Raw genomic sequence first — 57,671 nt, forward strand, 5'->3', positions numbered from 1 at the left:
ACGGATATCGCTAAGTCCTTTGGTGACCATGAGGTCTTACGTGGGATTTCACTGGATGTTGAGCGCGGTGAATTGATTTCTCTCATTGGCCCTTCAGGCTGTGGGAAATCGACTTTTTTGCGGTGCCTAAATTTTTTAGAGCATCCTGATGCGGGGCGTGTGTGCATTGAAGGTGTTACATTGGAAAGTAATAAGCATTGGCACCGCAAAGATGAGGCTCAGGCGCACCGTTTACGCGCCCATGTTGGAATGGTGTTTCAATCCTTCAATTTGTTTCCTCACCGTAATGTTTTGGACAATGTGATGATGGCTCCCCTTCAGGTAAAGAAGATGGAGTACGAGAAAGCACGTGCTATAGCGAGCGAATTGCTCGAAAAAGTGGGTTTGGCTACCGTTAAAAATCGTTATCCTGATCGCCTCTCTGGTGGGCAAAAGCAGCGTGCTGCGATTGCCCGGGCGTTGGCGATGAAGCCTTCTGTTATGCTGTATGATGAGCCAACATCGGCTCTTGATCCGGAATTATCCGAAGAAGTTCTTTCTGTCATGCGCGCATTAGACGAAGAAGGAATGACACAAATTGTCGTGACGCATGATATGCGTTTTGCTCGGGCGGCTTCCGATAGGGTCCTTTATCTAGAAGAAGGGCAGATCGTGGAAAGTGGCGATCCCGACGTCATGTTTGTTCATCCGCGTGAAGCACGAACACGCCGTTTTCTACGGACATTACTGTGATGCAGAAATATACGCTTTGGGGTTCAGTCAAAAAGAGAGTGTGTCTTTTTGTTCTGTTAGTGGGATGCCTGTGCGTATTAGTACCCAATGCCATGGCGGAATCCTATTCTGTTCCAGGGGCACAAAATGAGCAGGATCTTCCCTGGGCTTCCGACGGGGAAGCAAATGTTCCGTATGTTTTTCATGACCCTGCACATGAAGGTCGCATCACAGGCTTCGAATATGACTTGATGGGGGCCATTAGTGCCTTGTTGCACCGGCATGGACGTTTTGTTCAGAATGGTTGGGATGGGCTTATTCCGGGCCTATCGCGTGGTCTTTACGCGATGGTCATTGATGGGATTGAGATAACACCAGAACATGCGGAAGCTGTATTATTTAGTCGTCCTTACTATGTGACGTCTAATCGAATATTGGTCATGAAGGGGCATGAGACGTTGAATACGTTGGCGGCTCTTCATCATCATTCTGTGGGAACGATTAAAAATACAGCCGCTGAACATTTATTATTGCAACATGGCATTGAAGGGATTCGCTCGTACGAAGAGGAGACAGATCTTTTCACAGATCTACGTAATGGGCGTGTCGACGCGGTTCTTATTGATGAACCCATTGCTCAATATTATCGCTCTGACGATATGGAGTTAGTGGGAGACCCCATTGGCCGTATCACTTATGGTATTGCTTTTCCCAAGGATAATCCGGCGTTACGCGATGCTGTGAACACAGCCCTCGAGAACATCATACATGATGGCACGTTGCATCGTATTTTGGCGCGCTGGAATCTGTGGACGCCGCAAATGGCGGTTTATACTGGAGATTATGTAACTCTCAAGAGTAAACCGACGGCATGGGATGAGTATCGCAGCACAATGGCGCGTATGTCAGGCAGTGGTGCGTCCGCCTTATGGCATCGGTATCTCGCTTTTGTTCCTTTGATTGCAGAAGGGGCTGTGATGACATTGGCAGTTTCAGCCCTGGCTATGGTGTTGGCGGTAGCGATAGGGCTGATTCTTGCCTTGGGACGTCACTATGGAAGCGCCCCATTGCGTTGGATTTTTGGCGCTTATGTTGAGATTGTAAGAGGAACCCCTCTTCTTATTCAGGTATTGTTTATTTTTTATGGATTACCTGTTTTTGGGATTCGTCTTTCGCCCTTTATCGCAGGGGTGATGGCGTTAGGCCTTAATTATGCGGCCTATGAGGCGGAGAATTACCGAGCGGGTTTATTGTCGGTGCCGCGTGGGCAGATGGAAGCGGCCATTGCGTTGAATATGACGCATTTTCAGGCACTGCGTTTGGTTATTGTCCCACAAGCATTTCGGACGGTTGTTCCCGTCATGACAAATGACTTTATCGCGTTGATAAAAGATAGTTCCTTGGTGTCTGTCATTACGTTGACCGAACTGAGCCAGACATATATCCGGCTGTCATCAACCTATTATGATTATGTTGGAACGGGTTTGATGGTGGGATCAGCTTATCTTTTGATTGGGCTGCCTTTTGTAAGGTTAGCGCGTATGGCAGAGAAACGTCTCGGACGCGCCATAGGGCAAGGCCATCACTGAGGGGCCGCAGGATCTTTGAGCGCGGCTGAAGATAATGATCCTGAAGGAAGGGTATTGTCGTAAGTTTGCTGCAAGGCTTTTTGCCATAATGGAAGCCATTGACGGCTCGCTGAGATAAAGTTTTGGGCTGCGGGATGGCGAGAAAGTGTTTCTTTGCTCCAGCTGCCCAGTGGTGCAAGAAGTTGATGTGTATCGGGATCAAGAGGAGCGATGAATGTCTCTTCTTCGACAGCAGTCCATTGGTTCGGAGCTATGAGGTTAGCATGTATCCAGTCCGCATTGATCATAAAGGGCGGAAGGGGAAAACCTGACGTTTGAGTGTGTTTTAATGCAGCTTCAGCGAAGGATATTGCGGGCATATTGCTTTGTGGCAGAATTACATTTCCGAGAAATATGCAATCAACATTACTGGGGGTTATTTGTAGTTTGGTGAGATAGTTGCGGTCATCATGGCATGGTGTAAGCATCTCATCGGGTGATATTTGTGGCAAGGGCTGCTGTACTGCTTGTGCTATGATAAAGCCTGTTACAGCACCGTGATCAGTGCGCATTAAGGCGATGAGAGAGTAAGGAATATCCGACATTGCTTGAGCCTTCAGCACGGGATGCCATTCTCCCTTAGGAAGAGGGAGTGTGTGGCCCGCTAGAGAAATGTGATTTTGTATGGTGGCGTTGAGATCAGGTAATTCTACATGTGTGAAAGGGGTCGGCGCGCCGTCTGATGGTGATGTGTTGGGTGGTGGAGTGTCAGAAAATTTTTGAGGGCTCCCGGGTAACCAGGGAGCATAATGTTTGATGGATGGCGTCGGGAAAAAACAGGCCATGCCAATTCCGCCAATGCCGATGACAAGGCACGTGCGCCATAGAGGGGCACGTTTCCAAAGCTTTCCAAACGCGCTCACGGAAACTCCTTACAGGCTGGATTTGCTGAGGCGGGTTGTATAGGTGTCACCGCTTGCCTCTGCGGCAACGTAATCGTCATGCACCACAAGCTTGATCTGTTGCTTGTTTTGTTGTCGTGCAAGAATCAAGCTATCGCTAATCATATCTTCAATGGATCGCAATAAATCGCGCGCACTGGCCATATTCCCAAGTTTTTGCTGCTTTTGCATAAGCCGGAATAAAAGAGAGGGATCAATGCCTCCAGGCTCTACATGAAGGCCGTACCCCTCAATCATGTTCTCGATTTCCAATGCGGCAACGCGTGCCAGATCAAGCCCACGTAAGGTTCGGAATACGAAAATGCGGTCTAGGCGATTGAGTAATTCAGGCGCGAAGCCAGCGCGTAGTAATGCATCAACGGATTCTGACCGCATACGTTCGGGTTCATCAGAAAAGCGATCGGCAATGTCACTTAGCGCCTCTGTGGCGATATTCGACGTGAGCATGAAAATGGCACGCGTGGTGGAGACTTGCTCATTTGTTGACGCTTCTGTGATATGGCCATCATTCCAGGCTGTAAGAAATTTTTTGAAAACATCTGGATGTGCTTTTTCAATTTCATCAAGAAGCACAACAGAATCCGGTTGTTCTTTCAGGCCTCCTGTGAGGCGCCCAAAGGTATCAGACCCGACATAACCTTTGGGAGAACCAAAAAGTTGTGTTGCCGCATGAGGACTCGACATTTGTGTCATATCGAAATGGAGAAGAGGTCTTTCCATCTGGCGTGCAATTTGTTTGGCAAGATATGTTTTCCCTGTGCCAGGAGGGCCAGCTAGGAGAAAAATACCTACAGGTTTTCCACGAACCTGAAGGGCAAGTCGTCGACGTAATTGTTGGGCGATATCTTCGCACACTCTATCTTGCCCGATCACGCGTGCGCGTAATGATGCGGCGAGCTCTTCGGCATCAAGAGTTGTTTCACGCTGTTCCCGAGCAATGAGCTCTTCTAACGCACCACGATTCGTCAAACGACTAAGAACATCCATAATGATCCCTTTCCTGTGGCGGAGGCCACGTTGTGCCAAACGCTCAGCAGAAATTTCGTATAAGAGGCCGATGATGACAAAGAAGAGACTGATCAGCCCAATAGGGAGGTAAGCTGGGCGGCACCAGTCTACGACGGAATGTAAGCCTTCTATGAGACCATGCCAGGAGATGCCAAGCGTGATGCATAATTGTACGACGGCGAGGAGTACAAAAAACGCCATCATCAGCGGCATAATGCGATTTAGCCAAGGGATGAGGGTCTTTAGCATGAAGGGCAACGGTCCGTCATTAAGAGCATAGCGGTACAAGGCGGCATTATTGTACGATGATGGATAACGTTATCGTGGGATAAAGAGATGATAAAGGGGGTAACACAATATTCCCCATTAGGGCGTCAATGGTTGCAATATTGAGCGTATTTGTTGTCGTATTATTGGCCCAGCGAAGTTGGAGAAAGCCTGCTTTGTCAATAGGAAGAAGGATGTTTTGCATATGGGGGAAAGCACAACATGTTGGGTGATACCGCCACAGGTGATGTCCAAAATGCGTCCAGATTGTAGGTTCGCATCAGCGACGGAGATCACAGCTAATGAAATACGGCGTTCTTTTACAGCAGCCAAAAGGAGTGATTGTTGCTGAGGTGAAAAATAACTGCGCGCGATGGCGTAAGGGATTTTGTCGGGAGCCAGCATTGGAAGGTTGATGTCACCAGCGATGGCCGGGTTACTCGTCGTAACAGGGGTAGGGGTATCTTTATATTCTACAGACGATAGAGTGCGAAAAAACAAGCATAGTGGATATGATGAAGTGAACAGATGGATTGTAATTTCCTGAGTTACAGGAAAGTCTTGCATCGAGTAGAGGCTTTAGCGTATCAAAGGGGTGTTTCCTTCCACTTCCGCTCTTTTTTGGGGGGTGGCCCTAGCGGGCCGCCTTTTTTGTTTTGGATCAGAATTCTCCTTCCTCAGACGATAAGTTACCGCCAAACGCCATTATGCGTTTAAGTGGGTTAGAGGCACGTATTGCTGAACGGATTACTCCGACTTTGGAGGATTTGGGATTTGATCTCGTGCGGTTATCTGTTTTGGGGCGTGAAACGCCGACTGTTCAAGTGATGGCTGATCGCTCTAACGGATCACTCATTACCGTGGAGGATTGTGAGCAAATCAGTCATGCTGTGGGAGCGGTGTTGGATGTTGATGATCCTATTCCGGGAGCATGGATGCTTGAGGTTTCGTCAGCAGGGATTGATCGCCCGTTGACACGTCCGAAAGATTGGGAACGCTTTTCTGGGCATCTAGCCCGTATCGAGATGGACATTCCTTTAGAAGGGCGTAAGCGCTTTGCAGGGATTGTTCTGGGGATACGGGATCGCAATGGGATTTTGCGCCTTGATAATGGGGAGGAAGTAGAACTTCCTCTGTTAGAAATGCGTAAGGCCCGTCTTGTTTTGACCGATGAGTTGATCGAGGCAAGTGCGGCTCTTTCTGGTATTGTTCAGGATTCTGAGGATGAAAAAAATGGCAAAAAAGGCCGCATTCCTAAGCTGAACCCTAAAAAGCCGGGGAAGAAGAACTGATGACTCGTCTTATGCTGGTTGGAGGTCCGATCTAATGGACACGTCTGTTATCCGTCCCGAATTGCTGCTTGTTGCTGATGCGGTCTGTCGGGAAAAAAATATCGACCGCGAGCAAGTTCTGGAAGCGATGGAACAGGCCATCCAGAAGGCAGGTCGTGCAAAATACGGTCATGAAAAGGATATTCGCGCGACGATTGACCGTAAAACAGGGGAGGTCCGCTTAAGTCGGTGGACTGAAGTTGTTGAAACGGTTGAGAATGAGGATACGCAGATTCCTCTTCATATTGCGCGTAAATTTCAGCCAGAAATCCAAGCTGGTGAATATTTAGTCGATCCACTCCCTCCGATTGATTTTGGACGGATTGCCGCACAGACAGCAAAACAAGTGATTGTGCAGCGTGTGCGCGAATATGAGCGGAAACGTCAATATAATGATTTCAAAGACCGCGTAGGTGAAATCGTTAATGGGACGGTCAAGCAGACTGAATATGGTAACCTGATGGTCGAGATCGGTTCGGCTGAAGGGTTGCTGCGTCGTGATGAGCTGATCCCTCGCGAATCTTTCCGGAATTCTGATAGAATCCGGGCGTATATCTACGACGTGCGTGATGAAACGCGTGGTCCACAGATATTCCTCTCCCGTTCGCACCCTGGCTTTCTTGCCAAGCTGTTCGTTCAGGAAGTGCCAGAAATTTATGATGGCATCATAGAGATTAAGGCAGTTGCGCGTGATCCGGGGTCACGGGCTAAAATGGCCGTGATTTCTCACGATTCCTCCATTGACCCCGTTGGGGCGTGTGTCGGGATGAGAGGGTCACGTGTTCAGGCTGTTGTTGCTGAGCTTCAGGGAGAGAAGATTGATATCATCCCTTGGAGCGCTCAGGCCCCTACCTTTGTTGTGAACGCATTAGCTCCAGCAGAAGTGACGAAAGTGGTCATGGATGAGGATGCTGGTCGTGTCGAAGTTGTTGTGCCAGATGAACAACTTTCATTGGCGATCGGACGTCGCGGGCAGAATGTGCGGTTAGCTAGCCAGTTAACGCGGTGGGATATTGATATCCTGACGGAAGCTGAAGAATCTGAGAGACGTCAGGAAGAATTCCGTAAGCGGACCTCGCAATTCGTGGATCTGCTTGATGTTGATGATGTGATTGCAGGTCTTCTGGTGACAGAAGGCTATCACAGCATCGAAGATTTGGCCTATGCTGACCCCGATGACCTTCATGATATTGATGGTTTCGATGAGACAGTTGCTGAAGAGTTAATGTCTCGTGCGAATTCCTACCTTGAAGGACGTGAACGCGCATTAGATGAGCGCCGTAAGGAGCTTGGCGTCTCTGATGAGATTGTCGCCATGGAAGCTTTCTCGCCTAAAATTCTGGTAGAGTTGGGTGAGAAGGGGATCAAGACTCTTGATGACCTTGCAGATTTGTCGGGTGATGAGTTGGTTGAGCTCTTGGGTAAAGAGCGCTTAAATGAAGAAGAAGCCAACGAAATCATTATGGCAGCCCGTGCACATTGGTTCGAAGGTGATGAGCCAGGCGAGTCTGGCGCAGAAGCTTCATATAAAGAAGCCGCAGGAAGTGGAGAATCGGATCACGTCTAACGTTTCTGATATTGATGATGGACCTTCAGGTGGTGGCCAAAGGAAGACTCTTTCTTTAAGACGGTGTCTTCTGAGCCGTCGCCACGATGCTCCGGAGAATATGCTGCGCTTTGTCGTGAGTCCCGATAGGCGGGTTATTCCTGATTTGACGGCCAGACTTCCAGGGCGTGGTATGTGGCTTTGTGCAGATAGAGACGTGCTGAGTAGCCCCCAGTTAGGGAAGGCTTTTGCTCGGGGTGCGCGTCAACAGGTCAAATTTCCTGAAGGGTTGCTTGACCTTGTGCAAGAGGGGCTGGCAAAGCGTCTTCAGGATGGTATCAGTCTGGGACGGCGTGCTGGTGAAGCAGTTTGTGGATTTCAGAAATGCCGGGAACGTATTACGACTGGTAAAGTTGGGGTTGTGATTTGTGCGACAGACGCTAGTCAGGATGAACTCGCTCGGTTGATGTCTGGGCACCGGGATATCCCGGTTGTTCGGGTGCCTGACCGAGTTTTAGCTTCAGCTTTTGGGCGTGATCGTGCGGTTTATGCTGTGATAGCGCCTGGGGCGCTGGCACAGCGTTTTGTGACAGAATATAAGAGATTTTCGGGGGTGGCCAACGGTTCGCTCCCAGGGCCCGCGATCAAGGGTCAGTAAGGAACAGGCAGGACTATGAGCGACGGCAACGAGCGCAACCAACACGGGAACCGAACTGAGGCTCCGAAAGAGGGGGCTCCTAAGGATGGACAGAATAAGAGCGGGGGACGTTTGTCTTTGCGCCCTTCAGGACGCAAGGAAGGCGGACGGACCGTAGACGCCGGGTCTGTAAGGCAGAGCTTTAGCCACGGACGATCAAAAGAGGTCCGGGTTGAGGTGCGTAAGCCTAAACGTACTGGGGGCGCTGCTGGCGGTCGCGGTGGTCGTGGACCAATTGGGGCGCGCGGATTGACTGCTTCTGAGCAAGAGAAGCGTCAGAAGGTTCTTGAGCTTCAAAAGCGTCGCTTGGCAGAGGAAGAGGAAGCACGTCGCGAGGCGGAGAAGATTCGTATTCTTTCTGCTGCTGAGGAAGCACGCCGAAAAGAAGAAGAGGCAGTAGCTCAGCGCGAAGAAGAGAGTCGTGTTCGTGAGGCAGAGGCTTCAGCGGCACAAGCAGAAGGTGCTGCACATCAGGCGGATAAAGCTGATTCTGAGGCTCAATCAGAAAAGCCTCAAGCTGAGAAGAAAAAGCGTCATGTTGAAGCGCCTCAGCCGTCGAAACCGCTATCAATGGGCGGTGTTCAGTTGGCAGAGCCAACAAAGCGCCTGCGTCCACTTGCTGAGCGTGCAATTATGCCAAGCCGGCCCGTAGCTCAGAAGCCAAGGGCCAACACCCCAGACCCTTCTCTAGAGGTCGATTCGTCTGCTGCGCCAACGCGTAAGAGCGAGACACTTCATTTGCGTTCACGCGATGATGATACTGGGCGCCGTGGCGGCGGTGGTAATAGTGGCGGAGGCGGTGGTGGGCCGTCCCGTCGGGCGACACAGCAATCACGCCGTTCTTCTCCGCGTAAGGGGGGTGGTCAGGACCGTCGTTCTGGGCGCATTGATGTGCGTGCTGCGATTGAAGGAGATGATGGTAAGACCAGATCGTTAGCGTCCGTACGTCGTCAGCGTGATCGTGAGCGCCGTCAGGCAGAGCTAGAGCGTTTGCGCGCTGACCAAGTCCGGGTGGTTCGTGATGTTACTGTTCCTGAGACTATCCAGGTAGGCGAACTCGCAAACCGCATGGCCGTGCGTCAGGGCGATGTAATCAAAGCCCTCATGAAAATGGGGATGATGGTCACAACGACTCAGAGCATTGATGCGGATACAGCCGAGCTGGTTGTTGGTGAATTTGGGCATCGTGTGAAGCGTGTTGCTGAGAGCGATGTTGAGCTGGGAATTGAGGGCATTGAGGATCGTGAAGAAGATCTGAAACCTCGCTCTCCCGTCGTGACCGTCATGGGGCATGTTGACCACGGAAAAACCTCTCTCTTGGATGCGTTGCGCACAACATCCATCACAGATGGCGAGGCTGGTGGAATCACACAGCATATTGGCGCTTATCAGGTAGAAGTACCGTCAGGTCGTAAAGTGACCTTTATTGATACGCCAGGTCATGAAGCCTTTACAGCGATGCGTGCCCGTGGTGCGTCTGTTACAGACATTGTTGTGCTGGTTGTGGCGGCTGATGATGGTGTGATGCCACAGACGATCGAAGCGATTAAGCACGCTAAAGCGGCTAATGTTCCTATTATTGTTGCGATTAATAAGATCGATAAGGTTGGAGCGAATCCGGACCGTGTGCGCAATGATCTGCTCAATCATGAGATTGTCGTTGAGAGCATGGGCGGTGATACGCAGGAGATTGAGGTATCAGCTCTTAAGCGCCAAGGTCTTGATGCCCTTCTGGAAGGGATCTTGCTACAAGCTGAAGTGCTGGATCTGAAGGCAAATCCGAACCGTGTTGCTGAGGGTTCAGTTGTTGAAAGTCGCTTAGATCGTGGACGTGGTTCTGTCGCGACAGTATTGGTACAAAAAGGGACTCTCAGAGGCGGTGACATTGTCGTCGCCGGGGCACATTGGGGCCGCGTTCGAGCCTTGTTGGATGATCATGGTCGTCAAATTCAGGAAGCCGGGCCTTCGGTTCCTGTAGAGATCTTGGGTATGACCGGTGTGCCAGATGCCGGGTCTGTGTTTGTCGTTGTTGAAAACGACACACGTGCACGTGAAATTAGCGAGTTCCGTCAGAGAAAGATTCGCGAGAAAGCGACAGCTGTGCAGGTGGCTGCCCGTGGAACGTTGGATCAGATGTTGGCTCGTATTCAGGCGGGTGAGCAGAAGGAAGTTGCGCTGCTGATCAAAGCGGATGTGCAGGGTTCTTCTGAGGCATTGGCTGTGACGGTTGAAAAGCTATCGCATGAAGAAGTCGCTGTGCGGGTTCTTAATGCGAGCGTCGGGCAGATCACAGAGAGTGATGTGCAGTTGGCGAAGGCCTCTAATGCCGTCATCATTGCCTTCAATGTCCGTGCAACGACTCAGGCGCGTAGCCTTGCACAACGTGAAGGTGTGGATATCCGCTATTACTCCATCATTTATCAGGTTGCTGATGATGTGGAGAAATTGGTCAAGGGCAAGGTTGCACCAAAGCATCGCGAAAAATTCTTGGGCTATGCGGAGATTCGTCAGGTCTTCAATATTACCCGCGTCGGGAAGGTTGCGGGTTGTTATGTAACCGAAGGACACGTCAAACGTGGCTGTGGCGTGCGCTTGCTGCGTGAGAATGTCGTGATCCATGAGGGTGAGCTCAGCCAGCTTAAGCGCTTCAAAGATGATGTCAAAGAAGTGGCTCGTGGCTATGAGTGTGGTCTTTCCTTTGCTGGTTATAATGACTTGCGGGAAGGCGATGTGGTTGAGTGCTATGAAATGGAAGTGATTCCAGCTTGACGCGTCATCATTCTAACTTCGATGTTGTAAGCCCTGTTGAGGAATCCTCGACAGGGCCGAGTACGCGCCAGTTACGTGTCGCTGAGGAAGTAAGGCATGTGTTGGCAGATGTTTTTACGCGGACGGAGTTTCGTGATCCTGAACTGTATGGCGTAGTCGTCACGGTGACGGAGGTGCGTATTTCCCCTGATTTTCGTCATGCAACAGTTTTCGTAACGAGGCTGGGGCGTGACGATATTGGGGCCGTGCTCCCAGCGTTAAAGCGTGTATCGTCCTTCTTAAAAAAACAACTTTCACGTAAATTACGTTTACGTTCTGTCCCAGATTTGCATTTCCAGCCAGATTTGTCGTTGGAGCATGCTGAAGAGGTCAATCACTTACTGCGTTCGCCTGAGGTGCAGCGGGATTTGGGGCGTCACTCTGAGACAGAGGATTAACGTATCCAATGGCGCGTAAGCGGGGGCAGGATATTCATGGGTGGCTTATTTTGGATAAGCCCCTCGGCCCAACCTCGACGAGCATGGTGAATCGCTTACGTTGGGGGTTCGATGCACGGAAGGCAGGGCACGGCGGAACGCTTGATCCGTTAGCTTCTGGCGTTTTGCCCATTGCTTTTGGGCGGGCAACGAGCACGATTCCCTATATTATGGACGCCACAAAGCGCTATCGTTTCACGCTTTGTTTTGGGGAAAGCCGAACAACGGATGACCGTGAAGGAGAGGCTCTGGCGCGCTCAGAGATTCGCCCTTCTGATGAAAACATATGCCGCGTTCTTCCATCGCTTTGTGGAAATGTTATGCAAATTCCTCCCGTTTTTTCGGCGTTGAGGGTCGGCGGGCAGAGAGCATATGATTTGGCTCGGGCAGGGCGCCCGCCAGAATTACCACCGCGGCCAGCACGAATCGATTCCATCACATTGGTCGAGCGCCCAGATCGTGATCATGCCGTTTTTGATGTTCAGTCCGGTAAAGGGGTTTATATGCGCTCTTTGGCGCGTGATATTGCTCTTGCTTGTGGGACTGTTGGTCATATTAGTGAGCTGCGGCGCACCAAGTGTGGTCCTTTTGATTTGTCTCATGCCTATCGTATTGAACAGATAGTACTAGACAAAATAGAAGAAACTAGAGACAAGGCACATGCTCTTCCGGTTCCTTTATTGGATGTAGCAACCGCGCTGGTCGACATCCCGGCGCTGGCTGTTACAGAAGCTGAGGGGAAAGCGTTGATATATGGGCAAACAGTGTCTGTAAGCCCGCATATGGAAGCTTCTTTGTCGCGTCTTGAAGATAGTCTTTTATGGCGCGCGATGCTTGGAGAACACGTGATCGGTTTGTGTCGTGTTGAACAAGGACGGCTCAAAGCGGTTCGTATGTTGGAAAACCATTTATTTTTTGGAGAGAAAGATGTCGATCACCCCTGAACGTCGTGCGGCGTTAATTGCTGAATACCGTCTTGCTGAAGGTGACACAGGGTCTGCGGAAGTGCAGGTAGCCCTTTTAACCGAGCGGATTGTGAATTTGACTGAGCATCTTAAGGCTCATGCGAAAGACTTCCATTCGCGTCGCGGTTTGTTGATGTTGGTGGGCCGTCGTCGTGGTCTGCTTGACTACGTGAAGCGTAAGGATGAAGAGCGCTATAAGACGTTGATTGAGCGTCTTGGCCTACGTCGTTAATGAGGTAGTAAGCTTCGGAAGGAAGATATACTTCCTTCCGAAGTGCTCGAGTTCTTAATAAAGAACGCCAGAACAGTGATTGTTCAGCGTTTCAGGCCACATGGTGTCATGCCGAATTCTCGTCATCATCGCCATGCCGTCCGAAATGCTGTCCCTGTCTCTGGTGTATTGAAAAACTAATGATTATTCTTCCGGAGGAAGACGATATGTTCGATTATTATCGTAAAGAAATTGAGTGGGCGGGCCGTCCCCTTATTCTTGAGACAGGGAAAATAGCGCGTCAGGCAGACGGTGCTGTGATGGTGACCTATGGGGATACCGTGGTGCTTTGCACGGCTGTTGGTGCGAAGTCGGTTAAGCCAGGGCAGGACTTTTTCCCATTAACGGTTAATTATCAGGAAAAAGCGTATGCTGCTGGGAAGATTCCTGGTGGTTTTTTCAAACGTGAAGGCCGTCCTTCTGAGGCAGAGGTTCTGACCGCACGTTTGATTGATCGTCCAATTCGTCCGCTTTTCCCAGAAGGGTTCCGTAATGAGGTTCAAATCGTTGCGACGGTTTTGAGCCATGATATGGAAAATGATCCTGCTTTGGTGGCGATGATTGGTTGCTCCGCAGCGTTGACTCTTTCAGGTATTCCTTTTTTCGGACCGGTGGCTGCAGCACGTATCGGTAAATTGAATGGGAAGCTGGTTCTCAACCCAACATTGAAAGAGACAGAAGAAAGTTCTCTGGATCTCGTTGTGGCAGGAACATCTGAGGGTGTTCTGATGGTTGAATCAGAAGCCAAAGAGTTGCCAGAAGAAGAGATGCTTGAAGCCGTCATGATGGGGCATACGGCTTTCCAACCGGTGATTGATGCGATCATTTCGTTGGCTGAGCATGCTGCCCGTCTGCCATGGGACTTGCCAGAAACGTCGAAGGAAGAGATCGCGCTGCGTAAGCGTGTTGATAAAGTCGGCAATAAGTTGATGGCAGAAGCTTACAAAGAACGTCGTAAGCAGTCTCGTGTAGAGAAGGTTTCTGAAGCAAGAGAGCGTATTGCGGAGATTCTGGAAGAAGAGGGTTTTGATCCAGAATTAGCGAAGCCGCTTATTAAGGAATTGGAAGCGCAAGTTGTGCGCGGGGCCGTTCTTAAGACGGGGACGCGTATTGACGGTCGGGATTTAAAAACAGTCCGTCCGATTGTAGCCGAAGTAGGTATCCTACCGCGTACACATGGCTCTGCGCTCTTTACGCGTGGTGAAACCCAAGCGCTTGTGGTTGCAACGCTGGGGACGGGACAGGATGAGCAGGTTGTTGATGCTCTTTCCGGAGAGTATCGCTCGCGCTTTATGCTCCATTATAATTTCCCTCCTTATTCCGTTGGTGAATGCGGTCGCATGGGGTCGCCAGGGCGTCGTGAAATCGGGCATGGTAAACTGGCATGGCGTGCGTTGAATCCTCTTCTGCCATCTAAGGAAATTTTCCCTTACACGATGCGCGTGGTATCGGAGATTACCGAGAGTAACGGGTCTTCTTCCATGGCAACGGTTTGTGGCACGTCACTGGCGTTGATGGATGCGGGTGTTCCTCTTCCGCGGCCTGTAGCTGGTATTGCGATGGGGCTTATTAAGGAAGAGCGTGGCTTCGCTGTTTTGACGGATATTCTAGGAGATGAGGATCATCTCGGGGATATGGATTTCAAAGTGGCAGGAACGTCTGAAGGTGTGACAGCGCTTCAGATGGATATTAAGATTACGTCCATCACACCTGAGATTATGCAGATTGCTCTTGAGCAGGCACGTGAAGGCCGCTTGCATATTCTTGGTGAAATGAGTGCAGCTCTGACAGAGGGGCGTACTAAGATTTCAGGTCATGCGCCTAAAATCACAACAATGACTGTCGCGAAGGAAAAAATTCGTGATGTCATTGGATCTGGCGGGAAAGTTATTCGCGAGATTGTTGAAACTTCTGGGGCAAAGGTTGATATTGCCGAAGACGGGACTGTGACCATTGCTGCGGCTAATGATGAGCAGGCTCAGAAGGCTATTAGTCGTATTGAAGCGATTGTAGCTGAACCAGAGTTAGGCCGTATTTATGACGGAAAAGTCGTAAAAACAGCTGATTTTGGTGCATTTGTTAACTTCCTCGGACCGCGTGATGGTTTGGTGCATATTTCCGAACTGGCTGCGGGACGTGTGGGACGTACGACAGATGTTGTGAAGCAAGGTGACGCTGTGAAGGTAAAAGTCATTGGTTTTGATGACCGTGGTAAAGTGAAACTTTCCATGCGGGTTGTTGACCAGGAGACGGGTGATGATATCTCTACAAGTGTAGGAGATAAGCCCGGCCGCGCACGTCGTGATGCCGAGTAGTGAGTTGAAAGGGCAGGCTCTTCTGCCCTTTTTGAGTTATTTTGACTGAGTTGTAGGGACATCTGACCTCTATGAAGTCGATCAATACCATCCGTTTTTCTGGGCGAGATGTGTTGCCCCTGATCGAAGGGGGTAAGGGTGTTTCTGTCTCTACGGGGATTTCTGCCGGTCATTGGGCTGCAGCAGGCGGTATAGGGACAATTTCTGCTGTTAATGCAGATAGTTATGACCAAGAGGGAAACCTCATAGCGCAAGTTTATCACGGCCGGACGCGCCGTGATAAACAGGAAGAGCTCATACGCTACGCGATTGACGGTGGGATTGCTCAGGCGCGTATAGCGCATGAAATAGCCGGTGGTCGTGGGCGCATCCACGCGAATTTTATGTGGGAAATGGGGGCCGCTGAGCAGGTCATTACAGGCATTCTAGAAGGGGCTCCAGGGCTCATTCAGGGGCTGACATGTGGCGCTGGTATGCCTTATAGGCTTTCCGAGATTGCGGCTCGTTTTGGAGTTCATTACTACCCGATTGTTTCTTCTGCACGGGCTTTTAACGCCCTATGGCGGCGCTCTTACTCGCGTACAGCAGAGTTGTTAGGCGGTGTCGTTTATGAAGATCCGTGGAGAGCAGGCGGGCATAATGGCCTTTCCAACACAGAAGATCCTCTGAAACCTGAGCAGCCTTATCATCGTGTTGTAGAGCTCCGAAAAGTTATGAATCGGTATGGGTTGGACCATGTGCCGATTATCATGGCCGGTGGGGTTTGGCATTTGGAAGAATGGTCGGACTGGTTGGATAATCCAGATATCGGCTTAATTGCTTTTCAATTCGGAACACGACCACTCTTAACGCAGGAAAGTCCGATTCCGCTGGCGTGGAAAAAGCGATTGATGACCTTGAAGAAGGGAGATGTTTTTTTAAACCGTTTCTCTCCAACTGGGTTTTATTCGTCGGCCGTTAATAATTCATTCTTGCAGGAATTGCGTGAGCGGTCTGAGCGCCAGGTTGCTTATCGTCGTTCTGAGGAAGATGAATTTAATGTTTCGCATCATGTTGGAGTACGTAGACGTCAGGTTTTTTTGAGAGGGGAAGACCAGCAGCGTGTGCTTCAGTGGGAGCAGGCTGGTTTTTCTGAAGCGCTTCGAACTCCAGATGAGACGCTCATTTTTGTAACACCTGAACAAGCTCGGCAGATCTTAAAAGATCAAGCGAGTTGTATGGGGTGTCTGTCTCAATGTCGTTTCTCGAATTGGAGCCAAAAAGGACCAACTTACACGACAGGTCAGCCTGCGGATCCACGTTCCTTCTGTATTCAAAAAACTCTTCAAGAGATTTCTCATGTAGGAGAGGTTGACGAAGCCGAAGGAGAACGGATTGTTGACCATAATTTGATATTTGGTGGAACGAGCGCTTGGCGCTTCCGGGAAGATCCATTTTATGCAAATGGCTATGTTCCTACGGTAAAAGAGCTCGTTGATCGAATTATGATAGGGAAATAGGGCTTTTATTGTAAGTTCTGTTTTTTAGAAGGGGGATGTATCACAATGGTACATCCCTTTTTTATGGGAATATTAAATAAGAGCGAGTTCCGCTAACCGTGCACGCAATGCCGGAGGAAGAAGAGTCGCGCCCGTTTGCTGTGAATGGTTGTCTGATAGATCGGGAGGGGCGTCTTCAGGATTAAAATAACGCCATCCTTGGAAGGCCCTCATAGGGCGAGGCTGAACGTCAATGACCTCATCAGAAACGAGGATGAGGGTTCCTTTGTGGTTGTCGTCGCGTGTATATTCATCAAATCCGATGATCGGTTGGCGGCAGAGGATCAGCCCGTTCATGACACGGTAGATGGATCCGCCTTTGAGGATGTCATCAGCACGTTTGGGCATCGTGCGTGTGCGTACATAGCCATGTCCGTTGATTCGTTCGACTTTTAGCTCATCTCTCAAAGCATCAGGTGTCGTGCATCCGACGGCCAGTTTGATCATGTGCAGCATGATCATGTGTCCTTATTGGTTATAAGACTAAACGGGAAAGAAGAGCCTCCAGACGCAATCGTCCCTCTAGAGTCGCTTTAAGACATTGGCCATCATAAAGGAGATAATCCTCCTTTATACAGGCGTTCAGGATATCTAAGTCGAGGCAGCTTTCAAGGGTTTTCCCTGTTCGGGTGTGGAATGCATCGGTTTGAATGCCGTCGCGTAATCTTAGCCCCATGAGTAAAGCTTCTTGCCCACGTATATCAGAGGATAGAGGAAGCTCTTCACGTGTTCCATGGCCATGCTGCTCGACCAACGTAGCCCACGCTTCTGGTGCTCTATGGCAACGGGCGGCAAGCAGCGCTGAGTTAAGCGAGAGACGACTATGGGCACCTGGGCCAATCCCGAGATAGTCACCATAATGCCAATAGGTTAGGTTATGGCGACTTTCTGCGTGTGGTTGAGCATAATTAGAAATTTCGTAACTTTCTAAACCATAACGTGCCGCTTCTTCCCTTGTTTTTAGATAGAGCTGTGCGGCTAGATCATCTTCTGGAAGGATGAGGTCGCCTCTTTGATGAAGTGTTTCGAATTGCGTTCCGGGTTCAATAGTGAGTTGGTAGAGGGAAAGATGGTCTGCAGCGAGATCCAGCGCCTGCCGTAATTCGTTCTGCCAATCCTGCATTGTTTGATGCGGACGCGCATAGATGAGGTCAAACGAAAGGCGAGGGAAAATAGAACGCCCAAGTTCAAGGGCCTCTATGGCTTGATGACTATTATGCTGCCGACCTAAAGATTTAAGCGTGTCATCGCGAAGGCTTTGTACCCCCAAAGAAAGGCGATTAACGCCGGCTTGTCGGAAGGCTTTGAACTTATCAGCTTCTACGCTGGTGGGGTTTGCCTCGAGGGTGATTTCAAGATCATTGACGCATGAAAAATGACGCTGAGCATCGTTAATAAGTGCGGCAACAGTGTCGGGGGACATAAGAGATGGTGTGCCCCCACCGAAAAAAATAGATCCTAGGAGACGGCGGCCCGTCTGATTAAGACGGGTCGCCTGGTAGGCTAATTCTGTGCGTAACGCCTGAGAGAAACGTTCCTGAGGGATGGTTTCTCGAACATGCGAGTTAAAATCACAGTAAGGACATTTTGAAAGGCAAAATGGCCAGTGAATATAAAGTGCAAGTGGTTCAGGCACGGTATTTAAATAGCTACCCTCACTCCGAATTCCATCACGCGTTCTGGTGGGATACGGAAGAACTCGGTGATTGGTGTTGCGTTATTGAGAAGATAAAGGAAGACCCACATACGCCAAAGCGACATTTTCGGAACTTTGGAGCGGAAAACAAGATCATGAGAGGTGAAATAAGACGCCTGGATCGGGTCGAATTCGATCTCTTTGATCGCTGAAAGTGCCAATGGAAGGTTAGGCATCTCCATGAATCCATAACGGACGATGATGCGGCATATTCCAGGAGCGAGCTCCTTAAAGGTGAGGCGCTGATCCGGGGCGACATAAGGCTGGTCGAGTGTTTGAACCGTGACAAAAAGAATTTTGTCATGGAGCACTCGGTTGTGCCGTAGATTATGGAGAAGGGCGCTTGGCACAACTTCCGGATCGGCTGCGAGGAAGACAGCCAAGCCCGGAACACGTGTTGTTTTAGACTGGGTAAGACGTGTTAAAAATGACGCAACAGGCACGGCATCTGCGCGCTGCCGCTCACGAATGAGCTGCCGACCACGTTGCCAGGTCGTCATGATGATGGTGCTGGCGATGGCAATGGAGAGAGGGACCCAACCACCATCTGGAATTTTAAGGACGTTTGCTGAAAAGAAGATACCATCCAGAATGAAGAAAAAGCCGAAGACTATCCCCGTTTTAAGTGTTGTCCATTGGAAAACACGGCGGAAGACGACCATGGCCAAAACGCATGTGCAGAGGAAGGTCCCTGTAACGGCGATCCCATACGCAGAAGCAAGCGCTGAAGAAGAGCGGAACGCCAGAACAAGAATCACGGCGCCAACGGCGAGAATCCAGTTCAATGAAGGCATGTAAATCTGCGCTTCTTCGTGAGCATTCGTATGGATAATGCGCGAACGTGGGAGATAGCCGAGCTGAACAAGCTGACGGCATAAGGAGAAGCTACCAGAAATACCTGCTTGGCTGGCGATAATGGTCGCAAAAGTCGCGAGGATGAGCATGGGGATTTGACCCCAATGCGGGACAAGGTGAAAAAACGGATTTGCTAGCGTATTAGGATCATGAATAATTTGAGCGGCTTGCCCGAAGTAATTGAGCGTCAGCGCAGGGAAAACGAAGAAAAGCCAAACGTAACGGATAGGCGAGCGGCCAAAATGGCCCATATCCGCATAAAGCGCTTCAGCCCCTGTCACAGAAAGGACAACAGACCCTAAGGCCAAGAAGGAAAGGGTCCCATGTGTAAATATAAAATGTAAGGCAAGCCAAGGCGAAAGAGCCAAGAGAATCTTAGGATAATAGAAAATCCCACGGATTCCGAAAATCGCAATGGCAAAAAACCATAGAAGCATGACCGGTCCGAAGGCACGGCCAATTTTCCCTGTCCCCAGAGCTTGGGCCGCAAAAAGCCCGAAGAGAACAACCAGAGCAATAGGAATAATAAAAGGGCTGGCATCAGGTGCCGCGATTTCAATCCCTTCTACAGCCGAAAGGACGGATACGGCTGGGGTAATGATACTGTCGCCAAAGAAAAGGCAGGCCCCTGCGATTCCGACAAGTCCAAACACCCACCGGAAAAAAGACGTTTTACAGACACGTTGGGCAAGAGACATCAGAGCAATGATGCCACCTTCACCGTTATGATCAGCGCGCATGATGAGAATGACATATTTAATGGTCACAATAAGCATGAGTGCCCAAAATGTCAGACTGGTGAGGCCCATCACTTCCCACGCTTGCGCGGGGTGGCTTACCGAGCCAACCGTTTTGACAGATGACTGGAGTGCGTAGAGAGGGCTTGTACCAATATCGCCGTACACAACCCCAAGCACACCCAACATGGCACCAATCCCTTTGGGACGATTACTATGCTGGTCAGCTTCTTCTTGCGGAGGAAGACCGGTAGCATGACCAAGAGAGGTCGGATAAGTGGCTTCGGAGGATGCGTTCTTGAGGGACATGCCTTCCTGTTCAGACATGAGGGAAATCCTGTTGGCTACTGAGCCCGATCTATTAAGATAACGGGCAAGAAATCCCCTCTGCGGGGGCGTTTGGACATGTAAACTCAGGCTTCATGACAGCATTCATAAGAAGAATGCAAGCATCTTCCCGAATTTTACAAGGTTTTGTCTGTGGAGAAAGGAGGGCGAGTGCCAAAAATAGCACTTCCAACTCTTACAAGAGTTGCCCCTTCAGCAATAGCTTCTTCAAAGTCTGCGGACATTCCCATGGATAGTACTGTGAGACCATGACGGCGTGAAAGTGCGGTTAATGTACGGAAGTGGGATTGAGGATCTTCATGTTGGGGAGGGATAGCCATGAGTCCTTTCACATGAGAGCCAAAGCGTTTCAGGTTATTTTCAATAAATATATCAGCTTCTTGAAGTGGGATACCAAATTTTTGGGGTTCGTTCCCTGTGTTCACTTGGATTAGAAGCTCAGGAAGATGTCCTACTTTTTGAGAGGCTTTGTCGAGAGCCTCGCTGAGGGATGGGCGGTCAAGGCTTTCAATGACATCAGCAAGGCGGCACGCTTCGACGGCCTTATTGGTTTGGAGCCCACCTATAAGATGGAGCTTGAGATCTGGCCAGAGCTCACGGAGGGGGGGGAATTTACTCGCTGCTTCCTGAACGCGATTTTCTCCAAAGAGACGTTGTCCAGCTTGAAGAGCTGCTTCAACAGAGTCGCGCGGGTGAAATTTGCTCACCGCGACGAGGGAAATATCCGTTTCCGCCCGATGTGCCTTATGAGCAGCACGAGTGATTCGTTGTCGGATATCTTTTAGAGCGTGGGAAATGGTGTTCTCAGTCATAGCAGCAAGAAAACGCCATTGCGTTCAAGACGACAAGATGCAATTTCGGGAGAATGAGCACCATTTCTTCATCCCCATCTCGTTCGCGTTCCGTTTCCCGCAAAGGTAAACCTAAGACACCTCCTAGGGCTGCTGATCCAGTAAGGGATCTTGCCTTTGATATTATTCGTGGTGTTGTTGAGCATCGACGCATGCTTGAGACCACTTTGGAAAAGAGCTCGGTTGAAGAAGGGCGCGATCGAGCTGCAGGGCATCGTCTGGCTGCAGCGACCCTACGGCATATGGGAAGTATGACAGAGTTATTGCAGCCTTTGCTACGGCGCGAGCCTCCTGTCGCTGTACGTTGTGCTTTATTGATGGGGGTAGCACAGCTTTTATATTTGCAAACGCCTCCTCATGCGGCGGTCGGGACAATTGTCGATTTGCTGCATCGCCGTGGATTATCTCCTTTTGCGGGGCTTGCGAATGCTGTGTTGCGTCGCGTCTCTCAAGGAGGGCAGGAATTGCGTGAAGGGCTTGATGAAGCTCGCCTGGATGTGCCGTCGTGGTTGTGGAGTTCCTGGGGCTCGCGTGCGCGTGCCATAACGAAGGGGTTTTATCAGGAAGCCCCATTAGATCTGACCCTAAAATCTTCTGATATGAGGCCAGAGGAAGGGGACGTTTTACCAACGGGGACTCTGCGTCTTCCTCATGGGACACGTATCACGACGTTACCTGGCTTCACGGAAGGTTCTTTCTGGGCGCAAGATGTTGCCGCGACGATGCCCGTGCATTTGATGGGAAATGTACAAGGGAAGAAAATTGCAGATCTTTGTGCAGCACCTGGAGGAAAGACGGCTCAGCTCATCTGTGCAGGGGCGCATGTAACAGCCGTTGAGCGAGAGAATAAACGTGCTCATCGTTTGGAAGAAAATTTAAAACGATTGAAATTGACGGCAAAGATTGTTGCGGAGGACGCTATGACATGGCGCCCACACGAAGCACTTGATGCAGTATTGCTGGATGCGCCTTGCTCGGCGACAGGAACATTACGTCGTCACCCAGATGTTTTATGGATCAAGCGGCCACGGGATGTTCGTACTCTTGCGGAAGGGCAGAGTAAATTTATTGAGGCCGCTTATGAGATGTTAAAGCCAGGCGGTATGCTTCTTTACGCTGTATGTTCTCTGCAAGATGAAGAAGGGCCCGAGCGCATTCAAGAAGCCTTGGAAGATGGGAAATGGCGATTGGAGCCATTTACGGCGCAAGAGCTTACGATGATGCCAGAAGCGCTTACACCAGAAGGATTCTTCCGCACACATCCAGGCATGTGGGTTGAACATGGTGGAATGGACGGCTTTTTTGCGGCACGCCTCATTAAGTGTTGAGAAGGTAGGTTATCGAACGGTAGAACCGTTCGATAACCAGAAAACCACTTAGAGCCAAGGCGGCGTGGGCAGGTGCTTGCTTTTCAAAAATTCTGGGTTGAACAGTTTGGACTGATAGCGTGCTCCCCCATCACATAGAATGGTCACGATACGATGGCCTGGGCCGAGGCGGCGTGCAGTGCGTATTGCAGAGGCAACGTTAATTCCGGTTGATCCGCCAACAGAAAGCCCTTCATCCATTGTGAGGCTGAAGATTTGCTCTAGGGCTTCGGTATCTGGGATGCGTTCAGCGTGATCAGGAGCGCTACCTTCCAAATTAGCGGTAACGCGTGATTGTCCAATCCCTTCTGTAATGGAACTTCCGCTGACGCTGAGGTCATTCTGTGTGACCCAACCATAGAGGCCAGAACCTTCAGGGTCTGCTAAAACAATCTCAGGAGCTTTGGCTTTGTCTGTCTGTGCCTGTTCACGTAAACCGAGCGCCATTCCTGCGAGAGTGCCTCCTGTTCCGCATGAGCATGTAAAAGCATCGATATGGCCGTTCATCTGTGACCAAATTTCTCGCGCGGTTGTGAGACGGTGACCATCGCGGTTCGCTGTATTGTCGAATTGATTCGCCCAAAAGGCTCCTGTTTCTTCAGCGAGTCGACGTGAGACATGCACGTAGTTGCCTGGGTCTCGATAGGGTTTAGCCGGAACGAGCCGAAGATCGGCTCCGATCATACGGAGGAAGTCGAGCTTTTCTTTACTCTGTGTTTCTGGCACGACGATAACCGCTTTGCACCCCATTGCTTGAGCAACCAGTGTGAGGCCAATACCTGTATTGCCAGCGGTTCCTTCAACGACAGTTCCACCTTTTTTAAGGGCCCCACGCTTAAAAGCATCTTGGATGATCGCAAGTGCGGCACGATCTTTTACGGAGCCGCCTGGGTTCATGAACTCAGCTTTTCCATAAATATCGCAACCGGTAGCCTCGGATGCTTTACGCAAGCGGATAAGCGGTGTGTTACCAATAGCTTCAATCATGGAGGGATCAGGGGTGGGGTGTCCTACCTTTGTTAAAGGGCGTGCTGTGTAAGCGTTCATAACAAGTATCCCTGTTCACAATATCATGGTCTAGAGAGACCTTAACGTATGAGGTGGATGATGAAAAATATACTAGCAAAAGAAGCATGGCATTTTCTGGAACAGCATCCTGACGCAGTACTCATTGATGTAAGAACACCGCAAGAATGGGCTGCCGTTGGTTTCCCTGATGTGAGCACGTTAGGGCGTGAGGCCGTAGCTCTTACATGGAAGCCTGAAGAGGTAGAGGGCTTTCAGAAAGAGCTAGAAGAGCAGGTGTCTGATAAGAAGGCACCGTTACTTTTCCTCTGTCGTTCTGGCGTACGCTCCCATCACGCAAGCACGATTGCTTTGGGAGCGGGGTATGGAAATGTGACGAATATTATTGATGGTTTTGAGGATCGGCATGGCCCGGGGACTGGGTGGCGTGCTTCTGGGCTGCCGTTTGTAATTCGCTCTCTCGCGTAGAAAAAACTGGATAACGGTTTGTCAGAAACCGTTATCCGGCTCCTCTGTCGCATCATAATGTGGTGTTAAAATTGCGCACCACGGATAACGGCTATCGTAACTTGCGCCTTCTGCTGTACTGACGCGACCATTCGAGTCGGTAGGCACATGAGTCAGGGCAACGCTGTCATCAACATTGCCGCCAACGATGCTGAGTTCTTGCCCAAAAGGCGGAGCATTCTGCCCGGTAGTGACGACAATTCCGCAATGAGCGGGGAAGCCATAGGACGTCGGCAGCATAGAGAAGGTAACAGTGCGGCTACGCCCACGCCCGACACAGAGGATGTCTCCAACTTTCGGGGTGTATGACGCCGGATTCTGGGCTGTTATGCCCCAGTTTTGCCCACTGGCAGCAGCGTTAATATAGGTAGAGTGGTTAGGCGAGTAGGGGAAGCGGTCATTAGCACCGGCGACACGCATCACATAGGAAATGAAGGCCGCAGACCAAGCGTAGTTACCATCATGGACGGCATTGAAAAGGCGTCCTTCGCCATCTGTCCGGCCTGTCCAATGGCTTTCATTCTCTCCAGGGTCTTGCCCAATCCACCAATATTCCCCCACGCGTTGCCAAAGCCCGGGCAGGCGTTCCGGTTTCATGGCTGGGCTGCTTGGGTCAGGGCGGTCATGAGGGTCTTCATCAGCAACGGGCATGCCGAAGAGGCGCCACTCGCGCAGAGCTATTGCTGCGACATCTTGGCGGTTGAAAGGCGTGAAATTACGACTGGCGAAATCTGGCACGCGGTCATTATAAGCGAGCGTACCTGTCTGGCCATTCGCATATTGTACAGTAGGGGTAGACGCAGGATTCGTGCGTGGGGTGTAAGAACATCCTGCAAGAAAGAAAAGAATGATCGGTACGACAGCTGTTCGCTCAACAACACGTGAAACAGGCACGCTGCTCTCCTCAATTTGCCTATGATGCCTAATAAAAATTTACCAAGTAGGGTGAAGATTGTTCCTGTCAAACAATAAATCAACCTTCATACGGTTACATAAGAATAGTTTTGTGAATTCTTTTTGAAAAGGAGGAAGTAAAAATAATTTTTACCTCCTCCTGTCCGGTCACTGTCGTTTTGCAGTTTAGCTGCGTTCTGGCGGAGCCATGAAGGATGGAATAATAGGTTTGGGAACATGACGAGCCAGGATTGTATCCACGGCCTTTTTGTCTTCTTCCGTCAAGGACCATCCGAACACATCAGAAATACCGCTAATTTGTTCTGGCTTGCGTGCGCCCCACAAAGCGATGGTCGGGCCTTGGTCCAATACCCAGCGAATTGCGAAGACCATGAGGGACTTACCGCGGCGCTCTGCTACGGCTTTTAGTTCATCAACAGCGGCGAGATAATGCGAGAAATTCTCTTTTTGGAATTTGGGGTCACTCGCACGCAGATCACTCGCGGGGAAGGTTGTACTTGCGTTCATCTTCCCCGTTAAAAGGCCACGGCACAGCGGCCCGTAAGCAAGTAGAACAGCATGGTGCTTCTTGGCGTAAGGTAGGATATCTTTTTCGATATGGCGTTCAAAGATATTGTAGGGGGGTTGTACAGAGGAAAGTGGTGCGACTTCGCGGAAAAGATCCATCTGCTCGGGAGAGAAATTGCTCACCCCAAGAGCACGAATTTTGCCCTCTTTATGTAATTTTTGAAGCTCGCGAGCTGATTCCTCAATAGGTGTTTTGCTATCAGGCCAGTGGATCTGCTCTAGATCAATGGTATCGACGCGAAGGCGGCGGAGGGAGTCTTCCACTTCCTTACGAATACGTGCGGGGGTTGAGTTACGGAAAGGTTTGTCATCTTTCCAGTCTAATCCCAGTTTTGTCGCCACGAACGCACGGTTAGGCTTTTCAGCTAAAGCACGGCCTACGATCTCTTCAGAGTGACCAAACCCATAAACAGGTGCGGTGTCGATCAGGTCAACGCCTTCATCAAGAGCGCGATGGATGGTGCGCACGGCATTATCATCATCGGGACCGCCCCACATCCAGCCACCAATAGCCCACGTGCCTAGGGCAACGCGTGACACTGGCTTTGGCAATCCGGGAATTTGAATGGTGTTTGTGTCCATGAGAACTTCTCCATCAATGAGAATGAGAATTCGTGTGTCTCAATATATGTGAACTTGATGAGAGGCTTATGCAACCAGGAACGATAGGTTTATGGTCTGCTATGAAGACGCGTTATACTAGCGTCATAAGACGTGGCTAAACCACTCTAACTTTCTGGCTATAGGAGAGATCACGATGACAGAGGCACAGGATACGACAATTCCAGTGACCGTTTTGACGGGATTTTTGGGAGCGGGGAAAACAACCCTTCTTAACCATATCCTTACGGCAGATCATGGGAAAAAATACGCCGTTGTGGTGAATGAGTTTGGCGAACTCGGAATTGATAATGACCTTGTGGTTGATGCCGATGAAGAAGTGTTCGAAATGAACAATGGTTGCATCTGTTGCACGGTTCGCGGGGATTTAATTCGTATTTTAGGGAGCTTGCTTCGTCGCCGGAAACGGTTTGACGGGATTATCGTTGAAACAACTGGTCTTGCAGACCCTGCTCCTGTAGCGCAGACTTTTTTTGTTGATGAAAATATTCGCCAAAAGGCGCGTTTGGATGCTGTTGTAACAGTTGTTGATGCTGTTAATGCGATGAAGACCTTTGAGGAAAGTCACGAGGCGATTCATCAAGTGGCCTTTGCTGATGTCATTATTTTGAACAAGTGTGACTTAGTTGATGACGCCGCTCGTAAAGAAATTCGTGACAAGGTGCGCGCTATTAACGCTGTGGCGCATATTCATGAAGCCGAGCGTGGGAATGTTGATTTAAGCGATATTCTTGATCGGGGTGGGTTTGACCTTCAGCGTGCTTTGACGACGATGCCCGATTTTTTGGAAAACGAACATCATTCGCATGAAGAGGATGTGACGAGTCTTGCCTTCACAGTGAAGGAACCGTTGGATGAAGAACGTTTCCAAGCCTGGATTTCCGCAATTTTGCAGGAACAGGGGCCTGATATTTTACGGGCAAAAGGGATTTTGTATTTTAAGGATGAGAAAGAACGTTTTGCCTTCCAAGCGGTTCATATGATGGCGAATGGTGATTTCATTGGGCCTTTTAAGGAGGGAGAACCAAAAGAGTCACGTTTAGTTTTTATTGGGCGTAATCTGAATCGCCCGCGTTTGCGTCGTGGTTTTGAAGGGTGTGTTGCTTTATGATGAAGGAAGCAATGCGAAAAACGCTTCTAGAAACGCGTGGTGCGGAGCGTTGTTTTGAGAGCCCGATTGTTGGTGTGACAGCAACGCGGGATGGTACATCTCTGGCTGCTATGACAGCCGATGGTGAAGCGGTCCTCTTTGTGCGAGATGTGTTGCATCAGCCAGACCAATGGCGTGTTACACAAGTTCATGATGGGGCGTTAAGATTGGTGCAAGACTGTCACACTGATAGTTTTCTTAGTGGCGGAGAAGATGGTCGTGTTGTGAGGTTTTCTGCAGAAGGTTCGATAACGGAGCTGTATAAAGGGCGTGCATGGATTGATTGTCTTGCGAGCACGACGACGCATTTTGCGTTTTCGTGTAAAAAAGAGGTCATGTTGCGCAATGCAGAAGGGCACGAAAATTTCAAAACGTTAGAGCATCCATCGACTGTTAGTGGACTTATGTTCGATGCGAAGGGCCGTCGTTTAGTCGCATCGCATTATAATGGTGTGTCACTATGGTTTGTGAATTCTAAGGAGTCGACCGCGCGTTCTTTAGAATGGAAGGGTAGTCATATTGGGGTGTGTATGCATCCAGGTGGTGAAGCCGTTGTAAGCAGCATGCAAGAGAATGAACTGCATGGATGGCGTTTACCCGATGGCCACAATATGCGGATGAGTGGGTATCCTAAACAAGTTCACTCTATGGCGTTTACGCGCAGTGGGCGTTGGCTTGCGACCACTGGTGCGGATGCCGCTGTTCTATGGCCATTTTTTGGAGGAGGACCAATGGGGAAAGCGCCGGCAGAGCTGGCACGCCTTCCCGGGGTGTTTTCAACGGCTCTCTCCGTGCATCCCAAAGAGGATCTTCTCGCTATTGGGTATGATGATGGAACGGTCTTGCTTGCTGAAATTGAGGGTAAAGAAGCTCGCGTTTTACCAATCTGCAACGGCCATCGTAGTGGCGGCGTTCAACGAGGGGAAATTACGTCCCTGGCTTTTACTCCGCAAGGAGGCACATTAATTTTCGGTACCGAAGGTGGTTATGTTGGGGCTATCAATTTGGCTGCGTAATGATTTTCTATTCAAGCCGTCAAAAATTTTAATGTTCGGCCTTCCAAATGAGAGGGCTGGAGTCTTTTAATCTTGTCGGGGGAGTTTTTTGTAGGGTTATTTGCGAATGGGGGGCAGCTTATGGATTACTTCCGTAAGCTGCTATAATTTTTAGATATCAGTTTTTCTCTCTTGTAGTTGCTCTTTTAGAAAAAAGGCGATGGTGTCAAATGCTTGAACCGCAGCAGTCAAGATACCGGACAACTCAATAAAACCATGGATCATGCCCGGAAAATTACGATGAATGATAGGAACATTGGCGGCTTCAAGGCGGTTGGCGTATTCCACGCCTTCGTCATGTAGGGTGTCGAGTGATCCTGTGAGTAACAATGCGGGAGCGACACCTTCTAGTGTGTCAACGATGATGGGAGATGTAAGCCATGTATCGGCTTTTTTTTCATCATCAATATATTTATCTAAAAAATACGTTAGCGCTTCTTTAGTAAGAGGCGGAATGCTACCGTTTCCTGAACGAGATGCGTAGTTTCTAAGCGGTAGTCGTATATCGACTGAAGGGTAAATGAGCACTTGTGCACGGAGAGGAATTTTTTTATCACGCGCCTCGATTGCTGTTACCGCAGAAAGGCTGCCGCCGGCACTATCTCCGCCTACAGCGAGACGTTGTGAATCAATTCCGAGAGCAGAGGCATTTTTATAAATCCAATGGAATGCAGATAAGCAGTCGTCCGTGCACGCTGGAGCCTTATGCTCTGGAGCAAGGCGGTATTCAACAGAAATAACGACACAATCAGACCGTGATGCAATTTGACGACAAATACGATCATGTGTCTCGATACTTCCAATTACCCAGCCACCGCCGTGAATGTAAATTAATGCAGGGGCATTTTCTGTCATTGCTCCTGTAGGCCGATAGAGGCGTAGAGGAATATCGCCTAATGGACCGGGGGCAACGAGATCTTGTGTAGACGCCATCGGTATAACGGGTCCACCAAAAACAGGCCCTGTTTTAAGTGAGGTGAGACGTAGTTCTTCTACTGTTTGTGATTCAAGAGGTGGGCTGTGTTGTTCTTTACGGAGTGCTAAAAACTTCTGAACTTCCGGCGAGATAAACATTTTGACTTCTCCTTATAATATGGGAGGCTAAAACATATTCATAAAATGAATAGTTATTTTTTCTTAATAAAATTAAAAAGCCAGTAATAGCGTTTTATAATTTATTAGGTAAATAGAAGAATTGTAAGCAATAAAAATGGAAATATCGGAAGGTTTGTATGAAGGGCATGTTAAATGGAATTGATAGAAAAAGGAACATATGCACGCTTCTCTACGAATGATGGCGTGATGCGCCTGAGAATCTACAGAAGCTAATTTAACAACGTCGTTATCTAGGACTCTTCGTGGGTTTCAGTATGTTTTTTCTTTGCAGAGTGAGACTTTTCAAGTGCTCTATCCTGTGTCTCCATGAAACGGTCTGCTAGGCTACCATAAAGTGAGTGAGGACATACCATTCGCGAAACGCCGAAAGCTAAGAATGATGTAGCCATAAGGGCAAGAGTGACCTGCTGATTGTCACACATTTCCATGACAATGACGGTCGCGGTAAGAGGGGATTGAACCACACCGCAGAAATAAGCCACCATTCCGAGAAGAACGACGGCACCGGGTGCTGTATGAGGGAGGAATTGGGCCACCCAACCGCCAATGGCCGCACCGATTGACAGAGAAGGTGCAAAAAGCCCGCCGGGGATACCAGAGCAGTAAGAAACAATGGTGGCGAGATATTTCAGAATAAAAAATGAAGCAGGGTAATGTTCTTTTCCCAAAATGATGGCGTGTGCCTGCTCATATCCTGTGCCGTAGGTCGCTCCTCCTGAGATAAGACCAATAATGGCCAATATCAGGCCACATAATGCGGCAAAAGCAATCGGCCGCTCGCGTGTAAAGCGTCCTAAGTGACCTGGGATACCGCGTGCCGCTCGGCCGAGAATGGCGGAGAATAGCCCTCCGCTTAATCCGCCAAGAACGCCACAGGCAAGAACAGCAATCCACGCTGTGCCGATGGGAACATCAACGGTTGTATGACCGAAATAGGTGTAATTCCCCACGAGGGCGATAGCCGTAACACCGGAAAGAACAACACCTGTTAAGGCCGTGCCGGAAGCGCGTTGTTCAAAGGAATGTGATAATTCCTCAATGGCAAAAACAATGCCTGCGAGTGGTGTGTTAAAGGCAGCTGAAACTCCAGCCGCTCCCCCAGCTAAAATCATGCCACGTCGAGCAGAAACGTTTGCATGTCCCATAAAACGTGAAAAAGCATGCATAATAGCAGCCCCCACCTGTACAGTGGGGCCTTCGCGGCCGATGGAAGCACCACAGAGGAGGCCAAGTGTTGTTAAAATAACCTTACCAAAGGCGGTACGCAGCGCGAGGATACGGTTAACGAGGGAAAAGTTTTCGATGTGCAGTGTTGCGATGACCTGTGGGATACCGGATCCTTGCGCTCCTGGGAAAAAACGCCGCGTTAGCCATGTTGAAAGGGCGAGGCCTGCTGGCGCGACAAGTAACATAATCCAAGGATGCCATAGCATCAGATGATGACATAGCTGGCTTGCTTTATTAGCAGCTGCGGCGAAGCTGATAGCGACGACGCCGACCATAATTGCAGCAGCCCAGCAGATAAGTGTTCGTCGCCAATGGGTTGTGCGTGTTCGGGCAGTGCGTCGAAGGTGCGTAATACGGTTGCGCCGCCGCATAGCATGGCGTGAGGGCGGTGGAGAAGAGTCAGAATCGGCCACAGGTCAGCTCTATCCAGGTGAGAGGCAACAACGGTGAAGAACACCTATCCTTGGCACCTGCCAGGAGAGTTCACGTAGGGTCAAGTCCCCCATGGCGTTAAACAAAGAGGACGAGACATAAAAGACACGGCTCAGTTTATCTCAGCTATGGGCGGTGGAAAGCACAAGAACGCCGTTTTGCCCTGGTTCGTGGCGTTTCGCCATATTCTCTGGTTCGACATGGATATGAATGGAGGTGGAGCCAATATGACGGCGAATGGCTGATTCAATGTGATCACAGATGTCATGAGCTTCTGTGATCTGCATTGTATCAGGGACAACAAGATGAAACTCGACGAAAAAGAGGGCGCCGACTTTACGCATGCGGAGGTCGTGCGCTTCAAGAGCGCCATGTCCATTCTGAGCGATAAGTGCACGTGTACGGTCGACTAGTTCTGGGGAAGGGGCCTCATCCATTAAGCCAGACATGGATTCACGCATCATGCCAAAGCCTGTCCAGAGGACATTGAGGGCAACAAGAGCGGAAAGAAGAGGGTCTAAGCCAGACCAATGGAGGACGGGAATAAGCGCAACCCCGATGAGAAGAGCGAGGCTTGCCCAGACATCAGATTGAACATGCTCACCAGCCGAGAGAAGAGCTTGTGATTTTTGCTTCTTTCCCGCGGTGATCATGATACGCGCCCAGATGAAGTTTATGATGCCCGCAAAAGCGTTAAGAGCTACGCCTCGTAATGGAGCATCAATGGATTTGGGATGGAAAGCGTCTTGTACGGCGATAAGAAGGATTCCAATAGCGGTTAGAACAACTAGAATGCCTTCAATGACAGCCCAAAAATATTCGGCTTTCCCGTGACCGTAAGGGTGGTTTTCATCTGCTGGGCGAGCCGCAAAAGAGACAGCCCATAATGTACCGATCGATGCAATAACATTCAGGATTGTTTCTATTGCATCGGAGAGAAGTGCTCCTGATCCCGAGACAGCATAGGCCGCATATTTGATGGCTAGGACCACGATGCTGACTACAATTGATAGTCGTGCGATGCGCAGACGAAGAGACGAATGATGATGATCAACGGGAATAGGCATGGTCACAGGTAATTGTTAATGCACATGATCGTGGGATAATGAAGACCCTTCTATAGAGCATGTACCGGTAGAACATGAGAGCGGATTCCCCTGTGTTTCAATCTGGAATGTGGGATGTTGAATGGAGAAGCGCTCCTGCAGCAATGTGCTGGCACGTCTCAGTAAGGTTTGTGTGGTGTGGGCGGCATCCTGAAGTGAGCTCGTTTCAGGGGGGGGGGGTTGTACCAAATGCACTGTTAATGCGGTTTCTGTCGTGCTCATGGGCCAGATATGGAGATGGTGAACGTCAGCGACATTAGGTAAAGCGCGTAATGCTGCTTCCACGTCGTGAACGTTAATCCCCGTTGGTACAGCGTCAAGAGCAAGCTCAAGAGATTGTGTAAGAAGAGACCATGTGCTCCAGATAATGAAGGAAGCCACAACGAGACTCACGATGGGATCGATAATATTATATCCCGTCAGTGTGATAAGGCCGCCTGCTATTACAACACTAAGGGCCATGAGGGCATCAGAAGCCATATGCAGGAAAGCCCCTCGCATATTAAGATCATGGCTTGCGCCACGCATAAAGAGCAGGGCCGTTCCGCCATTAATAAAAATACCGATAAGCGCAACAGAACTGACGGTTAGACCTTCCACATGTGCGGGATGGAATAAGTGGATGATAGCTTCCCAAATAATCCCACCTGTTACGAGAAGGAGGATAATGGCGTTTCCCAAGGCAGTGAGAATAGTGGCGCGCTTAAGACCATAGGTAAATTGTTGTGTAGGGGCACGTTTGGCCAGTATTTGCGCGAACCATGTGGCGGCCAAGCTTAAGACATCGGAAAGATTATGTCCTGCATCGGCAAGGAGCGAGAGGGAGTGGGACCAAAACCCCCAAGTGGTTTCCCCAATAATGTAAGCACTATTGAGGAGCATCCCGATAAGGAAAATAGCCCCGAAAGAGGCGGGGGTATGAGTGTGATGATGTCCAAATCCATGATGATGGTCGTGATGTGTATGGTCATCATCATGGTGATGATGTGCTTCATCATGATGAGAATGCGAAGCATGATCTGATGACGGAGAATGATTATGGCTGCTCATGACCGCATCCTAAGATAATGAAGGGGACAGATTAAGGGGAGTCAGATAAACAGGACTTATTAGGTCTCGATATAGAACGTGAGCTATTGTGCTTTCAATATGAAAGTGTGGATAGCCTCTTGATACAATTTGATGTGAGTCCTTAAAGAGTAAATTATGACAGAATCTTCTCATCACTCCTCCACAGAGAGCTCTTCCGCATCTGTGGAGTCTCCAGGCAAGGCATCTGAATCGTCGCGGGCTGGTCGCTTGGAAAATCGCTTCGAGTATCTTTTCTTTAGTACACGCTGGCTTATCGCTCCGATTTACGCCGGGCTTGCGGGGGGATTGCTGGTTGTTCTTGTAAAATTTGTCCAAATGCTCGTGCACTTATTGGTGCATTGTTGGCGCATGAGTTTCGACGATATGTCGATTGCCACGTTGGACCTGATTGATATGGCCTTGCTTGCGAACTTGCTCCTCATCGTTATGTTTGCAGGCTATGAAAATTATGTGTCGCGTCTCGATCTAAAAGATAATGAGGATTACCCAGCGTGGATGGGGCAAGTCACGTTCGGGGATATTAAAGTTAAGTTGATGGCCTCTATTGTCGCGATGTCAGCCATTCATTTGCTTGCGGATTTTTTACGTGTCGACACGATGACAAATCGTGAATTGGGGTGGAGTGTCGGCATTCATATGGCGTTTGTCATATCAGGCGTTCTGATTGCGATTATGGATCGCTTGACGGAGCATAAAGAAGAGAAAGAGGCGTCGTCTGAGCGAAAGAAACATTAATGATACGCCTTACGAATCTGTCACTTCCACTTGATCATACACCTGCCGATTTAGAAGCTGTTGTGTTGCGGCGTTTGGCGATTCCGGTAGAGCGGTTGTTGGATATATCGGTTTTCCGCAGAGGGCATGATGCCCGTAAGCGGGGGAATATCCAGCTTGTTTATACGTTGGATTGTACTGTTGAAAATGAAGAAGAGGTATTACGACGTCACGCACAAGACCAACATATTCGTTTAACGCCCAATATGCAGTGGATGCTGCCGTCTGTTTCGGCTTCTGCAAAAAATATACGTCCGGTGGTGATTGGCGCTGGGCCTTGTGGGCTCATGGCAGCGCTTGTATTGGCGCAGGCGGGGTTAAAACCAATTATTGTTGAGCGTGGCCGTGCGGTGCGTGACCGAACCGTTGATACTTTTGCGTTATGGCGGAAGTCGCTCTTTAACGCTGAGAGTAACGTTCAATTTGGAGAGGGGGGCGCTGGAACTTTTTCGGATGGGAAGTTGTATTCTGGTGTATCAGATCCGCGCCATCTCGGCAGAAAAGTATTACAAGAATTTGTAAAGGCTGGGGCGCCAGACGAAATTCTTTATCTCTCTAAGCCACATATTGGAACGTTTCGTTTAGTGACGGTGGTTCAGTCATTGCGGGCGCAAATTGAGGCGCTGGGTGGTGAGTATCGTTTTGAAACACGTGTTGATGGCATCGAGACAGAAGGGGATGGAGAGGCACGTCGTATTAAAGCGTTGAATCTGTCAACAGGAGAAACTCTTGCGGCTGAAGCGGTGATTCTCGCTGTTGGGCATTCAGCACGTGACACCTTTATGATGCTCCATGCGTTGGATGTGCCCATGCATGCTAAGCCATTCTCCATTGGTGTACGTATTGAACATCCACAATCCGTCATTGATAGTGCGCGGTTTGGCTCTCAAGCTGGGCACCCTTTATTGGGCGCGGCTGATTATAAATTAGTGCATCATGCTTCTTCAGGGCGAGGGGTTTATTCCTTTTGTATGTGTCCGGGTGGGCAAGTCGTTGCGGCAACATCGGAAGTTGGACACGTTGTGACGAACGGCATGAGCCAATATTCGCGTGCGGAACGGAATGCGAATAGCGGTATGGTGGTCGAAGTTAAACCGGGCATTGATTTTGCTGCTGAGCCCTTGGCAGGGATTTCGTTCCAGCGGAAATGGGAAAAAGCAGCGTTTGAAGCTGGGGGCGGCAATTATAAAGCGCCGGCTCAACGTGTCGGTGATTTTCTGGCAGGATGTGCATCAAGTGATTTAGGGGCGGTTGTGCCTTCTTATAAGCCGGGTGTCACACCGACAGATCTTTCTCTTTGTTTGCCCTCCTTTGTCGTGGAGGGGATACGAGAAGCTCTTCCGTTATTCGAACGGAAAATTCGTGGCTATACGATGGAGGACGCGGTGATGACGGGTGTGGAAACACGGACGTCATCACCCCTTCGTATAGACCGTGATCAGACGGGACAGAGCCCCCGCCTTCGTGGCCTTTTCCCGGCTGGTGAGGGAGCTGGCTATGCGGGGGGTATTTTATCCGCTGGGATTGATGGTATCCGAGTTGCTGAATGGCTTATTAAGTCACTGTGAGATGTGGTTGAGAGGGAGCGTTGTCTCTGGCTCCCCATCTTGAGAGTATGTTCCCCCTTATTCCTTAAAATTTGGGGAGCTTCCTTGGTTTTAAGGTCGTAATTCCCGCACTGACGGCGCTTGAACCGAGGACAAGGGCGATGGCGGAGATGGGAAGGGTCGCGACCGTAGGTCCTAAAACAGGGATAAGTTTACTGGCAAGTCCTTGCCCGATGGAGCCAAGAGCGTAACTGAGCCCCATGCCGAAGCTTCGCTGATCTGAGGGGAAGCGTTGAGCAAGATAATGTGGGACGAGTGCGAAAACGCCTGAGGCTGCGGCTCCCATAATAAACGCGGAAATTAGCAGGAAGCTCCAAGAAGAGGCACAGAGGAAAGGCCAAATGCTCAGCATGACGATGACAATGGCTGCTTGCATGATCCGTTCATCGCCGAAACGTTCTGCGAGGGTTCCGCAGAGTAATTTCCCCAGAAAAGACCCCAAGCAATAAAGGGTAATCGGCCAGAAGATCATCTGAGGGCTGAGATGATGGTTGCTTCGTAGAATGGTAGGGTAGAATGTGTAAATGGCGGCTTTCTGGAATTCCAAAAAAGACATAAGCGCAATGGCCTGCAGGGCGGCACCGCTCCAAGAAAAGCGTCGTCGTGTTTTAGGATACTGCGTATTTTTGTGGTGATTAGCGAGCCAAAGCGGGCTTTCTGGTACACCGATGCGAATAAAAATGGCGAGTAGAGCAGGAATTAGGCCGATGAAGAATAAAAGACGCCACCCATAATGAGGCAGTAAAAGGGCTTGTGTTGCGGCGGCTGCAAAATAGCCAATTTCGTAGCCTGACATCATGATGGCTGAAGCGATGGGGCGAAGCGTTGCAGGGACGCTTTCCATCAAGAGAGCGGCCGAGGCTGTCCATTCTCCGCCAAACCCAACGCCGAAACAAAATTGAACGATCATCAACATCCAAAGAGAATGTGATAATCCCGTCAAAGCAGAGAATAAGGCGAACCACACAATGCCCAGCATGAAAGCTGGTTTGCGTCCATAACGATCAGCGAGCCACCCCCAGGCCGTATTGCCAACAGCACGTCCAAGTGATTGCCCAAAGAGTACACCGCCGAGCAGAGAAATACTGCACCCTAAATCATGGGAAATATCAGGAAGAGTGAACATAAGGGTCGTTTGATCAAAAGCATCAAGAAACCACCCTAGAAATGAAGCGAGTGTGACTTGCCAGAAAGGGCGTAGTCCTTTGAGGGATGAAAAGGGGGAGGGGGACGCAGCTGTCATGGCACCTCGCTGGCAGAAAGAATACTTTCTGGAGAAGGAGAACAAGGGATGTATCGTAGGGCGGGAAAAGTTTTGTTATCCAAACAGTATTTATTTAGTCTTCTTTTTAAGGTTGTAAATACTATTTGTTAGAATGAATGGATTATCTCGTGTAGAGAAACAGGCACTATGTGACGAAGCCGCTCTGCTTATCTACCTTTCTTAGTTAATGAGAGAGCTAGTATAGAGCGAGGCGGTATGGAGGCGAGTTGATGAACTACGATGCGATGTTCCAGGTAGCTCTTGATGGTTTACATGCAGACGGAAGTTATCGTTATTTTGCGGAGCTTGAGCGTCGTTCAGGGCGTTTTCCTAAAGCGTTTCATCATGGTGTTGGTCGAGAGATAACCATCTGGTGTTCCAATGATTATCTTGGGATGGGACAGCATCCTGACGTGTTAGCTGCGATGCATAAGGCACTTGATGAGAGTGGTGCAGGAGCAGGGGGCACCCGCAATATTTCGGGGACGAACCATTATCATGTGGCGTTAGAGAAAGAGTTAGCGTCTTTACATGGAAAAGAAAGCGCTCTGCTCTTTAATTCTGGATATTTGTCCAATTGGGTAACATTGGGGACGATTGCGGCGCGTCTTAAGGATTGTGTCGTTCTATCTGATGCGCTCAACCATGCTTCTATGATTGAGGGTGTGCGTCACTCTCGAGCCGAAAAACGAATTTTTCGGCATAATGATCTGGAAGATTTAGAGCGTCATCTTAAAGATTTGCCTGCCGATTGCCCCAAAATCATCGCGTTTGAATCCGTCTATTCTATGGATGGGGATATTGCGCCGATTGAGGCTATCTGTGATTTGGCCGATCGTTATGGCGCGATGACCTATTTGGATGAAGTGCATGCGGTAGGCATGTATGGTGCTCAAGGTGGGGGAATTGCCCAACAATTGGGTGTTGAACATCGCCTAACCGTGATTGAGGGGACCTTAGGGAAAGGTTTTGGGGTTGTTGGCGGCTATATTGCGGCTTCTGCACCATTATGTGATTTTGTTCGCTCCTTTGGGTCGGGCTTTATCTTCTCAACGGCGTTGCCTCCTATGATTGCTGCGGGTGTGCTTGCAAGTGTTCGGCATTTACGCCAGAGCAACAGCGAGCGTGAAGGCCAGAAAAGAGCTGTTGCTTATTTGCGTAAAAAGTTGGGCGAAGCGCGTATTCCTTACATGAAAACACCAACACACATTGTCCCTGTTATGGTGAAGGATGCTGTGTTGTGTCGTGAATTGTCTGATGAATTATTAAAGCGTTTTGGGCACTATCTGCAGCCGATTAATTATCCAACTGTCCCGCGTGGAACAGAGCGTCTGCGTCTTACACCGGGCCCGATGCACACAGAAGAGGATATTGATTCTCTCGTCGAGGCGTTGAGCATGCTGTGGCAAGAGCGCCAATTAGAGCGTCGTTACGAGGAAGCGGCTTAAGGTTATACTGACGAGGGGGCTTTTTTAGGCATAGCTGATGAAAAGTGCCCTCGATTAAAGGTGTCTTAAAAACCTGCGATGACCTGGAAATCACAGAATATCCCGCGTCTGTTCGCTAAGTCATTGGTATGGTTACGCCGCATGCGCCAGCCCGTATCAAAGATTAGGTTTAAATGACGGTTGAAGGTACTGTTGAGATCTAATCCGATGCTGGACAAAGTTGCGGTCCGTGCGCCGCTGGCGGCTCTGTGAACTTGCCTATTGTCAGCCCAGTCCCAGAAAAATCCGATTTTGTTGGTGTCTTCGAGTTCTGGGATATGGAGAGCTCTAATAAGAGAAAAGCTCGGAGCATAGATCTCCTGGCTAAAGGCATTGCCGTCACTTCCGAAGGAGGTATTGGCAAAGTAACCTCGGACTGTTCCTATCCCCCCAATCATAAATTGCTCGCTATAAAGAAGGTTAGAGGATGCGCGTTGGAAAATGACCTTTGTGGTGGAAGACAAACCATAAGGGAGAGATTGGTTACGTAATAGGATAAGCCGATCATATACGTAATCAGGTTTTGCGTAGGGGAAGATGCTATTGTAATCTCGATGATTATTGTAGTGAGTGAATCCTCCGGGACTGTAAGAAAATTGGTTATTGATTTGGGTTTGCCCCCAGGGGTCTTGCAGCGATCCGCTATAGCCGATGACAAATTGATCTGTATCGGCATTTTTAGTGATTGGTGTGAGTTTAGGAGAAAATTGATCGGAATTTGTTGTTTTCCAATCAAATCCAATTAGCGTTGTACCATCAATTCCAAAATTTTCTCCGATGGCCCAATGTTGAAACATATGGAGCCAGCGGATGGAGGCTTGGCCGCTTCGTCCACGGTTAATGAGGTCAGGGATATTCGATTTTGGATAGGCGTTAGAGTAATTCCCAAAAATTTGAAGGGCATTGCGTGAAAGAAAAGGGATTGTCCAGCTAGCGGTGTGGTTGTTCATCCGGCCAAACATAGTACGATTGAATTGGTATGTGACAATATGTCCAAGCCCAAAGGCATTACCCCATGAGGCACCAACATACCAATTTAAGCGTCCTAATGTACGGTCTGCTTGGTTATTAACGGCCGCGTAAGCGTAGACGGGAAAGCGATCAGAAACATGCAAGTCTACGTCTGTCACGCCAGGTTCTTTCCCAGGGCGATAGACCATATCAACTGTGCGAAATGGGTTGAGATTTAACCAATCTAATTCTGTTTGAAGCGATGTAAGGGCCATTGTTTGGCCAGACGTTAGGCCGCTATCCCGTTTAATTTGCCAAGCAGGCGTCCAGAGATTCCCGTGGACGGAAATATTGCCTAGGCGATATTCGAGGACGTCAACATGTAGGACGCCGGCATGGACGCGTTGTGGAGGCACGTTGACACGAATGAAAGCGCGGTCATGTTCTCTGAAAAAAACAGCAATGGCACCTTCCAGTTCATGCATTTTTTGGAATGTGAGGGGATGATCGATAAAAGGTTGGATAATTTTATAAAGGGCAGGAGCATGTGTCAGGTTGAGGCCTTCGGCTGACAGAGCTTGCTGGCCTGTTTGTTGCCCTGTTTTTCCGGTTGGTTGTAGAACGACCGCATGAAGGATTGGTAACGCGATGGCCTCATTTTTATCCTCTGCTCGTGCAGCAGAGAGCGGGGTAGCCGCCATTAATGCTGCATAGCTACCCAGTGCCAGGCAGACGTGGCGTGCTCTGTTAGGCGTTGATGATCGTACAGAAAGACGCAGTCGTTCTTTCACGGTGTGGTTTTCTCATCAGTGGATGAACTGGTGAGTTGGATATCTCCATTTGGGAGTGGGTGGGCCGTGTCCACATTGTTTATTACGGCACGGTTTCCAGCCAAAGAGAAGATATTACCATCAGCTGCGGCTAAGGCAGAGGCGGCGCTCATTGTAAGAGCATGATCGCTTGTTCCAGCATGCGCGCATGGAAGTGGAAGAACATAGAGACCCGTTGGAGCAAAAGAGGCGCTCAGCGTAGCACGGCGGATTGTAGGATGATTTTTGTCTTCTGGGAGAAAAGCTTCACGTGGTTGATCGCTGACACCAATGGTAACGGTTTCAAAATCCTTTCCACGGCGTTTGAGACCAATGCGATATTTAGAATGAATGGTTGGTCCTGAATGGGGGCCATTCTTGGAGCATCCTGGGTTCACAATAAGTCCATTAGGCGCTGTAATCGTTCCATCGGAGGCGACGATGTATAATTCTCCCGTAGCGGATGTTTGGTTTTTAATAGGAGAATGACTATTGCCGACGACACTATCAATCATGGTGTTGGCAGAGGTCGTGCTTCGAGCCCCTGGTGAATATCCAGCTACGGGTGCTGCATCTTGCGCGTAAGCGAAATGGAAAAAAGGCATGACCAATGCAGAAGATAAGAAGATAATACGAGCCGTATGCGGACTTTTCGATAAAAAAGAGCGAAGGGCATACATAAAGAGGATCTCGCAAATACAGTAAAACACGAATAGAAATTCCTAGAGGAGACTAAGCTGTTTGTTTTATTGATAGGTGATAGGGGAAGGGAAGGTCTATTCTATCAATTTATGCAGCGAAGGTCTCTCATCTGAGAGTGGTCGGCGTGTGTCGTGTCTTTCCTATTGAGAGGAAATGGCTAGTTTGTGGTAAAATAAAAAATATAGTGGATAGATTTTGAATTATATTCTGAGTTGTGTCTCATTGCCTTGCACAAGACGGCAAAGCGCATCATCATATTGGCATGACGCGATTATCAGAAGAACATTGTAACGAGGAGCGCGCTGAGCGAGGCTCAGACGTCTTAGCTGAACAAGCTATGGATTGTATTCTCGCTTTGTTGCGTCGTGATCGCGTGGCTTTGACACGTGAAAGTGCATCTTTCCTCCATTTCATTGAGGAGTTATGGCAGCGCCATGACATTGCTCCGCATGAGGTTTGGCAGGAGCTAGAAGCACGGATTGATCTTTCTGAAGAATTGTTGCGACAGGGAATACGAGCACGGAAAGGCGGTCGATACCGTTCTACAAAATTGCCTTAGTTAAAATAAGGGGATTTTTTGGTGTGTGATGCATTAATGGGACTTATGGTTGTGACAGTATGGATGGCGTAACGGCGCCTGCCTCTGGCGGGGGAGTGGGGAGTTTTTGGGAGCATCTGGGGGCAGCGGATACCTTTCTCTTGGTTGTTCTTGGGCTTTCGATGCTTGGGGGATTGATTAGAGGCTTTTCGCGCGAGGCAGGAAGCCTCTTCCTGTGGGGAATCTCTGCATGGATTGTTGTGTGGCTTAGCCCTTCTTTGATGAGTTACATAGGTAATACGGTATCTCCAACATTGCGTGACTCTCCTGTTGTTTTATGGGGCGGCCGGGGGCTCATTTTTATCGTGGCCCTGGCGATTTTGAGGATTGCCGGAAGTCAGATTACCATGGCGAGAGCGGTTTTGCCTGGGGGGATAGATAGTTTACTGGGCGGTGGCTACGGGCTTGCCCGTGGTTATATTCTCCTGATGATCGTCTTTATAGGCTTGGGATGGGCGATGCCGGACTGGGTGGATTCGATAAAACAGAAGAGTGTCGTAGCGCCGTATATCTTCGATGGTATTGCAGCCATACAGGGATATCTTCCTGCCTCTTTGACGGAACATCTTGTGTTTCCTGCATCGAATACCCATTGAAGGGGAGTAATTTTCGGTGTGGCGTGCTATAGCGCGGGCCATATTGATGTTCTCACTAGAAACGGGTGTTTCCCGCGGATGTGTCTTTGATGATGTCTTTGCCTGAATCCTCCAGTCGTCCTTACGAGGAGTGTGGTGTCTTTGGTGTGTGGGGGGTGCCCGATGCATCGGCTCTCACGGCCCTCGGTTTGCATGCGTTACAGCATCGTGGACAGGAAGCTGCCGGGATTGTCAGTTTCGATGGTCATGCCTTTCATCAGCACAAAGGGTTAGGTCTGGTTGGTGATGTGTTTGCTGATGGTCATGTGATGGCGGGCTTGCCTGGCCAGACGGCTATTGGTCACAATCGATATGCGACAACGGGGGGGACGCATGTGCGTAATGTGCAGCCTCTCTATGCTGATTATGCATTTGGCGGGTTAGCTGTGGCGCATAACGGTAATTTGACAAATGCAGCGACATTGCGCCGTGCTTTGGTGCGAAGAGGATGTATCTTCCATTCTGCGATGGATACTGAGGTCTTTGTTCATCTGATCGCGATTTCTCTTTATAACACGGTGACTGATCGCCTTATTGATGCGGCTAAGCAGGTGAAGGGCGCTTATTCCCTCGTTGCGTTAACGCCGGATGACGGTTTGATTGGGATGCGTGATCCATTAGGGGTAAGACCGCTCGTATTGGGCCGGATGCCAGGTTACGAAGAGGGGAATGGTGGCTGGGTGCTCGCGAGTGAGACCTGTGCGCTTGATATTATTGATGCGGATTATGTGCGCGATGTAGAGCCAGGCGAAATTGTTATCATCAATGCAGATGGCGTGAAGTCCATTCGTCCGTTTGGCGATATGGGGCGGCGGTTCTGCGTTTTTGAGTATATTTACTTTGCACGTCCTGATTCAGTTTTGGAAGGTAAACCCGTTTACGGGGTACGTACCCAGATAGGGCGGGAATTAGCACGTGAAAGCGGTGTTGAAGCCGATGTTATCGTGCCAGTTCCAGATTCGGGGGTACCGTCAGCAATTGGTTATGCGGCCGAGAGTGGGATTCCTTTTGAATTAGGGATTGTACGTAACCACTATGTTGGGCGGACCTTCATTGAGCCAACGGATCAAATCCGTAATTTAGGCGTTAGAATGAAGCATTCAGCAAATCGTCCGGTGCTCGAAGGGAAACGGGTTGTTCTCGTCGATGATTCCATTGTGCGGGGCACGACCTCTCGTAAAATTGTCGATATGGTTCGGAGTGCTGGAGCAAAAGAGGTACATATGCGTATTACCTCTCCACCAACGAAGCATTCATGCTTTTACGGGATCGACACGCCTGATGAGAGTCAACTCCTTGCAGCGCGCTATAGTTTAGAGGAAATGCGTGAGGCAATTGGGGTGGATACGTTAGCGTTTATTAGCTTTGATGGTCTGTACAGAAGCCTTGGTTTCCAAGAGCGTCAGAAGTCATGTCAGCGTTATTGTGATGCCTGTTTCTCAGGTGAGTACCCGATCTCGCTTGTCGATCAAGAAGGCAAGCTTGTTCAGTAAATAGAACTTCGCTTTTCCCAGTAACGTGCAACGAAAAATGTGTGTTACTGGGAGGAGTGGATATGTCGTTTATCTTATAATATAATAATCGTTTATTGCATGTTGTGAGAAGATGTTTAGCTTCTTCCCGTATGATTAATTAATGTCTTTAACGTATAAAATAGTTCAGGGTAAGGAGGGGCGTATGAAGCGGTTGAAGAAGGCTATGGGATATATCGGCCTTGTTTGTGCTGTAGGATGTGCAGGGCAAGGGAGTTCTTTCGCACCTTCAGCGTTTGCTGCGCATAGAAACGCACAGCATCATCCTCAAAAAAATGCTTCTTCCTTGAATGAAACGTATCAAGATTGGCGTGTTGTATGCCAAACATCGTCGCCTTCTGCCGGAAGGCGGTGTGAGATTGTACAACAAATTCTCAGTAACCAGACACATCAGCGTGTTTTGAGTGTTGAGCTTATGTCAGTAAATGGACAACTCTCAGGTGTTGTGATGGCGCCACTAGGCGTTGCCTTAACAAAAGGGATTGCCCTTCAGGCAGATAACACCGTGGTGTCGGGGCCATTAGCTTTTACGGCGTGTACGTCCGGTGGGTGCATGGCGTCACTTGGTTTTACACAACCGCAAATGACCTCGCTACAGAGCGCACACGCTGTATCATTTTTGATGGGTACAGTGGGAGGACAGCAGCTTGTTGTGCCGATTTCCAATAAAGGGCTACGGGACGCTGTAAATCGTTTGAATGCTCTTGTGCATTCATGATGATTTTTCTCCATGCGAAAAATGCTTCCCCCTAATATATTAGGGGGAAAGCTTGTTAAAACTCTCCTGCAACAGCTTGGATTTTTATATCCCCAGAGAAATATTTGTTCACTGGGAGTGTTGCCTGACCGGAACCATTATGCAGTGTTACATTTCCACGAACATGCGGTGTTATAGCGGCACTATGTGTCGCCGTATTATGTCCTACATCTGCTGTTATAAAATAACGTAATGTTCCGTTGTCAGAACCGCCGCCTGGTCCAGCTTTGATTTTTACGCGCATGCTATACGCGTTAAGGGTATATCCATTCGCTCCTTGCTGAACCTTTATTGTGGCTTTCCCGTTACGATTATTGGGACTCACATTAACGGTTAATTGAGTTGGTGTTGTTGGTTGATTGCCATTCACGAACGGGGTGGGCGTGAGGTCTGCTTGTACGCGGTAAACTCTATCGAGTGACTCTGCGTGGGCAGAGTTGCCTAATGTCGTTAACGCAGCGCAAGAAAACACGATTGCCCGAAAATTTTTTCTAAAAAAAGTGAAGGAATCTATGATGCCGCTCATACGTAGGATCCTTAAACCTAGAGAGGATGGTTAACCATTTCTTTTTAACAACAAAACTAAAATAAGTAGAGTGTAGCCGGACAAAATTTTTAACACTTTTAGACAAAAAAGATGACACTAAAAAAGAGGTGTGAGCGGCACGTTTCACACCTCTTTCAAACCCCATTTAAACGGCGTTTATCATTCTACTTAATTGGAGATGATAAGCTCTCCTCGTTTCCCACGAGCATTCCCGTTCTTTGCCAGTGAGTAATTCACACTGACCGCTTCCAGGTTAAAGTCATCGAATATTTCCCTAACCTCTGGACAGTCATTCAAAGACAGAATGAATTTCCCTTTCAGTCCCCGTAGTGTCCGGCCCATTTCAACGAATTCATCTCGCTTGAATGACGCTTTGTAATAATCTTCCGTCCCATAATAAGGAGGATCAAGATAAAACAACGTTCCTGCTGTATCATAGCGTTCCATAGCAGCCTGCCATGGTAAGCATTCTATGATGACACGGTTCAAGCGCTCGTAAATATCCTCTAACACTGGGACTAACTTGGTTAAATCAAACCGTGCAGCACTGGTTCGGCTAACCCCAAAGTTGCCAGACGCCTTACCACCAAAAACCGTCCTCTGAAGATATAGAAACCGAGCCGCTCTCTCCAAATCAGTCTGTGTCGTTGGATCAACCCGCATTAGTCGTTCGAATTCACTCCTGCTTGTTAATTGCCAACGCAGCATATCCAAAAACGGCACATAATGACGTTGCAGTACGCGGAAGAAATTAGCTATCTCACGATCATAATCATTAATGACCTCACATGTCGGAGAGAAATCCCGCCGTAAGAACACACCACCCATGCCGACAAACGGTTCAACATAGCATTGGTGCTCAATTGTTCGTTGGCGTTCTATGATTGTCTTTGCCAATAGGCGCTTCCCCCCGACCCATGGGGCTGCTGGATAGGCTGGGGTGACGGTCTTCATGCTCATTGTCATAAGGTTCTCCTCGTTCTTCTTTAGCGGCTTGACGGACCGCTTTTTCTGTATTGGGGGGAAATTCGGGAAGATCAGGAAATAGCGTCACAGGACGCCCAACCTTGATCTCCAATTCATTCAGCAACCGTTGAGCTCCTAGGGCTGCTGAATGATATTCTTTAATGACGCTTTCACGGTCATAAAGTCGCCGCCAAAGCGCCTCTGTTTCGGAAACAAGATCGTTGAGGCGATCTGTCAAAAAACGCTCTCTATTAAGGGCTAGAGCCAGCTGCTCATTCTCTAACTGCTCGGCATCAATCGCGTTTCTTTGACTCTGTAAACGGTTCTTCGCGACATTGCTAAACCATCCTGCAACCCCGCTAATTCCAACAAAAAAAGCCTCTCGATTTTGTTGGAACCATTGAAGAATGGCGAGCCACTGCATGATTAATCCTCGACCCGTGCTGGAACTTTAGGCCAATGTCCATAGATTATGCGGCTGTTAGCGAGTGTCTCGATGCGATCTAAATAGGCTTGTGTTTGCGGGCCGCCTCGGTTGCGAAAATCCTGTAATCCAAGACGCCCAAAACTCGCCATTTCAGCCTGAGCATCCGAGAAAAGCTGCCGTTCACCACTGAGATAAATCGGGTCAGAGTCCGACGGGTCACCAATGTTCACTGAAACCCCATTCATCTCGACAATCACACTGGCCATGAGCCACCTCCTTTTGAATCAGCTACGACGCCTTTAACCCAAAATGTAATGGTTTCTCTGGAATATCCGGGCCAGCCGCCGGGATGGAAAAATTCAAACCCCGTCAGGCTCGTTCCTGCAATGTTAATAGAAGAGCCTGAACCCATTACCCCGGCTTTCCAGTCTTCTTCTGTGATCGTCGTTGATGTGCCCACGATGACAGGTGGAATGGCGAATTTTGGCCAACTATTAGGAAACGTTATTGAATCCCGGTTTCCTGCGCCGCCTTCATAGCGCCGGAAAATCATCGCTTCGAATGTCCCAGATAAGTTCATACCGGGAATATCAAAATACACGGTCTGGGAAGAAGCTGCTCCAGAAGGAAGTGCTTCTACTTTCTTCTCAAGCCCATCTACACGCCCGTTAATAGCTTGATCACCCTGTTCACGCGCCTGCGCTTCATCCTCAAGAGCTTGTTGTGTGGCGACGTGTCCAACAGGTGCAGCGGCTTTGGTTGGGAGATCGCCCAAGCGATATAAGCCTACAGAGCCTTCCTGTATGCCTAACACCTTGTCATCTGCCTTTGGCGCGTTCAAGACAGGCAGATCAGTAACTTTTACACGGCTGGCTGGCGTGGTGATGTTGAATGTTTTCATAACGTCAAAACCCTCCCATCCGGCATGTCTAATTCCTTAGGCTGAACCTCTGCCCCAGCAGGTGGTGGGAACGCGGTTTCTACATTGTCGAGTGACCCTGCATCCTCACGGATGACCAGATCTACCTCGCGCACAACACGACGGCCGGTAGATGCCACGAGTGTTATGGTCACTGTCCAACGTCCCGGCACACCACGCCCCAACGCCATGACGACGTAGGGCTCAAAAATCCCCGACCAGAGCACCCACAAACCGGAATTGTTAGGAACATCCACTACGCATTCGATAACGCGCTCCCACTTGAAAAGCCGTGAATAATCAAATGCATAATCAAGCACATCACCCACGGCTTTATCTGACCACCGCAAATGTCCCACCGTCGCCAATGGTGTGACAGTCCGGTTTATATCAGGAGCATAGGCGCTCATTTAGTCCCGTCCTGTGGCGCACTTTCTGAAGGGAGTGGATAAACATCTTGGGGTTGATAGTGAGATGAATTATCCTCAACCCACACAGTGTCAGGCCATATACGGCCGTCTTTTGCTGCTGGCAGGTAATCAACCATCAAAACAAAGCCTCGATCCTGCCAGCCGTCAGCCTTTGTCCGGCAAAGGATATAGCGTTGTGTTGCGATGGGAGTTTGTTCAGCCTGATCTTGAGTTTGAGTCGTGTCCATGGGGTTTCTCCTTATTTATTATCCGGCCAGCCGGCTGTTAGATCGGTCTTGAGGTTAGATTTAAGGGCTTCTCCTAAAGAGGCTGCCTGGTTTTGACAGGCCGCTCGATAGGCAGAGACTTTCTTGAAAAGTGCCACAACATCCGCGCCCGATAAGGGCACGGTGCTACCATCAGGGAGCGACCAATGTGTGCCGTCGCTCCAGCCTCCTAGAGAGACCACTTGCGCTTCACGAACATAATTCGAGTAATTTGCATCGTCGGATGGGAACAGCAGAGAAGCGGACACTTCATGAGGCTGAAAATAAACTCCGGCTGCTTTCTTCTGGGATAAGATCAAAGCCAGTTCAGCCTTCTGACCCTCTAATGTCTTTAGCGGCACGTATCGCTGCACCGTGCCATCCTTGGCAATCTGGGCCCCAGGCCAACTCTGGATCGTTCGGTAATCACTCTCAGAGATTTCGACGAACTGCCCACCACTCGTTGGAAATGGCGTATCACTGGCATAGAGGAGAGAAACAATCCGTGTCTCTGGATCAATTTGAGCAAAAAAGAGACTCATGATTTAAGTTCCTTGTCCCACAGCGATAACTTCCATGGACCATGGGCGTGTCGTATCAGCGGTGATGGAGGTCGTCGTGGCTACCTGTGCCCAAAAACCTGTTGTCGTTATTTGTGGATTGGTGCCGTCATTATTGTTAATATTCAAACAGACATAACGGCTATTATTGTATCCGCTTGCATTATCTTCACGCGAGACCATAGCAACGACACGAGGGCGGCTCGCGAATGGCGCAGGAAACGTCACAAAAGGATTAGCGTTATTGCCGCTTCCCGTGACCGTGAAGGCTTGAATTTGTGTGTTATTCTCGCTGATGGTCGTTGTTAAAAATCTCACACGGCCATTTTGGTCACGCGTACAAACAGTGCCACCCGAACCAACCCATAAGCGGTTAATATTTAAGTTATCACCTCCAAAACCTTGTCCTAAAACAAGGGAGGCTTCAGCAGACTGCGCCCGAGTGATTTCATTCTGCAAGGCTGTTTGTGACGCTACGTCTCCAGCTGGCTGAAGGAAATGAACCGTCCCAGCTTGATCTCGAATGCAGATCGTGCCACCTGCACCAATCCACAAACGAATAATATTCAAGTCACCAGATAAATATCCTTTCCCCGATACAAGAGAAGCCTCGGCTGACTGCGCCCGAGTGATTTCATTCTGCAAGGCTGTTTGTGACGCTACGTCTCCGGCTTGCTGAAGGAAATGAACCGTCCCAGCTTGATCTCGAATGCAGATCGTTCCACCTGAACCAATCCACAAACGGACCACATTTAAGTTATCACCGCCATAACCTTGACCCAAAACAAGAGAGGCTTCAGCGGACTGCGCCCGAGTGATTTCATTCTGCAAGGCTGTTTGTGACGCTACGTCCCCGGCCGGCTGAAGGAAATGAGCCGTTCCATTTTGATCTCGAATGCAGATCGTGCCACCTGCACCAATCCACAAACGAATAATATTCAAGTCACCGGATAAATATCCTTTCCCCGATACAAGAGAAGCCTCGGCTGACTGTGCCCGATGAATTTCGTTTTGGAGGTCGCTCATCCATGGAATAACGTTATCAGGGCCTGCCTTATGATGGTGTATCCATAAATGGCCGTCCTCTGTGGCTAATCCCTCCAGAATAAAACCACCCGTTGGGGTATAAATGCGGTCGTCTGCTCCGAATTTCCATAAATGATAGATGCCGTTTTGATCGAAGAAAGAGTTACCTGCATAAGCGTAATTCTTATCATCGAGGCCGACATTCCAGATGCCCGCAATGTTGCCATCTTGAAAGCGTGAAACAAAACCTCCCGCACTGGTTCCATCGGTCATAGACCCAGAGGCGACAACAATTTGATTACTGGCCCACTTGGAGCCATCAAGCGGTAGAAATGTCGCTTCGGCATTTTGCGCCCGTATCACTTCATCTTGTAAGGCTGCCTGTGAAGCCAGAAAGGTGACATTATTATTCTGATCGCGCACACAGACATTACCGCCAGCTCCAATCCACAAACGGAGAATATTCAGGTCACCAGACAAATAGCCTTTCCCTGAAACAGCCGAACTTACCATGCTGTCGCTTGCATCTCGTAGATCACAGAGAGCTCGGATGATCGGGTTAAATAACAAGCTGTTAAGCGGTGTGCCGCGTTGCCGTCCTGGGATTAAATCAACGGTTTTTGGTCGCCCATCACCATCACTGGCCATATTAACCAGGCCCGGAAAGTTTACCCAATTAGGATTAGCCATTTATCCACTCTCCATCGTGTTCAAAATAAACCTCCGTGTCTGCTGGTTTGAGTTTCCAAAACACCGACTGAAGGGCCTGGAATTGGTTTCTATCGTCTTCTGCTGCTTCGAGAGTGCCCGACATCGGCACTCCACAAATGGCCTGCAACACGCCGGTGGGAAGCTGGACAATCCACACGAACCGCACCCAGTCATGCGCGCATTCACCAAGACCGCAGATTGCCGGCCCACAGATGGGAGGCTCTGGCTCTTCAATGGTGATGTCGATACCCCATGATTTGGCCAGCTCTCTGTAAAAAGCAGGGCGCTGATCCCCACGGGCAGTCCAGCGCTGCTGGAGCACATAACGCCATTCAGCATCCGTTAATGCGCCCTGATCACGTCCAATCGGGTCTGGCCCTAAGAGCCGCCGATATCCGTCTAAAAGAGACTGCGCCTGGGCAGGGCAAATCTCACTGCACACGGCGGCGATATCACCCTCTAGCTGTGCGCGAGGCCCTGCCAATCCCGTCATAAAAGCCCGCACATTCGGACCTCGTAGTGCAGAACCCGGCGGAAGCAGTTCGTCCGACCACTCACGGCCGATCTCTTCAGCTGATCTTGGCGCTGTTTGGAAAACCATCATGCGCCGTTATCCTGCCAGTTAATTCCTGTCAGAACGGGCATTTCCATAGGCTGGAACACCATATCAGCAGCGGGAGAAATCACACTGGATCGCGCTCCTACCGTGTCATAGAGAGCAGCCTGTAACGCTTCCACGTAAAGCGTGCCACCAATATCAATCCCATTGAAAACAGCAGAAAATGCGGCTTGAACGGCCTGTCTATTGGGCTGATTGTCCAGTCCTAGTCGCACAACAGGAACTTGCGCCACAAGTTCGACAGGATAGACGGTTGCGTTCCCACGCACGGGGCGGCGCTCATCAATATAGGCTTGCACCCGTGATACTTCGTCAGAAGTCGGCACGCGCGGGCCTGTCATGGCAATGACAATGCCTACTGTGCCTACTCCCGTGTAAGAGGGGATCACATTGACCGAGCTTGCCCCAGCCGCCAGCGCCCAGCTCTGATAATCCTGAACACTCCCGCCATTATAAGGATCGCGGATTTTATCAATGATCCGACTGCGCCAGGATTCGACGGGCTCAATATCTGAGCCACCCGCGAAACCCTCTTGGTCGCTCACAACAGCACTCACGCCTGCCACAGGCTGAACGAGGGTGAGTGCCGCGTTCCCTGAAAGATTGCCGTTCGTTCCCGTTGTGGTGCAGGTTATTGGAACAGAAGCAGAAGCCCCAGCAGGAACCGTTACAGCCTGATTGAGAGACCATTGGACGGACCCATCAACTGTGAGTAAAGCCCCTTGAACAATCGTCACTGTTTGAGCGGCGCTAATCACCACATGGCCAATGGCTGCTTGTGGTCCAATGCGGGGGACGCCCCAAATATCCGCATGTTGAGGTAGAAGACCGCCTGGGCCTGTTGTGGCTGTCGATGGTAAGAACTCTAAAGCGCGACCTTGCAGAAACAGATAAGTTTCATAATCGGCTAGCCCTAAGGCCACACAAAGCAATTGCTCAAATGTGCCTGGAGCCGTTGGGTCCAGTTTCACAGGCTGTCCATTCACGTCCGTAAATGTCTGCTGCCCCATTGCCGTGGCTAAGCGCCGTGCCAAAACATCAGGGGTCGGAATCGTAATGCTCATAAGACGACCTGCTGTGTCACGCTGGTGCCAGCGGCTTTCACGTTAATGCGTAAAACGCCCTGAAGCCCCGGTGATGGGTTGTGTTGCCACGCCGCTGAAACAGCCATCTCAACGTTATGATAGGTCGCAATCGCCGCGACCGCTTCGTTGGTGTAATCCTCAGCGGCAAGCCGTGTCGCCTCAGTCCGTTTGGCACGTTCTAAGAGCCAAAGACGTGACCCATGGCGTTGACCCACGGAAAGCAATACATCGCCAACCCATCCCCGGCGAGCTGCCCCAAATAAGGGCGTCATCTGGGGCGGCACAGTGTCATCCGGTGCCGCCCTCCGGTCCGATCCAATCGCCAACATCAGCGGAGAGGCCAGACTCTGGTCAAAAGACACGCGCCCCCGGCCACTTCCGGTGGAAGTGATGACCAAATCTGTCTGCCCATTTATGGGGGAGAACTGTATGGTTGCTATGGTAGGTCGCTGTGTCATAGAGCCACTTTAGACCCTGGCACTCTATCGGGTTCAGGGTTGACACCTTTACCCCGGGAAAGGGTTTTAACCGTATTTTATTGAGGTTTCCCGGTGTTTGACGGCCCATTTTTAACGCCGCCATGTGTATGATTTTTGAGGCTAATCCCGTCACCCACGACATCCTGTGTGGCGGTTATTGACCCATTTACCTGAATGCCCGTTTGAGACACTATGAGGATCGGTACACCACCAATTTTCACAATAACGGTCTCCGTGCCATCAATCTCTATGAAACTTCCTGCACGCAAATGCACGCGTTGCCCCACCTCATCATAGAGGACCGTTTCACCTTCCTTGAGCCCACCCATTCGGGCAGCGCCTGGATTGGCAGGTGGCAACGCAAACAAGTCGGCCGGATCACTCCCATTCTGGAAAACATGCGTAACGGCACCGTCAAGTGGAACGTGAGAACTAAAGCCAAAGGGATAATGGACAGGCACATTCGTGCGGTCCTCACCGGCGTGCGTCACTACGGCAATATGTTGTTCTGGCTTTGTGTCGTCTAAAAGCTTCACGACCGCGCGTAGGATTTGCCCGCGGATTGTGTGGTAAATATCAAAGAAATTCACCGTCCATGTCTCCCGGCTAAACCATGCCGTCTTACTGAACGGCCATGACGCGGCGTTTGGTCGGCTTGTCCTGCAAGATCGTAAGCATCCGGCGGCACAACAGAGAGACGCGTGCTTACCTCTCGGCTGGAGATAACCCACGTCACACCGCCAATGAGCATGTCGCCATTCACGCCATTGATCGCATCTTTCACATGAACAATCTGATTAGGCCGCCACAATGCACCGCTCTGTGTGACCAAACGCGGCACGGTATAAATGTAAGCCGTTGCCTGGGCACGCGTGGTTCTCATGCGCCAGGCTGCCTGATCATCGAGCGAGTAAGGCGCACCTTTTTGTCGGGAGGGTGTGTCGGGTTGTGTCGCGGCTGTCGCTTTATGATATCCTGGCCTCTGTATCCTTCGCGACTGTTGCAACAACGACCCTAATGAGGTTCCTGAGCGTGACTGTTGCGGTTGTTGTTCACTGCTAGTGCGGGCTAAATAAACCTGTGGCCGATAGCGCCCCACGCCGCTGTCATGGCAATACCCAAATTGACAGGTGGCTCGCTCTTCATGCTGGCCCATTCCCATCACGCGTGTCGATAATCCTGCGGCCATATCGGGAGACAAAGGGGCTTTTTCCCCTCGATGGCGGCTCGTGCCTTGTGCTTTAACGATGTGGTCGCTGAAGCGTTGTGTCATTCTGGCTTCCATTTTTTGCACATTGCCGCCCGGATAGATCAAATCCTCATCCGCTCGTGTTCGGCCCGGTTTGGTCAGGAGGATTTTCCCTAATCCATCGGAGGTCACCAACACCCCACGCTGGCGGCTCTGTTGCTCGATCACGTCGATGGCACGGCTTGATGTATCAAACGCCACCACTTCAAAAGGTGCGCCTGTATCAACCACACGATCTACCGAGAGACCAAAGGGCTGGGCTAAATGTCCCACCACAGCTTCCAGCCGCACCTTATCCATTCGTCCAGGGCCTTCAGCCTGAGCGGCACAATCCACCAGGTCTCCAGCAAGGTCACGCCCTGAGATCGTTATGTTGAGGCTTTTCTCATCCCCCTGCGCGTTAATCGCTTCCAGCCAACCTTTTAAAACGGGCTTATTCATGATCTCTATGGTGACGCTCTGCCCAATCTTTGGCATTGTTCCTTCGAGACGAGGAACGGGCAAGCGTAACGTTGCACGCCAAATTCCGGCCAAATTAGCGAGATCAAGTCCAACTTCTAAGGATTCCCAATAAAGGCACGCACGGCCATCTAAATAGAGACCTGCCATCCGTCTCCGGTGCGCCCGAATATGGTCACTGCCCGTCATCATTCGGCTCCAATACAGTAATAATGCCTGGTCCGGTTAGAGCGGGGTGAAGGAGATTGTTTCGTTGCGCGGCATCGTCCAATAACGGCTGAACATTCGCCACGTTGTCGCCCTCTAAAGCATAGCAAATGGACCATAGTGACTGAGGCTGAACGACAGGCACTTCAACAACCGCAGGCAATGAGCCAATCCGTGCCGTAACATCCGCCATTAAAGCAGCTCTTACCGCCTGAAGCCGTCCAAAAATAGGCTGCAACGACACACTGGCGCGGGCAGAGCTTGCGGCCACAATATCATTTGTGAGGGCATCCATTGCGCCTGTCATCTGCGTGGCCAAAGCTTGTGCTTCATCGTTGCTTACGAATGAACATTCTGACCATGCGCTGGCTAGTTGGCTTACAATAACGGACCGCGCCGCCACACCCAATGTGAGCACTGAAGCCGGATCAGGGTTACTCAAAGAGAGCTGGTCGGCGATCTGCCCAAATCTTTCTGATCCAGAGAGCAACACCCCAGCGATTTGCTGCCCTGTAATCGTCTTATTATCTTGAAACTGTGCATTCCCGGCGGGAGCCACCACAGAGTTATCCTCTGCACTGATAGACCCAACGAGAGCCGCCGGTGTGACAATCAGAGCATGCCAGACGGCCGTGCTATAGCTCTCATCCAAATTTCGCCGTGGTGCCACCACACCCGCTGCCATAACCGCTTGAGGTTCCACAATGGCCGCCTTAACCTGCTCAGGAAATCGCACTGTAAGGCTATCCCAAACACCCTTTCCCTGAGAGATGAGGGAAGAAATGGAATTAACCAACGTCAATGGGAGCGAAGCTGCTGAAAGCACTTCTGCGAGGGCTGTTTGCGCCTCGTCAAGAAGTGCGTCTGCCTCGGTCAATAAGTTATTGATGCTGTCGAATAAGGAACCGAAAAACCCTTTTGGTGCTGGCGGATCAGGATCGCGCACCAGCTGCGCTTGGAAATGCGCGAGCCTGATTTTCCCTTCGTCAAAAGAGATCTGTGCGGGCTTGATTAGCCGCACTTTTAAGCGTCCCCACCAAGGATGCAGTAAGGTAAGCTTCCCCGGTGTGGCTAACACCTTCCGCATCCGCTCCGCACGGATTACGTAATCATCCCCCACAATCAGCCCTGTGATGGTGATGGGGGTATCAATCGCCCCGAAATCTTGAAAAATCTGTTTGCTCGGAGGCAAATCAGGAAACAACACCCGCGTGATGCGCCGGCCGATTTCTTCGTGACTATTCACAATGGCGAAGGACACGCCACCCAGGGAGGCCAATGTAGCGAACCGACTGAACAAGCCTCCCGCTAAGCCGCTGCCCCATTGTGAGAGAAGAGAACCGCCTAAACCTTCCAAACCAAACGCAGTATCCATGATCAGGGCCTCCCCATCATGCCGTTATGGCCGCTATAAGTGTGTGTCTCTAGGGATGGATCATTTCCGTTATTCGTGTGAACTTTCAGCCCTTCATCCGCATAAATATCAACTCTCAAACGTCGTTCTTCTCTTGGCTGAACGACAGGAGCGGCAGGCGGCAGCGGCGCAACAGCAAATGTGGATTTCTGTTCGATGTGGCGTGTTTTATGAAGATGTAATACCTTGCCTGTCGCACCATGATTTCCATAACCCTCTTTATTCTGACCCCGGCTTTCTGATGGAGGCATCGGAATAGGCACAGTGGGGATTTTCGGAAGCGGGAATGGAAGAAGCGATGATGGCTGATTTTTCGCCATCAAAAAATCATTGAGGTTTAAAACATTCCCAAGCGGATCATGTCTTGCAGGATCAACCTTATTATTATCCTGGTTTGCTGACGGCGGTGGCGGCAAAATCCCAGGTACGTTTTGCTCAGGATTGTTTGCTGGTGGAGAGCCCGGTAAATGTAAGACATGATTCGTTGTGTCTTTAACCCATTGCCACCCATCCTTTAGAGCCCCAGGGATGGCATCAAGAACTTTGTTAATAAAATTAACGACCGCCGTCCCAACATGGTCCATGACGACTTTTACTTGATCCCAGTGCTGATAAAGCTCGTAAAGCGCTACACCGACGGCTGTAATCCCGGCAATAACCAACACGACCGGCCAACTAACAGCGCCAATGACTGCCGCTAAAATCCCGAACCCTGCGGTCGCTGCGGTTGTTACTGCGCCCAACGCCATCAAGACCGTCGTGATCCCAAGGAAAGCCCCAGCGGTACCCACCAAGATCGGAGACAAACCTGGCGCAACCCGATCCATCCACTCGAACGCCTTATTCACGCCGTTAATCGCTTGCGTGACAAGATGGAGCGTCGGCGCAAAATCATCGCCAATCCGCCGCATCAATTGCGCAGTAGCGTCTTCAAATTCTTGCACCTGGATGAGCGTGCTTTTACGGCCGTCATTATAATCTCGGTCAATCACTCCTTGATCAGCACTTTCGACCAAGCGATGGATCGTCACATACTGATCCCAGTGATTTAACACCCCAGAGGTGAATTCTTTATCTTCACGATTATGAAAGATCATACCGAGGGCTTTATTCGTGTCGCCCACTTGAGCGACCAATCCACGAATACGCTCCAGCACAGCCATCATTGGGTCTTGCCCATGTTTACGAGCATTCGCCTCTAGATCGTATATGTCTTCTCCGAAGATTTTCTGCCATTTCTTCGCCCCTGTGGTGGACGTAATCGTTTGCAGGAATGCTTTGGCGTCTGTGGCTGCTTCGCCTTCTGTTCCCGTTGATTTACGCACGACCGCCAGGGCGGCCGCGAGATCATTTACGCCCGCTCGCCCCTTGACGCCCAAAGCCCCAGCCGCGGCTGCAACTTGCGGCAAGAGAGGTGCGAGTTTTTCAAAAGGTAAATCCGCTTGCTTCCCGGCGATGGCCACACTCGCCAAAGCACCAAGCAGGTTTTTATTATCAACACCCAGATTTTCTTTCAGAGCAAAAGCTGACTTTGCCACGGACTCAGGCATTGCATTATAAGCTGTGGATATTTTCGCCGTAACAGAGAGGAGATGGTCCAGTTCGTCGCCTCGGAAACCTTCACGAGAGAAAAATCCCAGCCCCTCAGCCAATGCACCGCTGCGCTGACCTGTTTCACGGGCCAGCTCATTAATTTTGACTTTTTCTCGCAGAACATAATCGTCGAGTGCATCGCCATGGATCTCCAGACCGATCCCAACATGACGAATGATGTTGTCATATTCGGCAGCCTCTTTGACCGGTTCTGCTAACTCAAAGCCTGAAACGAGAGCGTTAAAACCTTGGCTTTGCGCTTTATTGAAATTCTCATGGAAGCCATGCAGCTTTTTGCCAACGTCGCCATGCATGTCTCTCATAGCGTTTTTCAGACGTTCAACGGCACTGAGCGTGCTCTTAGCTTGCTCTTCAACCCCTGTCAGAGAGGTTTCAACAGAGTGCAGACCATTTCCAGCTTCATGGCTTGCACCACCTGTTTCTCCCAAAACAGTATTCGTTTTGGAGAGGGCATCAGAAACCGCCTTTGCACCCGTGGAAGTGTCCTGTAAAGCCTCATCCAGTC

General features: G+C 49.9%; 54 protein-coding genes and 2 pseudogenes (2 of these 56 running past the window's edge). 23 read left to right on the forward strand and 33 right to left on the reverse strand.

What is annotated here, in order from left to right; genetic code table 11:
• Window positions 1–732, forward strand: partial view of an amino acid ABC transporter ATP-binding protein gene (locus GS501_RS02135; RefSeq protein ID WP_160830218.1) — the 3' portion only. 12 nt of this gene lie to the left of the window's left edge; only the last 732 of its 744 coding nucleotides appear in the window; the start codon falls outside the window, past its left edge; the stop codon is at window positions 730–732.
• Window positions 733–824: 92 nt separating this feature from the next.
• The gene (locus GS501_RS02140) at window positions 825–2,300 is read left to right on the forward strand and encodes an ABC transporter substrate-binding protein/permease (RefSeq protein WP_202405268.1); all 1,476 of its coding nucleotides are present in this window, start codon (window positions 825–827) and stop codon (window positions 2,298–2,300) included.
• On the opposite strand, the gene GS501_RS02145 is transcribed toward GS501_RS02140, so the two are convergent.
• The 3 genes from GS501_RS02145 to GS501_RS02155 all read right to left on the reverse strand — a co-directional run bounded on the left by GS501_RS02145 (window position 2,294) and on the right by GS501_RS02155 (window position 5,017).
• Window positions 2,294–3,202, reverse strand: a complete 909-nt coding sequence (locus tag GS501_RS02145) for a hypothetical protein (protein ID WP_160830219.1) — start codon at window positions 3,200–3,202, stop codon at window positions 2,294–2,296. The two genes, GS501_RS02140 and GS501_RS02145, sit on opposite strands and share 7 nt — an antisense overlap.
• Window positions 3,203–3,211: 9 nt before the next feature.
• On the reverse strand, window positions 3,212–4,498 hold the full coding sequence (locus GS501_RS02150) for an AAA family ATPase (protein WP_160830220.1): 1,287 nt from the start codon (window positions 4,496–4,498) through the stop codon (window positions 3,212–3,214).
• 117 nt (window positions 4,499–4,615) lie between these two features.
• On the reverse strand, window positions 4,616–5,017 hold the full coding sequence (locus GS501_RS02155) for a hypothetical protein (RefSeq protein ID WP_237442368.1): 402 nt from the start codon (window positions 5,015–5,017) through the stop codon (window positions 4,616–4,618).
• Between the two features lie 206 nt (window positions 5,018–5,223).
• On the opposite strand from GS501_RS02155, the gene rimP reads away from it, so the two are divergent.
• The 10 genes and pseudogenes from rimP (at window position 5,224) to GS501_RS02200 (ending at window position 16,385) form a co-directional block, all read left to right on the forward strand.
• Window positions 5,224–5,808 carry a ribosome maturation factor RimP gene (gene rimP / locus GS501_RS02160; RefSeq protein WP_160830660.1) on the forward strand — a complete coding sequence of 195 codons (585 nt, stop codon included), beginning with the start codon at window positions 5,224–5,226 and terminating at the stop codon, window positions 5,806–5,808.
• 34 nt (window positions 5,809–5,842) lie between these two features.
• Window positions 5,843–7,414: a transcription termination factor NusA gene (gene nusA, locus GS501_RS02165; protein WP_160830222.1), complete on the forward strand. Its 1,572-nt coding sequence runs from the start codon at window positions 5,843–5,845 to the stop codon at window positions 7,412–7,414.
• Entirely contained in the window at window positions 7,392–8,051 is a 660-nt protein-coding gene (locus GS501_RS02170; RefSeq protein WP_370517908.1) for an RNA-binding protein, read from the forward strand. Before nusA ends, GS501_RS02170 begins: the two co-directional genes overlap by 23 nt.
• A 15-nt stretch (window positions 8,052–8,066) precedes the next feature.
• A pseudogene (locus tag GS501_RS10105) lies at window positions 8,067–8,553 on the forward strand (translation initiation factor IF-2 associated domain-containing protein); the annotation flags it as partial.
• Between the two features lie 254 nt (window positions 8,554–8,807).
• A pseudogene (gene infB, locus GS501_RS02175) lies at window positions 8,808–10,859 on the forward strand (translation initiation factor IF-2); the annotation flags it as partial.
• Complete coding sequence (rbfA, locus tag GS501_RS02180; protein ID WP_160830224.1) at window positions 10,856–11,296, forward strand: 30S ribosome-binding factor RbfA; 441 nt, start codon at window positions 10,856–10,858, stop codon at window positions 11,294–11,296. The pseudogene infB and the gene rbfA, both read left to right, overlap by 4 nt.
• A gap of 8 nt (window positions 11,297–11,304) precedes the next feature.
• Window positions 11,305–12,279, forward strand: a complete 975-nt coding sequence (truB, locus tag GS501_RS02185; RefSeq protein ID WP_160830225.1) for a tRNA pseudouridine(55) synthase TruB — start codon at window positions 11,305–11,307, stop codon at window positions 12,277–12,279.
• Window positions 12,263–12,532 (forward strand): 30S ribosomal protein S15, encoded by a 270-nt coding sequence (gene rpsO / locus GS501_RS02190; RefSeq protein WP_160830226.1) that lies wholly within the window; start codon window positions 12,263–12,265, stop codon window positions 12,530–12,532. The genes truB and rpsO overlap by 17 nt, the downstream gene beginning before the upstream one ends.
• A gap of 206 nt (window positions 12,533–12,738) precedes the next feature.
• The gene (pnp, locus tag GS501_RS02195; protein WP_160830227.1) at window positions 12,739–14,886 is read left to right on the forward strand and encodes a polyribonucleotide nucleotidyltransferase; all 2,148 of its coding nucleotides are present in this window, start codon (window positions 12,739–12,741) and stop codon (window positions 14,884–14,886) included.
• 71 nt (window positions 14,887–14,957) lie between these two features.
• Window positions 14,958–16,385, forward strand: a complete 1,428-nt coding sequence (locus tag GS501_RS02200; RefSeq protein WP_160830228.1) for a nitronate monooxygenase family protein — start codon at window positions 14,958–14,960, stop codon at window positions 16,383–16,385.
• Window positions 16,386–16,457: 72 nt separating this feature from the next.
• On the opposite strand, the gene GS501_RS02205 is transcribed toward GS501_RS02200, so the two are convergent.
• The 4 genes from GS501_RS02205 to GS501_RS02220 form a co-directional block, all read right to left on the reverse strand.
• The gene (locus GS501_RS02205) at window positions 16,458–16,880 is read right to left on the reverse strand and encodes a DUF1489 family protein (protein WP_160830229.1); all 423 of its coding nucleotides are present in this window, start codon (window positions 16,878–16,880) and stop codon (window positions 16,458–16,460) included.
• Window positions 16,881–16,899: 19 nt separating this feature from the next.
• Window positions 16,900–18,060 (reverse strand): radical SAM family heme chaperone HemW, encoded by a 1,161-nt coding sequence (gene hemW / locus GS501_RS02210; protein WP_160830230.1) that lies wholly within the window; start codon window positions 18,058–18,060, stop codon window positions 16,900–16,902.
• Between the two features lie 5 nt (window positions 18,061–18,065).
• Window positions 18,066–20,039: a potassium transporter Kup gene (locus GS501_RS02215; RefSeq protein ID WP_160830231.1), complete on the reverse strand. Its 1,974-nt coding sequence runs from the start codon at window positions 20,037–20,039 to the stop codon at window positions 18,066–18,068.
• Window positions 20,040–20,176: 137 nt separating this feature from the next.
• Window positions 20,177–20,872 (reverse strand): YggS family pyridoxal phosphate-dependent enzyme, encoded by a 696-nt coding sequence (locus tag GS501_RS02220; protein WP_160830232.1) that lies wholly within the window; start codon window positions 20,870–20,872, stop codon window positions 20,177–20,179.
• 53 nt (window positions 20,873–20,925) lie between these two features.
• Between GS501_RS02220 and GS501_RS02225 the strand changes: the two genes are divergently transcribed.
• Window positions 20,926–22,239, forward strand: a complete 1,314-nt coding sequence (locus GS501_RS02225; RefSeq protein WP_160830233.1) for an RsmB/NOP family class I SAM-dependent RNA methyltransferase — start codon at window positions 20,926–20,928, stop codon at window positions 22,237–22,239.
• Window positions 22,240–22,287: 48 nt separating this feature from the next.
• On the opposite strand, the gene GS501_RS02230 is transcribed toward GS501_RS02225, so the two are convergent.
• Window positions 22,288–23,265 (reverse strand): cysteine synthase A, encoded by a 978-nt coding sequence (locus tag GS501_RS02230; RefSeq protein WP_237442406.1) that lies wholly within the window; start codon window positions 23,263–23,265, stop codon window positions 22,288–22,290.
• Window positions 23,266–23,382: 117 nt separating this feature from the next.
• Between GS501_RS02230 and GS501_RS02235 the strand changes: the two genes are divergently transcribed.
• Entirely contained in the window at window positions 23,383–23,772 is a 390-nt protein-coding gene (locus GS501_RS02235; RefSeq protein WP_237442370.1) for a rhodanese-like domain-containing protein, read from the forward strand.
• Between the two features lie 21 nt (window positions 23,773–23,793).
• Here GS501_RS02235 and GS501_RS02240 read toward each other — a convergent pair whose 3' ends face one another.
• Both GS501_RS02240 and GS501_RS02245 read right to left on the reverse strand, forming a co-directional pair.
• A complete protein-coding gene (locus tag GS501_RS02240) occupies window positions 23,794–24,705 on the reverse strand; it encodes a DUF2272 domain-containing protein (protein ID WP_160830236.1) in 912 nt (303 codons plus the stop codon).
• 186 nt (window positions 24,706–24,891) lie between these two features.
• Window positions 24,892–25,875 carry an aldo/keto reductase gene (locus GS501_RS02245; RefSeq protein ID WP_160830237.1) on the reverse strand — a complete coding sequence of 328 codons (984 nt, stop codon included), beginning with the start codon at window positions 25,873–25,875 and terminating at the stop codon, window positions 24,892–24,894.
• Between the two features lie 175 nt (window positions 25,876–26,050).
• Between GS501_RS02245 and GS501_RS02250 the strand changes: the two genes are divergently transcribed.
• Both GS501_RS02250 and GS501_RS02255 read left to right on the forward strand, forming a co-directional pair.
• Complete coding sequence (locus tag GS501_RS02250; protein ID WP_160830238.1) at window positions 26,051–27,025, forward strand: GTP-binding protein; 975 nt, start codon at window positions 26,051–26,053, stop codon at window positions 27,023–27,025.
• A gap of 11 nt (window positions 27,026–27,036) precedes the next feature.
• Window positions 27,037–28,080 carry a WD40 repeat domain-containing protein gene (locus GS501_RS02255; RefSeq protein ID WP_160830661.1) on the forward strand — a complete coding sequence of 348 codons (1,044 nt, stop codon included), beginning with the start codon at window positions 27,037–27,039 and terminating at the stop codon, window positions 28,078–28,080.
• A 150-nt stretch (window positions 28,081–28,230) separates the two neighbouring features.
• Here the strand turns inward: GS501_RS02255 and GS501_RS02260 are convergent, their stop codons facing one another.
• From GS501_RS02260 to GS501_RS02275, 4 genes are all read right to left on the reverse strand, one after another.
• The gene (locus GS501_RS02260; protein ID WP_160830239.1) at window positions 28,231–29,193 is read right to left on the reverse strand and encodes an alpha/beta hydrolase; all 963 of its coding nucleotides are present in this window, start codon (window positions 29,191–29,193) and stop codon (window positions 28,231–28,233) included.
• Window positions 29,194–29,465: 272 nt separating this feature from the next.
• On the reverse strand, window positions 29,466–30,833 hold the full coding sequence (locus tag GS501_RS02265) for a chloride channel protein (protein WP_160830662.1): 1,368 nt from the start codon (window positions 30,831–30,833) through the stop codon (window positions 29,466–29,468).
• Between the two features lie 183 nt (window positions 30,834–31,016).
• On the reverse strand, window positions 31,017–31,961 hold the full coding sequence (locus GS501_RS02270) for a cation diffusion facilitator family transporter (protein ID WP_160830663.1): 945 nt from the start codon (window positions 31,959–31,961) through the stop codon (window positions 31,017–31,019).
• A 15-nt stretch (window positions 31,962–31,976) separates the two neighbouring features.
• Window positions 31,977–33,050 carry a cation diffusion facilitator family transporter gene (locus GS501_RS02275; protein WP_160830240.1) on the reverse strand — a complete coding sequence of 358 codons (1,074 nt, stop codon included), beginning with the start codon at window positions 33,048–33,050 and terminating at the stop codon, window positions 31,977–31,979.
• A gap of 156 nt (window positions 33,051–33,206) precedes the next feature.
• Between GS501_RS02275 and GS501_RS02280 the strand changes: the two genes are divergently transcribed.
• Together GS501_RS02280 and GS501_RS02285 are read left to right on the forward strand one after the other, a co-directional pair.
• On the forward strand, window positions 33,207–33,827 hold the full coding sequence (locus tag GS501_RS02280; protein ID WP_160830241.1) for a TIGR00645 family protein: 621 nt from the start codon (window positions 33,207–33,209) through the stop codon (window positions 33,825–33,827).
• Complete coding sequence (locus GS501_RS02285; RefSeq protein WP_160830242.1) at window positions 33,827–35,434, forward strand: NAD(P)/FAD-dependent oxidoreductase; 1,608 nt, start codon at window positions 33,827–33,829, stop codon at window positions 35,432–35,434. The genes GS501_RS02280 and GS501_RS02285 overlap by 1 nt, the downstream gene beginning before the upstream one ends.
• Before the next feature lie 64 nt (window positions 35,435–35,498).
• Here GS501_RS02285 and GS501_RS02290 read toward each other — a convergent pair whose 3' ends face one another.
• Complete coding sequence (locus tag GS501_RS02290) at window positions 35,499–36,716, reverse strand: MFS transporter (RefSeq protein ID WP_160830243.1); 1,218 nt, start codon at window positions 36,714–36,716, stop codon at window positions 35,499–35,501.
• Between the two features lie 251 nt (window positions 36,717–36,967).
• On the opposite strand from GS501_RS02290, the gene hemA reads away from it, so the two are divergent.
• On the forward strand, window positions 36,968–38,185 hold the full coding sequence (gene hemA, locus GS501_RS02295; RefSeq protein WP_160830244.1) for a 5-aminolevulinate synthase: 1,218 nt from the start codon (window positions 36,968–36,970) through the stop codon (window positions 38,183–38,185).
• 65 nt (window positions 38,186–38,250) lie between these two features.
• Here hemA and GS501_RS02300 read toward each other — a convergent pair whose 3' ends face one another.
• Together GS501_RS02300 and GS501_RS02305 are read right to left on the reverse strand one after the other, a co-directional pair.
• Window positions 38,251–39,966, reverse strand: coding sequence for a ShlB/FhaC/HecB family hemolysin secretion/activation protein (locus tag GS501_RS02300; RefSeq protein ID WP_160830245.1), 1,716 nt, complete (start codon window positions 39,964–39,966; stop codon window positions 38,251–38,253).
• Window positions 39,963–40,664 (reverse strand): hypothetical protein, encoded by a 702-nt coding sequence (locus GS501_RS02305; protein ID WP_160830246.1) that lies wholly within the window; start codon window positions 40,662–40,664, stop codon window positions 39,963–39,965. Before GS501_RS02305 ends, GS501_RS02300 begins: the two co-directional genes overlap by 4 nt.
• Before the next feature lie 236 nt (window positions 40,665–40,900).
• Here GS501_RS02305 and GS501_RS02310 point away from each other — a divergent pair, with 236 nt between their 5' ends.
• The 4 genes from GS501_RS02310 (at window position 40,901) to GS501_RS02325 (ending at window position 44,169) form a co-directional block, all read left to right on the forward strand.
• The gene (locus GS501_RS02310) at window positions 40,901–41,245 is read left to right on the forward strand and encodes a hypothetical protein (protein WP_160830247.1); all 345 of its coding nucleotides are present in this window, start codon (window positions 40,901–40,903) and stop codon (window positions 41,243–41,245) included.
• Window positions 41,246–41,304: 59 nt separating this feature from the next.
• The gene (locus tag GS501_RS02315) at window positions 41,305–41,880 is read left to right on the forward strand and encodes a CvpA family protein (RefSeq protein WP_160830248.1); all 576 of its coding nucleotides are present in this window, start codon (window positions 41,305–41,307) and stop codon (window positions 41,878–41,880) included.
• A gap of 89 nt (window positions 41,881–41,969) precedes the next feature.
• Window positions 41,970–43,412 carry an amidophosphoribosyltransferase gene (purF, locus tag GS501_RS02320; protein WP_370517909.1) on the forward strand — a complete coding sequence of 481 codons (1,443 nt, stop codon included), beginning with the start codon at window positions 41,970–41,972 and terminating at the stop codon, window positions 43,410–43,412.
• Between the two features lie 184 nt (window positions 43,413–43,596).
• Window positions 43,597–44,169 carry an invasion associated locus B family protein gene (locus GS501_RS02325; RefSeq protein WP_160830249.1) on the forward strand — a complete coding sequence of 191 codons (573 nt, stop codon included), beginning with the start codon at window positions 43,597–43,599 and terminating at the stop codon, window positions 44,167–44,169.
• Window positions 44,170–44,224: 55 nt separating this feature from the next.
• Here the strand turns inward: GS501_RS02325 and GS501_RS02330 are convergent, their stop codons facing one another.
• The 16 genes from GS501_RS02330 to GS501_RS02405 all read right to left on the reverse strand — a co-directional run.
• On the reverse strand, window positions 44,225–44,680 hold the full coding sequence (locus GS501_RS02330; protein WP_160830250.1) for a hypothetical protein: 456 nt from the start codon (window positions 44,678–44,680) through the stop codon (window positions 44,225–44,227).
• A 243-nt stretch (window positions 44,681–44,923) separates the two neighbouring features.
• Entirely contained in the window at window positions 44,924–45,721 is a 798-nt protein-coding gene (locus GS501_RS02335) for a DNA adenine methylase (RefSeq protein WP_237442371.1), read from the reverse strand.
• Window positions 45,615–46,145, reverse strand: coding sequence for a hypothetical protein (locus tag GS501_RS02340; RefSeq protein ID WP_160830251.1), 531 nt, complete (start codon window positions 46,143–46,145; stop codon window positions 45,615–45,617). Before GS501_RS02340 ends, GS501_RS02335 begins: the two co-directional genes overlap by 107 nt.
• 2 nt (window positions 46,146–46,147) lie before the next feature.
• Window positions 46,148–46,414 carry a hypothetical protein gene (locus tag GS501_RS02345; RefSeq protein WP_160830252.1) on the reverse strand — a complete coding sequence of 89 codons (267 nt, stop codon included), beginning with the start codon at window positions 46,412–46,414 and terminating at the stop codon, window positions 46,148–46,150.
• Entirely contained in the window at window positions 46,402–47,049 is a 648-nt protein-coding gene (locus tag GS501_RS02350; protein ID WP_160830253.1) for a hypothetical protein, read from the reverse strand. The genes GS501_RS02345 and GS501_RS02350 overlap by 13 nt, the downstream gene beginning before the upstream one ends.
• Window positions 47,046–47,477 (reverse strand): hypothetical protein, encoded by a 432-nt coding sequence (locus GS501_RS02355; RefSeq protein WP_160830254.1) that lies wholly within the window; start codon window positions 47,475–47,477, stop codon window positions 47,046–47,048. The genes GS501_RS02350 and GS501_RS02355 overlap by 4 nt, the downstream gene beginning before the upstream one ends.
• Entirely contained in the window at window positions 47,474–47,725 is a 252-nt protein-coding gene (locus tag GS501_RS02360; protein ID WP_160830255.1) for a hypothetical protein, read from the reverse strand. Before GS501_RS02360 ends, GS501_RS02355 begins: the two co-directional genes overlap by 4 nt.
• An 11-nt stretch (window positions 47,726–47,736) precedes the next feature.
• Window positions 47,737–48,285 (reverse strand): DUF4376 domain-containing protein, encoded by a 549-nt coding sequence (locus GS501_RS02365; RefSeq protein ID WP_160830256.1) that lies wholly within the window; start codon window positions 48,283–48,285, stop codon window positions 47,737–47,739.
• A gap of 3 nt (window positions 48,286–48,288) precedes the next feature.
• The gene (locus GS501_RS02370) at window positions 48,289–50,019 is read right to left on the reverse strand and encodes a hypothetical protein (RefSeq protein WP_160830257.1); all 1,731 of its coding nucleotides are present in this window, start codon (window positions 50,017–50,019) and stop codon (window positions 48,289–48,291) included.
• Window positions 50,012–50,644 (reverse strand): putative phage tail protein, encoded by a 633-nt coding sequence (locus tag GS501_RS02375; protein ID WP_160830258.1) that lies wholly within the window; start codon window positions 50,642–50,644, stop codon window positions 50,012–50,014. Before GS501_RS02375 ends, GS501_RS02370 begins: the two co-directional genes overlap by 8 nt.
• A complete protein-coding gene (locus tag GS501_RS02380; RefSeq protein ID WP_160830259.1) occupies window positions 50,641–51,723 on the reverse strand; it encodes a baseplate J/gp47 family protein in 1,083 nt (360 codons plus the stop codon). Before GS501_RS02380 ends, GS501_RS02375 begins: the two co-directional genes overlap by 4 nt.
• Window positions 51,720–52,202, reverse strand: a complete 483-nt coding sequence (locus GS501_RS02385) for a phage GP46 family protein (protein WP_160830260.1) — start codon at window positions 52,200–52,202, stop codon at window positions 51,720–51,722. The genes GS501_RS02380 and GS501_RS02385 overlap by 4 nt, the downstream gene beginning before the upstream one ends.
• A 77-nt stretch (window positions 52,203–52,279) precedes the next feature.
• Window positions 52,280–52,813: a phage baseplate assembly protein gene (locus GS501_RS02390; RefSeq protein WP_160830261.1), complete on the reverse strand. Its 534-nt coding sequence runs from the start codon at window positions 52,811–52,813 to the stop codon at window positions 52,280–52,282.
• Entirely contained in the window at window positions 52,810–54,123 is a 1,314-nt protein-coding gene (locus GS501_RS02395; RefSeq protein ID WP_160830262.1) for a phage baseplate assembly protein, read from the reverse strand. The genes GS501_RS02390 and GS501_RS02395 overlap by 4 nt, the downstream gene beginning before the upstream one ends.
• A complete protein-coding gene (locus tag GS501_RS02400; protein WP_160830263.1) occupies window positions 54,107–55,513 on the reverse strand; it encodes a DNA circularization N-terminal domain-containing protein in 1,407 nt (468 codons plus the stop codon). Before GS501_RS02400 ends, GS501_RS02395 begins: the two co-directional genes overlap by 17 nt.
• A gap of 2 nt (window positions 55,514–55,515) precedes the next feature.
• On the reverse strand, window positions 55,516–57,671 hold the 3' portion of the coding sequence (locus tag GS501_RS02405) for a phage tail tape measure protein (RefSeq protein ID WP_160830264.1). It continues 655 nt past the right edge of the window; the window shows 2,156 of its 2,811 coding nt (coding positions 656–2,811); its start codon lies off the right edge, out of view; its stop codon occupies window positions 55,516–55,518.

This window comes from Saccharibacter sp. 17.LH.SD (assembly GCF_009834805.1).
Classification (GTDB): Bacteria; Pseudomonadota; Alphaproteobacteria; order Acetobacterales; family Acetobacteraceae; genus Saccharibacter.

Excerpts from the sequence above, each read along its gene's own strand:
- GS501_RS02395 (WP_160830262.1), bottom strand. The coding sequence starts at position 54,123 with ATGATGACGGGCAGTGACCATATTCGGGCGCACCGGAGACGGATGGCA.
- GS501_RS02235 (WP_237442370.1), top strand. The coding sequence starts at position 23,383 with ATGATGAAAAATATACTAGCAAAAGAAGCATGGCATTTTCTGGAACAG.
- GS501_RS02230 (WP_237442406.1), bottom strand. The coding sequence starts at position 23,265 with ATGATTGAAGCTATTGGTAACACACCGCTTATCCGCTTGCGTAAAGCA.
- GS501_RS02260 (WP_160830239.1), bottom strand. The coding sequence starts at position 29,193 with ATGTTTATCTCGCCGGAAGTTCAGAAGTTTTTAGCACTCCGTAAAGAA.
- pnp (WP_160830227.1), top strand. The coding sequence starts at position 12,739 with ATGTTCGATTATTATCGTAAAGAAATTGAGTGGGCGGGCCGTCCCCTT.
- GS501_RS02360 (WP_160830255.1), bottom strand. The coding sequence starts at position 47,725 with ATGGACACGACTCAAACTCAAGATCAGGCTGAACAAACTCCCATCGCA.
- GS501_RS02225 (WP_160830233.1), top strand. The coding sequence starts at position 20,926 with ATGAGCACCATTTCTTCATCCCCATCTCGTTCGCGTTCCGTTTCCCGC.
- truB (WP_160830225.1), top strand. The coding sequence starts at position 11,305 with ATGGCGCGTAAGCGGGGGCAGGATATTCATGGGTGGCTTATTTTGGAT.
- GS501_RS02355 (WP_160830254.1), bottom strand. The coding sequence starts at position 47,477 with ATGAGCGCCTATGCTCCTGATATAAACCGGACTGTCACACCATTGGCG.
- GS501_RS02250 (WP_160830238.1), top strand. The coding sequence starts at position 26,051 with ATGACAGAGGCACAGGATACGACAATTCCAGTGACCGTTTTGACGGGA.
- GS501_RS02220 (WP_160830232.1), bottom strand. The coding sequence starts at position 20,872 with ATGACTGAGAACACCATTTCCCACGCTCTAAAAGATATCCGACAACGA.
- GS501_RS02200 (WP_160830228.1), top strand. The coding sequence starts at position 14,958 with ATGAAGTCGATCAATACCATCCGTTTTTCTGGGCGAGATGTGTTGCCC.
- GS501_RS02150 (WP_160830220.1), bottom strand. The coding sequence starts at position 4,498 with ATGCTAAAGACCCTCATCCCTTGGCTAAATCGCATTATGCCGCTGATG.
- GS501_RS02140 (WP_202405268.1), top strand. The coding sequence starts at position 825 with ATGGCGGAATCCTATTCTGTTCCAGGGGCACAAAATGAGCAGGATCTT.
- purF (WP_370517909.1), top strand. The coding sequence starts at position 41,970 with ATGATGTCTTTGCCTGAATCCTCCAGTCGTCCTTACGAGGAGTGTGGT.
- GS501_RS02315 (WP_160830248.1), top strand. The coding sequence starts at position 41,305 with ATGGATGGCGTAACGGCGCCTGCCTCTGGCGGGGGAGTGGGGAGTTTT.
- GS501_RS02400 (WP_160830263.1), bottom strand. The coding sequence starts at position 55,513 with ATGGATACTGCGTTTGGTTTGGAAGGTTTAGGCGGTTCTCTTCTCTCA.
- GS501_RS02365 (WP_160830256.1), bottom strand. The coding sequence starts at position 48,285 with ATGAGTCTCTTTTTTGCTCAAATTGATCCAGAGACACGGATTGTTTCT.
- hemA (WP_160830244.1), top strand. The coding sequence starts at position 36,968 with ATGAACTACGATGCGATGTTCCAGGTAGCTCTTGATGGTTTACATGCA.
- GS501_RS02275 (WP_160830240.1), bottom strand. The coding sequence starts at position 33,050 with ATGAGCAGCCATAATCATTCTCCGTCATCAGATCATGCTTCGCATTCT.
- GS501_RS02255 (WP_160830661.1), top strand. The coding sequence starts at position 27,037 with ATGCGAAAAACGCTTCTAGAAACGCGTGGTGCGGAGCGTTGTTTTGAG.
- rpsO (WP_160830226.1), top strand. The coding sequence starts at position 12,263 with ATGTCGATCACCCCTGAACGTCGTGCGGCGTTAATTGCTGAATACCGT.
- GS501_RS02290 (WP_160830243.1), bottom strand. The coding sequence starts at position 36,716 with ATGACAGCTGCGTCCCCCTCCCCCTTTTCATCCCTCAAAGGACTACGC.
- GS501_RS02380 (WP_160830259.1), bottom strand. The coding sequence starts at position 51,723 with ATGAGCATTACGATTCCGACCCCTGATGTTTTGGCACGGCGCTTAGCC.
- GS501_RS02265 (WP_160830662.1), bottom strand. The coding sequence starts at position 30,833 with ATGCGGCGGCGCAACCGTATTACGCACCTTCGACGCACTGCCCGAACA.
- nusA (WP_160830222.1), top strand. The coding sequence starts at position 5,843 with ATGGACACGTCTGTTATCCGTCCCGAATTGCTGCTTGTTGCTGATGCG.
- GS501_RS02205 (WP_160830229.1), bottom strand. The coding sequence starts at position 16,880 with ATGCTGCACATGATCAAACTGGCCGTCGGATGCACGACACCTGATGCT.
- GS501_RS02325 (WP_160830249.1), top strand. The coding sequence starts at position 43,597 with ATGAAGCGGTTGAAGAAGGCTATGGGATATATCGGCCTTGTTTGTGCT.
- GS501_RS02350 (WP_160830253.1), bottom strand. The coding sequence starts at position 47,049 with ATGAAAACATTCAACATCACCACGCCAGCCAGCCGTGTAAAAGTTACT.
- GS501_RS02335 (WP_237442371.1), bottom strand. The coding sequence starts at position 45,721 with ATGACAATGAGCATGAAGACCGTCACCCCAGCCTATCCAGCAGCCCCA.
- GS501_RS02280 (WP_160830241.1), top strand. The coding sequence starts at position 33,207 with ATGACAGAATCTTCTCATCACTCCTCCACAGAGAGCTCTTCCGCATCT.
- GS501_RS02370 (WP_160830257.1), bottom strand. The coding sequence starts at position 50,019 with ATGGCTAATCCTAATTGGGTAAACTTTCCGGGCCTGGTTAATATGGCC.
- GS501_RS02270 (WP_160830663.1), bottom strand. The coding sequence starts at position 31,961 with ATGCCTATTCCCGTTGATCATCATCATTCGTCTCTTCGTCTGCGCATC.
- GS501_RS02285 (WP_160830242.1), top strand. The coding sequence starts at position 33,827 with ATGATACGCCTTACGAATCTGTCACTTCCACTTGATCATACACCTGCC.
- GS501_RS02375 (WP_160830258.1), bottom strand. The coding sequence starts at position 50,644 with ATGATGGTTTTCCAAACAGCGCCAAGATCAGCTGAAGAGATCGGCCGT.
- GS501_RS02305 (WP_160830246.1), bottom strand. The coding sequence starts at position 40,664 with ATGTATGCCCTTCGCTCTTTTTTATCGAAAAGTCCGCATACGGCTCGT.
- rimP (WP_160830660.1), top strand. The coding sequence starts at position 5,224 with ATGCGTTTAAGTGGGTTAGAGGCACGTATTGCTGAACGGATTACTCCG.
- GS501_RS02385 (WP_160830260.1), bottom strand. The coding sequence starts at position 52,202 with ATGACACAGCGACCTACCATAGCAACCATACAGTTCTCCCCCATAAAT.
- GS501_RS02340 (WP_160830251.1), bottom strand. The coding sequence starts at position 46,145 with ATGCAGTGGCTCGCCATTCTTCAATGGTTCCAACAAAATCGAGAGGCT.
- GS501_RS02215 (WP_160830231.1), bottom strand. The coding sequence starts at position 20,039 with ATGTCTGAACAGGAAGGCATGTCCCTCAAGAACGCATCCTCCGAAGCC.
- GS501_RS02245 (WP_160830237.1), bottom strand. The coding sequence starts at position 25,875 with ATGGACACAAACACCATTCAAATTCCCGGATTGCCAAAGCCAGTGTCA.
- GS501_RS02345 (WP_160830252.1), bottom strand. The coding sequence starts at position 46,414 with ATGGCCAGTGTGATTGTCGAGATGAATGGGGTTTCAGTGAACATTGGT.